We start from the raw sequence: 57204 nt of genomic DNA, 5'->3' as shown, positions 1-57204 counted from the left end.
ATGGCGCTGGCCTGCAAACCGCAACTGTTGATCGCCGACGAACCGACAACCGCGCTGGACGTCACGACGCAGGCCGAAATCCTCGACCTGATATCGCGGCTGCAAAAGGCTCATGGAATGGCGGTGCTCTTCATCACCCACGACATGGGCGTGGTGGCGCAGATTGCCGATGACGTGCTGGTCATGCATCACGGCGTCGCCAAGGAATATGGCACTGTCGATGAGATATTCCACAATCCACAAGACCCCTATACGCGCATGCTGATCGGCTCGGTTCTGAAGCTGGAGCAGAAGGCGGAAATCCGGCTTGCCCGCCCGCCGCTCGATCTTGCCGCGGCGCCTATCCTGGAAGTGAACGACCTCTCGATGCACTTCGGTGAGATGAAGGCGCTGGATGGCGTGTCGATCAAGCTGCTTCCGGGCGAAACGCTCGGCATCGTCGGCGAAAGCGGCTCCGGCAAGACCACCATGGGCCGCTCGATCATGCGCCTCTACGATCCGACCGGGGGCGAGATGCGCTATCGCCGGGCGGATGGTACGGTGGTCGATCTTGCCAAAATCGAAGGTGCGGAGCTGAAAGCGGCCCGGCGTGAGTTGCGCATGGTTTTTCAGGATCCGTTCGGTTCGCTCAATCCGCGCATGACGGTGGCACAGGTCATCGGCGAGCCGCTGCTGGTCAACGGCATTGCGAAAGGCAAGGAACTGGATGAGCGCGTCTGCGCCCTGATGGAGCAGGTGGGTCTGGACCCTGCCGGACGTGAGCGTTACCCACACGCCTTTTCCGGCGGCCAGCGCCAGCGCATCGGTATCGCCCGCGCCATCACGCTCCGGCCGCGCATCATCGTTGCGGATGAGGCGACGTCGGCGCTCGATGTTTCGGTGCGTTTCCAGGTGCTGGACCTGCTCATGCGGCTGCAGGACGAACTTGGCCTGGCTTACATCTTCATCAGCCATGACATCGGCGTCATCAGATACATGTGCGACCGCGTCGGAGTGATGTATCGCGGCAAGCTTGTTGAGGTGGGAGACGCCGAAAAAGTCTGCAACGCGCCGGATCACCCTTATACGCAGGCACTTCTGTCGGCCATTCCGCGCCCGGATCCGCGCGATCGCGACCGCACGAGAAGGTTCCGCTACGTCGAGCCGCCCGAGATCAAGAACGGAGCTGCTGCCAGATAACGGCGCGGCTGTTGCTTCTCGCAATTCAAGAGGAAGACCAAAGCATGAAAATCGATCGCATGCGGGTATTCGTTACCCGCGACAAGGACCGCCCCCGCGTTATCGTCGCTCTCGATACCGATGACGGTTTGACCGGCTGGGGCGAATGCTACAATCACGGCCCCGATCTCGCATTGCCCCCGGTTCTGGATTACCTCTACGGCTTCCTGGCCGGGCAGGATCCGACTCGGGTCGAGTATCTCTACAATCTCCTCCTCCAACAAAACCGCTTTCCGCCCGGAGCACTTGGTCTTTCGGCAATCTCAGCGCTTGACCATTGCCTCTGGGACCTTGCCGCCAAGGCGGCAGGCGTGCCTGTGTACAAGCTTTTGGGCGGCGAAGTGCGTGACCGTATCAAGGTTTACGCCGGCGTCTACACGGCACCGGATGCACCGGCGGCAAGGGAGGAATTCGATCGTCTCAACGAAGACTGGGGGTTCACAGCCTTCAAGCTAAGCCCATGGCGCGTCGATATTCACGCCCATCGCTGGGGTGAGGTGGTGCGCAGTTCGGCCGAATATTTCCGCTCGCTTCGCGAAACCGTGCGGCCCGACTACGATATTGCCTTCGACGCGCATGCCAAGATTTTCGAGCCTGCTGCCGCTCGTCAACTGGGCAATGCGCTTGCCCCTTACGATCCGCTATTTTTCGAAGAGCCGTTGCGTCCGGAAAATATCGAGATGTGGGGAGACCTGAAGCAGGGGCTGAACTGCACGCTGGCAACGGGTGAAAGTCTTTATAACCGCAATGACTTCCTGCGTCTTCTGCAAGTCCGGGGCGCCGATATCATTCAACCCGACATCTGCGTTGTCGGTGGTATTTCCGAAATGCGCCGCATCGCCACGCTGGCAGAGGCGCATTTCGTCAGCATCGCACCGCACAACCCGATGGGGCCGCTCGCCACCGCCGTCAACGTGCATTTCTCCGCCGCCCAGCAGAATTTCCGTATTCTTGAATACAGGCTGCCGAAAGGGCAATGCTATGTTTATGGCGGCACCGACCTCGAAAAACGCGAGGATGAAACGCGCTATGTTGTCGACCCTTATCTGCCAAAGGATGGCTACCTGGAACTGAGGCCGGACCGACCGGGTTGGGGAGTCGAGATGGATGAAAAGGCCATGCAGGAAGATGGCTACGTTCACTGGCAGCGACGCGTGCCGAAACGGCCTGATGGCTCATATGCTTTTGCCTGAAACGGTTACGATTGCCTTCAGGCAGCTTTCGGCCCGCCTCCGCCCTTCCTGGGGTGGAAGGATGACGCATCTGCACCACGAGGGTCACGGCGATATTCTGGTGCCGACAGCGGGGGAGTCTTTTGACCCGTTGAACTGGCCGAGGGCAGGTGCCTATCCGCTCATTCCTTACCACAACAGGTTATATGGCAGCTCATTCGTTCACGCGGATATCCGCCACGACCTTCTTCCACATCCCGCCCTTTCGCCTGATGCCATGCATGGACCCGCTCACCGACGATCGTGGGATATTTCCAGCCTGGCGGCCGATCAGTGCACGCTGGTGCTTGACTATAAGGCGGATGCTGAGTGGCCATTTTCCTTCCGCGCTGAACAATCTTTTATGCTTGAAAGCAACCGTTTGACGGTGGAATTGTCGATAACCAATCTGGAAAACCGGCCTGTGCCGGTTTCGCTTGGCTGGCATCCCTATTTTTCGGCAGAATTGGGCTGCGACGCCAGCACCGATGCCAAACTGCAATATCCCCTCGATGTGCAGAACGTGCCAACCGGCCAGCAAGCGGTGCCCCGCTCGAAACCTACCATTCCTGCTACGACGGGATACACCTTGCACTTCACCGACTGGTCATATGCGCGCATCGGTTTTGACAGTTTTTCACTGTTGCTCGAGGCGGATCCCGTTTTTAGCAATCTCGCTGCCCACCGTATGGACCGCTATCTTTGTCTTGAACCCGTTTCCATGGTCGCCGGAGCACTTGGCTTACCGGAACCAGAGCGAAATGGCCGCGGCGTCGAAACGATCTCTCCCGGCCAACGACTGTCTGGGTGTATCAGGCTTTCTATTGAAAGTTGACAGGGGCGTAGGTGCCTCACGCACATAACGGCTATTCCGGGCGCTCCGCCTGTCTTGAATCCTGCGCAATCAGTAAGGTTATGCGTTCCTATCACAAGGATATCCCCTGGCGATCAACGTCTTCCGAGCGGCGGCGTACGCCTCCTGCAGCGCCTAGTGGCCTTAGCCCGTCAAGAGGTGTTGTCACGCTAACCGGCTCGCCATTGCCCACGTTTTGGATTGGGCGCGCAGTCGATCAGGATGGCGTCGTTCTCGAAGAAATATTACAGAAGCGACGTGACAAAAGGGAGGCCAAGCGCCTAGTCGTGTCTTTGATGAAGCGCTGTGGTTTTGCTCCCTAGCGGATCATCACTGACAAGCCGCGCTCCTACGAGTGCGGCAAATGCGGACGTGGCTGCCGGCCTTAACAATTGGTCGCACAAGAGCTTCAACAATCGGGCCGAGAACAGCCATATGCCGTTTCGAAACGAGAACGAACCCTGCAGGGTCGCCGATCGCCCGGAGCATTGCAACGGTTCGTTTCTATGCACTGCGGCGCTACCCACATCGCTTTTCTGTTCCCGCCCGCCGCCGCGCCGCACAAACACTTCGCTACCGCCTCGAAGCGTTCGATGCATCGAAAATTGCTGCCTGCATCGCTTGAAAATTCGAGCCGCTGCCTTTCTCGGCCTAGGTAACTTAACGTGACAACATCCCATGAGGTTATGCTTCAAGCCGGCGTCTGTCGTGCGCTCGTCCGCAGGCGAATGTAACGACATTATCTTTACGCCGCTTGTAAAGATAATGTCGTTACGCTATATAAATGCGCTTGGATAGGAGTTTCCCATGCCGACCTCACACACGGGTAAGAGCCCGGACGCAAGTGTGCCGCTGAATATGCGCATCAAACCTGCTACTCGCAACTTGATCGATCGCGCCGCAGAGTTGCTCGGCAAAACGCGCACAGATTTCATGTTGGAAGCTTCCGAGCGCCGTGCGGAGGAGGTGCTGCTCGACCGTACAATCGTCACGGTAAGCCCCGAAATTTATGCCGAATATCTTGCCCGTCTCGATGCGCCTGCACAGCCCAATGAGCGTCTAAAGCGCACGATGTCGACCAAAGCGCCCTGGGATGAGGCGTGATTCTCAGCGCACCAGTTCCCCTGGCCGATCATCACGAACTGGCCGAATTCAATTCTGGAGTGCCTGAACTGGACGACTGGCTTCGGCGCCGTGCCCGGGCCAATCAAGCAGGCGGCGCGTCGCGGACCTTTGTCGTGTGCGACGGGAGCCGCGTCATCGCGTACTACGCCCTGGCCACTGGCTCCGTGAAACCGCCGGAAGTGCCTGGTCGCTTTCGGCGCAATATGCCTGATCCAATCCCAGTTGCAGTGCTTGGCCGCCTCGCCATTGATCAATCCTGTCAAGGGCGTGGTATCGGCAGGGCATTGGTGCGCGACGCGGGTTTGCGCCTGCTGAATGCCGCTGAAGTGCTCGGGATCCGCGGCGTGCTGGTCCATGCGATTTCTGATGACGCACGAGCCTTCTACGAAGCCGTCGGCTTCCAGTCTTCTCCGTCCGATCCCATGATGCTGATGGTCGGTTTGCACGACCTCAATAACGCGCTGAAAACCTAAACGAAATTCATCAATAATTTTCGTTTGAGTCCATTCCACTGTGTTTCTAAGCCAATGGAACTGCTCCAGAAAGTCTGACAACAAATGACGTGCGGTGGGTTCGTACCCCTTTCACAGCGTCGACCCGCGCTAGAGTTCGAGCCGCCTGGGGTATGCCATCGACGCCCTCTTGTTGAGGCCCAGAGTTATCTTGGATCTCGCATTTGGAAATCCGGCCCCGACGTACTTTTTACACAGGTCGCTGATCCCGGGCCAGTCGTTCATCAACAGGGTCATCGCCAAGCGGCCTAAAATTGCCCGATGCGGGGACCCAATCAAGTGACATCGCAGATTCAACTCGACATGGCTGAAGGTGAAGATTCCCCAGCAGGGCTGCCTCGAGTGCAATTAAAGCTACAGGCCTGGACACGGTGTTTCTTCACGGAATGCCACTGTATTTTTGCTCTCTTTGAACCTGCATACCCAGTTCTCGGTATGCCTGAAGAAGTTAACAGACGACAGCCCTTGAGCGAGAAGCCGCCATTGATATCTTGCCCGAACGATAGCGGCAGCATGTGTATTGAGGAGTACGCGGCCGCGTCCGGGGAGGATATCATGAAACTTCTACTGGCCGTTTCGCGCGCCATTGATGCTGCCAATTCAGCAATTGGCAAAGCAATTTCCTGGCTGCTTCTAGCGGCTATTTTCATTAGCGCCATCAACGCGATCATGCGCAAGGCGTTTTCTATGAGCTCAAACGCCTGGCTTGAATCACAGTGGTATTTGTTCTCTGCGGTGTTCCTCATTGCTGCCGCCTACACGCTTCTTAACAACGAGCATGTGAAGGTTGACCTAGTCTACGGAAATCTTCCGCGCAAAGGGCAACTGTGGGTCGACATTCTCGGGACGATCTTCTTCCTCCTGCCTTTCTGCCTCATCACGGTCTACCTCTCCTGGCCGGTCTTCCTGCAGAAGTTCGCCTCCGGTGAAGTATCAAATAATACGGGCGGCCTAATCCAATGGCCGGTCTGGGCACTGATACCGATCGGCTTCAGCCTGCTCTCCTTGCAGGGAGTGTCAGAACTCATCAAGCGCGTCGCTATCCTGCGCGGCGATATTCCTGATCCGGTTGCAGCGGCGGACGCCGAAGCGGCAATGCTCTGATCGAAGGAAAAATAACAATGGCATTCCTTGCGGAAAATCTCGCCCCGATCATGTTCGCGGCGCTCATCATCGTGCTCCTGCTGGGTTATCCGGTGGCCTTTGCTCTGGCTTTTGTCGGCTTTTTCTTCGGTTTCATCGGCATCGAACTCGGCCTGCTACCGGCAACCCTGTTTCAGGCCATTCCCGATCGCATATTCGGTCAGATGTCCAACGAGACGTTACTCGCCATCCCCTTCTTCACTTTCATGGGCCTGATCCTTGAAAAGAGCGGCATGGCGGAAGACCTTTTGGATACGATCGGCCAGCTGTTTGGACCAGTACGTGGCGGCATTGCCTTTGCGGTGATTTTCGTTGGCGCTATTCTGGCGGCCACCACCGGCGTTGTCGCCGCCTCGGTCATTTCGATGGGCCTCATCTCTCTTCCGATCATGTTGCGTTACGGTTACGACCGTAAAATCGCCGCCGGCACAATCGCAGCTTCCGGTACGCTGGCGCAGATCATACCGCCAAGCCTCGTCTTGATTGTGCTGGCGGACCAGCTCGGTCGCTCGGTAGGGGACATGTACAAAGGCGCCCTCGTTCCGGGTCTCTTGCTCGTTGGTGCCTACACGCTCTACATCATCGTGACCTCGATCATCAGTCCGGCAAAAGTGCCTGCACTGCCTTTGGAGGCACGGACCCTGCGGGGCAGCAAATTGCTTTTGAAGGTGATCACCTCGCTGGTTCCGCCGCTCGTCCTGATATTCCTCGTGCTTGGTACGATCTTCCTCGGCATCGCCACGCCCACGGAAGGTGGCGCCATGGGAGCGGTGGGCGCACTCGCCCTTGCGCTCGCCAATGGCAAGCTCAACTTGGGCCTCATTCAGCAGTCGCTATACGCGACGGCAAAACTGTCGTCCTTCGTCCTGCTCATCTTGCTCGGCGCGCGAGTCTTCTCCCTGACTTTCTATGGCGTGAACGGCCATGTCTGGGTCGAGCATCTGATGACATCGGTTCCGGGCGGAGAGATCGGATTCCTGATCGTCGCAAATCTGCTGGTTTTCTTTTTGGCCTTCTTTCTTGATTATTTCGAGCTGGCCTTCATTATCATCCCGCTTCTGGCTCCGGTCGCGGATGCGCTTGGCATAGATCTGATCTGGTTCGGCGTCATGCTAGCGGTCAATATGCAGACCTCATTCATGCACCCGCCCTTCGGCTTTTCGCTGTTCTTTTTGCGGTCCGTCGCGCCGACAAGGGCCTACAAGGATCGCATCACCGGGCAGACGATCCAGCCAATCACATCGAGCCAGATCTATCTCGGCGCCATTCCCTATCTTTTCATCCAGCTCGCCATGGTCATCATCATCATCGCGTTCCCCGGCATCGTGATGCACTACAAGTCGGGCGCCAAGGTGGCCGATCCTTCTGCCGTTCATATCAACGTACCCATGCCCGGCGCGGGAACGGACGCCGATCCTTTCGCCAACCCGTTCCTCGCGCCCGGCAACACTGCACCGAGCTTCGGCAAGCCAAGCACACCGTGACGATTGATCGGGCAGGCAAGCGCCCGACCACGCCACCCGTATTCAACAGGAGGAGGTAAAACTATGAAGGATAATCCAGGCCGCAGACAATTCTTGTCGGGCGGTGTGCTTGCGGGAGCGGCAGCGGCTGCTTCGACGCTAGCAACACCGGCAATAGCCCAATCGTCACCGACCGTTCGCTGGCGTTTGACGTCAGGTTTTCCGAACAATCTCGACACGATTTACGGCGGTGCCGTTGTCATGGCGAATGCCTTGAGGGCCATGACGGGTGGCAAGTTCGACATCCAGGTCTTTCAGGCCGGAGAGATTGTTCCCGGCGCACAGGCCATCGATGCCGTAAAGGCCAACACGGTGGAAATTTCCCATACCTGCGGATATTATTTCACAGGCAAGGATCCGACATTCGCCATCGGCTCGACCATCCCCTTCGGTCTGAATGCCCGTCAGCAGAACGCATGGCTTTACCATGGCGGCGGCAACGAGGCCTATAATGAATTTCTGTCCGACTACGGCGTCATCGGAATTCCTGGTGGTGCGACGGGCGCCCAGATGGGGGGCTGGTATCGCAAGGAGATAAAAAGCATTGAGGATATCAAGGGCCTCAAGATGCGAATTGCCGGGGTCGCCGGGCAGGTGCTTGCGAGGCTTGGCGCCGTTCCACAGCAGCTTCCGGGCGGCGACATTTATCCAGCACTGGAACGTGGTACCATCGATGCTGCGGAGTGGGTCGGCCCTTATGACGACGAAAAGCTCGGTTTTTACCAGATCGCGCCCTATTATTATTATCCAGCGTTCTGGGAGGGTGGTCTGACGATTCACTTCTTCGTCAACAAGGATCAATATGCGGCCCTGCCTGACGAATACAAGGCAGCGCTTGACACCGCCTGCAAGGCGGCCAACATCAACATGCAGGCTCTCTACGACGTCAAGAACAAGGATGCGATCCGCTCGCTCGTTTCGAAGGGCACGCAGCTTCGCCCGTTACCCCGGGACGTGCTCGACGCCGCCTATAAGGCAACCTTCGAACTCTATGACGAGTATACGCAGAAACATCCCGCATGGGCCAAAATATATCCCGAATGGAAGAAATTCCGCGACGAGAGCTATGAATGGTTCCGCGTCGCCGAATATACCTATGACAGCTATGGCTATGCGATGCAGACTGCCGGCAAATAAGCTGGCATAACTGATGTCGAGGCCCCCGGGTGACAACATTCGCGGGGCCTCGATCCCATCGCGCTATTCCTTGATGAGCCCGTGGTCTATCGCATAGCGAATAAGACCGGCGGTCGTCGCAATATCCAGTTTCCGCTTGATGTTCTTGCGATGGGTTTCCATCGTGCTCTCGGCGATATCCAGCGCCGCAGCGGCGTCGCGGTTGCTTTTTCCCCTTGCAATCAGTAGTAGAACGTCCTGCTCGCGGGTGGTGAGTTCCTTCAACCTGCCAGTGGCGCTCTCCATCAGCACGTCCCGGACTCCTGACGAGAAATAGGTGCCACCCGCCGCAACGGTGCCGATGGCTACCACTATTTCCTCGGTAGCCACATCTTTCAGGATATAGCCGGCGGCACCATACATCACCGAGGTCGAAATATATTCCCGGCTATCATGCATCGACAGCATCAGCACCCGCGCTGAAAGCTGTTTTTCCTTGAACAGTTCGAGTGCATCGATGCCATTGATCTGGGGCATGTTGATGTCCATCAGCACCACATGGGGTTGCGTGGCCACAGCCGCGTCAATACCCGCCACGGCAGACACTGCGGTTCCAACGACAGTGATGTGCTCGTACGTTTCGAGCACCGCCTTCAACCCGTCGAGGATGAGAGGATGGTTGTCGACAAGAAGAACCCGGATAGGATGAACGTTCATTCCGCAGCCTCCTGCACACGGTGGCCGCGGTCCTTCATAGCCGTCATGGGCAGGACCGCTCGCAGAACCGTTCCCTTGGCAGAGCTTTCCACATCAAGCCTGCCCCCGAAATGGGTCATGCGTTCCTGCATGTTTCGCAAGCCAAGCCCCTTGTCGGTCGCCATTTCGCTCTCTTCGCGGGTGGCCGGAAATCCGCGGCCATTGTCGCTGACGATCATCTGCACGCGTTCATCCCGGCTGGAGAACCTGATGGTGACCCGCGTCGCATTCGAATGACGCTCAATATTGGTCAGCGCCTCCTGCGCGACACGATAAAGGGCGACACGGGCTTCCGGAACTAGCATGTGCTTGAAGGCCACCGATTCCAGCGTTGCCGCGATACCGGTGCGTTCGGAAAAGCTTGAAATCAGTGCTTCTAAAGCTGCGGTCAATCCCAGGTCATCGAGAACACGTGGGCGCAGGTCGTGTGAAATACGACGGACCTCCTTGATCGCCTCGGTCAGTGCGGCCGCCCCTTTGCCGATAGCCTCTACAGCACCGACATTGTCCGGCGTCACCTTGCGCCGTGCAAGATCGATTGCGAAACGCACGCCGACAAGATTTTGAGAAATGCCGTCATGCAATTCCCGGGCAATGCGCAGGCGCTCCTCCTCCTGTGTATCAATCACCCGCTGCATCAATTCCTTGAGCCGACCATCCGCCATCCTCTGCTGGCGCAGATTGAGCAGCATGCAGGTGGCAAACACCAACAGCACGGCAGGAACCGCAAACAGCGCAACGATCAGAAAATTCCAGGTGATGGAATGGCGCAATTCTTCCTTGGCCGCCGCGGTCGCTGCAAAAACGTCATCCAGATAAACTCCTGTCCCGATCATCCAACGCCACTTGTCGAGACCGGCCGCAAAGGACAGCTTATCGGCCGTTTTCCGGGTCGACGGTTTCTCCCACTTGTACTGAACAAGCCCCCCGCCTTCTTTTGCCTTGAGGATCAGGTCGTAGATGACCCGATTGCCGTCAGGATCATAAAGATCCAGCCAATTATTACCCGGACGGAAATTTTGCCGCGGATGAACGACGTTCAACCCGTCATAATCATAGACGAAAAAATAGCCGTCCGTGCCGTAGTCAAGGTCCATCAGAATGCGCTTGACCTCTTCCTTTGCTGCGTCGTCACCAGGCCCGGCCTTGTCATAAACGGAGCGGATAGCAGATAGGGCAAGATTGGTGAGGTTGAGGAGTTCTGCCTCCTTAGCAGCAAGCATGTTTCGTTCAAACGCGTCGATACTCGTGCGCGCCAGCGTCATTGACTGCCATGTTATGAGTGCCGTGATGATGATGATCGCAAGCACTAGAGGCCCTATGGCCAGCGCAAGGATCTGGTTTCTGAGTCTCATGCGGCCCTCCGACACATTCGCTCTGACGCACCATCACCTAACAATAGTTCGCGCGGCAAGTCGAGCATGTCGGAGGTGATTGCAGGGATAGAGCATAGCACTGGGCACGTGAAGGACGTCGGCCTATTGTCAACTCTGATGTAAGGTCACAATCATCGAAATGAGCCGATATATTGACCTATCAGATATTTCAGGTGGTTCCGGGTCAACCGGCCACCGCCTGTGGCAGCTTTCGAGATGGCGTCACCGCCGCTGCGTGAAGGCAACAGGTTGCTCAAGACCTGCCTGCCAAACGGCCGGCAGCGACGATCTTGGCCGCGCTTGATCGGACTGTCCTTGCCCGACTGTTGCCGGTCCTGGACGCGTCATGATCGCCTTTCCGGGCGCGTGCCGCGACTGAATTTTTTCATTGTATTCGTGGGCTCCAACTCCGTTAGAAACACCTTAATTCCAGTGTCCACGAAACAGGCAGCACGCCAGACAAGCACTTGCGCCGTTGCGACCAAGTATAGCTTGTTAAGCCTGCTCAGACCTTATCGCTAATTCAGCCTGCAAAAATCGGCATTGTCCGGCGCCTCCTGCAAGCCTTTGCAGGAGGTACGCTTCAGTTTGTCGTAAGCAGTTGAGGCGCGAAATTCGATCTCGGCGCTCAATGCCGGCTTGACCCTTTTCGGGTCAGAGGCCCGAGACGCAGGTAATATTTCCGTTAAGCCGTCACTTGATTGTCTCGCAACTCAGCTTGTTTTCAGCCGGTTGACGCCTGCTCGATAGAGTGAGAATAATCGCCCCAGCGACACCTGAGACAAGTGATCCCATCAGGATGCCGATCTTCACGTGATCCTGAACAGAGGGATCGTTGAAGGCGAGCAAGCCAATAAACAAAGACATCGTGAAACCAATACCGCACAAAAGAGCAGTGCCCGTAACCTGACCCCAGCTCGCCTGCGCAGGAAGTTGTGCAAGCCCAAGCTTGACCAGTAATGTGACGACGCCGAGTACTCCGACCAGCTTGCCGAGCACGAGACCACCTGCAACTCCCATTGTCAGAGGCTCGCTGAATACCGACAAGCTAAGGCCGGAGAGCGAAACGCCAGCATTAGCGAAGCCGAAGATCGGCACGATGATGAACGCAACAGGCTTGTGCAGCGCATGCTCAAGGCGATGGAGTGGGGATTCTTCTGGCGTTGCTTCTGGCGTGCCAGGGGTAAGCTTCAAAGGGATCGTCAATGCCAGCATGACGCCAGCAAGCGTCGCATGAACGCCTGAGGCAAAGACGAGCACCCAAAGTACAGCTCCCACCACCAGATACGGCCACAGTACCTTCACCTTCATCTTGTTGAAAATGAAGAGATTACCCCAAACGAGAGCAGCGCCAATGAGAGCAGTAAGGTTCAGATCTGCCGTGTAGAACAGAGCAATAACGATGACCGCTCCGAGGTCGTCAATGATAGCAAGCGCCGCAAGGAAAATCTTCAGCGACGTCGGAACACGTGATCCGAACAGTGAGAGGACACCGAGAGCGAATGCAATGTCGGTCGCGGTTGGGATTGCCCATCCTTGAAGTCCTGCCGGGTTGTCGCGGTTTAAAAGAACATAGAAGAGCGCCGGAAACAGCATGCCGCCTGCAGCGGCAGCACTGGGCAGGACCCTGCGGCTCCAGGTGGAGAGTTGGCCGTCCAGCATTTCACGTTTGATCTCGAGTCCAACCATCAGGAAAAACACAGCCATCAGGGCGTCGTTGATCCAGTGCTGGAGGTTGAGAGGCCCGATGTAGACGTACAAGATATGGAAGTAATCCTCAGCCAAAGGTGAGTTGGCCGTGATGATCGCCAAAAGCGCGACGGCCATAAGAACAAGGCCACCTGAGGCCTCATTGTCGAGAAACTTGCGAAGTGTGGAATTAATGCGACCTGGATTTGATGTCGAAGACACAGGTTCACGCTCCCTTAGCTGGAAGTTGATCTTAGTCTCCGTGGATTTCGGGGGAACCCGCAGCGCACGCAGCACGCGCTGTAGGCCAGCTTTATACTAAACCTCTGAAAAGGTTTCCACAAGAACCGAGGCCGTAATCAAAAAACCGCATCGTTTGCGCGATCTTACGGCTCACTGATTGTCATTTGGGCTGTTCAACGGAATTGCCAAGTTGTGTGGCGTTGGGTGGCATCGACGCCGTGTCTCAAGCTGGACAACCGCTCAGGCGCGATCTGGCCGACCGCACGCCGAGCACCTTTGAATTCGTCAATTTCAGCGACTAGAGACAGGATTTCGGGCGTGATCCGGACAATCGCCGTTTTTAGAAATTCCATTTCCCCATCTATTCCCATCCAATTTTTCGGTAGAGCTTGTCAGATCTGACAGTTGATCGTGAGCCTTCCGATTGATGAGTCGTCCCCTGTATCCACTTATGCAGCGAGACGAGAGAAGATGTGCCAGAACGACAGCTCTCAAAAACTCGGAACCGACCTCCGGGGCGGTTCAGAGACCGCCATTTGCGCGGGCTCTTATACGAAGCGGCTTCGGTCGTTCTCACGCGCAGTTCCAAACAGAGTTCATTGCGAACACGGGGGCTTCAGCTGCGAGAGGGGATCAGCTTTTAAAAGAGCTGCCGTGGCTGTCGCGCGAAAGCTAGCTGTCACCATGCACACCATGCTGAAAACCGGAGAGTTCTTCAATCCGACTGCGGGCATGACCAAATAGTACCTGACAGCGCTCAATAACTGAGCGCTTGAAGCGGCCCTGCCGGGACGTGAGCCGTGCCATTCCGTTGATGGAGTTGCATCGCTTTCGCAGCTGAACGCGTCGTCCACATCGAAGGCTCGTGCTGCGTGGCTCCTTCATGCGGCGACTGATGTCGACCGCGAAGACTACCATGCACCCGGCAGCGATCTTCAGACAAATTCAATCTTTACGCCCCAGCTGCGATTAGACAGCCCCATCAGTTCAGTCCTCTAATTTTAATACACCGTTGATGCCAGAATGAGCGGCGTTCGTATTCTATCAACAGGCCGATTTTTGAATGGCGAGTTTGACGGCTCGAATCCCTTCAAGGCGAAAAGACACTTTGTCGCAAAACGGAGTGGACTTTAAAGGCCAGCTCGCCATGAAAATCATTTTTGGAATAGTTTTGGTTATCCTCGAGCTTCGACAAAAGAAAACAAAAGGCGCTACAGCTTGAAGAGCGACGTTAGAAATCGCGACGCGCTTTAAGTATTTCATTCAATCAGCCGCTTCGCCATCACGATCGATGGTGTCCGGTCAATTTCCACAAAGCCGAATTTGGCGTAAAATGCTACGACCTTTTCGTTATACTGATTAACGCCTAGATGGACGCCTCTTACGTCAGACCTCGTCAAAGAATCCAGTTGATGTCGCAGCAGCGACGACCCATGGCCGCCATTTTGGATCTCAGGCAGAAGATTGATATGCAGATGGGCGGGGTAGGGCCGCGTGACCTCAGCCGGGGTCTTTCTTGCGCTTCGAATATAGGAAAGAACGTTCTCATCCTCTACTGTCCGTGTTTCGAAATCGCGGAGCTCTTCCTGCAAGGACGGCCACCATGCGGCCTCGAGCCAATTTTCATAGGCAATCGTATCGGGTGCGGCGACACAGTAGCCCATGACGACGTCATCCTTCGTCAGCACGAATGCAGTTTCTGCGCAGAAGCGGACATAGGGCAGCGCCCATAAGAGTCCGGGAAGTCTCGGGTCAGAGTAGTATTGTGATCCGTCTTTGCCTCGATCCGAAGTGCGCACACATATGTCGAGGATCGCCGTCTCATCGGACGGTCGGGCGTTGCGGATGATAACGGATGATAAAGACGCTGGCATGGTCATAATCGCGGCCTCAGGCAGCCACATGAGGGGTGCGAAGCGCGTCATCGAAGCGCTGCCAGGTTTCAGCAAGCTCGATGGTGCGCCGGACACGGCGTGCCTCATCGATCTTGATCGCGACGAGCCCCGCTTCCAAGGCTGAGACGATATTGACGGGCAGGGGAGAGGCCTCGGTCAGATGCCTGTAGATATCCGAGGCCATCTGATCATCTGCGCCATAGTGATCGCTTTCGTGCCCCTCGTAACGCCGCTCGACTAGCTTTTCGCCTGTTATTGCAGAGTGCACCTCGAAGCGATTGCGGATGAAATCGCCTTCGGCCATTCCCTTGCTACCGATCACGCAGAAGCGGCGAAACTGATCTGGAACGTTGAGATTGGTATGGAACGTCATCGTCGCCCCGCCATTATATTCGATAATCGCGGTCTGATAGTCGATAATATCGCCGTCACTCTCAAACACCGCGCCACCCTCTAGCCAGCCGCTCGGCTTTTTATAGAATTCCCGCTGTTGAAACGCGGAGAACTGATCCGGTTTGTTTTCCGCGATAAACGACTTTCGGCCGCCGAAGCTGGCAACGGCCATCGCCCGCTGCCCAACAACGCTGCCATAGAGGTCGAGATCGTGGCAGCATTTCTCCAAGATAAACGGCCCGGCATAGCGCGTATGCCGTCGCCAGTCCCGCATGAAGAATGCTCCGTGGTAGGGTGCGATATGCTCGGATGCCTCAATCGACGTGATGGCGCCGATTTGACCTTGCGTCTGCGCTGCGCGCAGATCCCGATAAAGGTCAGAGTACCGCAGAACGAGCCCCACGATAACGCTTTCATCGCCATATTCGGCAAGCAGACGCGCCATCGTCATCGTCTGGTTTTCGTCGATCACCACCGGCTTCTCCGTGAAAACCCGCACGCCTGCGCGCAATCCCGCGGTGATATGTTCCAGATGGAAAAGATTGGGCGAGCCGACCATAAGAAGATCCGGCTTCGTCTGCGTCAGCATAGCCTCGATGGTTTCGAAACGTCGCGGCGCCGCCATGCCCGCGGAATGAATGGCTGGCAGCCCAGCAGGCTGCGGGTCCATCAAGCCGACAATTTCCAGTTCAGGGCAGGCCTTGCGGAAGGAGGCAATGACATTGGCAAGCCGAAAGCCGAGCCCGGCAATTGCGATTTTCATGTTTTGGTCCTGTCGGCAAGAGTTATGTAAATCAGGATGACGTGTCGTCATCCGTTGGCGCGCCTGCGACGCGATCGAAGCGTCTTTCGAAATCGATCGTCTGGCTGCGTCCGCGCATGGATGAGAGGCGCCTGAAGTCTGGGCTGCCATGAGCAATCACAGGTAGCATGGCAGCGCCGATCGCGGCGGCCTCCGGCCCTAGAGCGCCAGCACACAGCCGGGGAATTTCGCGGTGGCTTCGGGCGCTGACTGACGGCAAAAGGGGATAGGCCCGGTCGATCAGGGAATTGATGAGCGCTGGTGGAAAGTGCCCTCCAACCACGATGGTCTGCGGGTCCATGATGTTTTCAAGCAGCGACACCAGCAACCGCAGGCGCTTTGAATTGAGATCGAGCCATCGCATCAGAACACTGTCGCGTTGAGCGTAAAGTTTCTCCAATGCCCCAGGCCGCGCAATCTCCCTGCTTTCGCACGACAGCATCGCTGCAAGTTCGTCGATCGAAAACGGTGTCTGTTTCCCCGCATCTGGATTGGCAAGTTCCGCCGGCCATGTCAGGAGACCGATTTCTCCGGCATTGTTCCAAAATCCCTGAAGCGGCATGCTGTCATTGATAATGCCTGCCCCAAGTCCGTGCCCGACGAAAATATGGACGTAGTGGCTCAGTCCTCCCGCACTTCCCACCCTCAGTTCGGCAACTGCTGCGGCTGTGGCGTCATTCTCGACGATGGTGGGGAGGCCACATGCATCTTCGATGGCTTCCGCCACCGGCATACGGCTCCACGCATCCCAACCTGGCGGGCCGACGGGATGTTCGAATTCCGCCTCCTGCAATGTGGGCATCGCGATGCCAATGCCCCAGGCGGGACGATCCACGGTAACCGACCGCAGACGCTGCGTCATATCGGCGATGGCACGGATGGTGTCGGATGGATCTTCGAGCGATGCGGATGCGGTTTCGCGACCCAACTCCCGCCCCCCCAGATCGCAGACGATGCCCAGAAGCCCGTCGCGATCCACGTGAATACCCAGGCAGCAACCGGCATCGGCCCGGACCCACATCTTCTTTTGCGGCGCACCGCGCGCGCCCTCTTGTTGGATGGTTTCCACAACCACTGAACGGTCTATCAGGTCCTTGCAGATATTGGACATGGTTTGCGGCTTCAAGCCTGTCACATCAACAAGGTCACGCCGGCTTATGCCATTGCCAGATCGGATAAGATCGAAAACGAGGCGACGGTTGTAGCGGCCGGAATATGTGTGATTGCTGCCCATCAAGCTCATCGGGGCCAATTCCTATTTAATAAATTAAATGGAATTTATCAGCCCAGCCTATGGGCGTCAAGCAGTTCGCAATGCAGATGATCTTAGCCTTCAGTCATAATACTGTAACGCAAGGACCGTAATTCCGCAGAAAAGGCGGCTTGATTTTTAATCTGGTAAATGGATTAATAGGGTCGCCTTCTTCTCAGTGACTTTAAAAAGGGAACATAGTCATGCTGAAATGGACCTTGCGGCGTATCATAGCGGGCGCGTTGGCGTCGGCGTCGATCATCAGTGTTGCGAATGCCGGAGAACTGGTGGTCTACACCGCTCATGGGGAGGCGACATCTGCTCCCATCCTCGACGCTTTTGCCAAGGAAAATCCGGATGTGAAGGTGACCGTCGTGCGCGGCGGTACTGGCGAGCTGATCGAGCGTCTGCGTGCAGAAGGTGGCAATTCCTCGGCAGACGTCATGTGGGGCGGACCGACGCAGACCTTCGAAGAAAATGCAGCGCTCTTCCAATCGTTCGAAAGCAAGTCCGACGCCGACATGGTGACGACCGATCCCAATCACATCTGGCATCCGTTCACGGTGCTGCTGCAGCCGCTGGTCGTCAGCACCAAACGCGTCGAGGCCGGCTCCATACCCAGGACGCAGAAAGATCTCGTCTCACAGGACTTCGCAAAGAACGGTGGCCTGATTATTCCAGACCCTGCAAAATCCGGCACCGGATATGTCATTCTTTCCGCTCTTGCTGGCAATTTCGGTTGGGATTTCGTCGGTCAAATGGCCAAGGGTGCGCGCATTGCTCCCGGTTCCGATGACGCCTTCAACGCCGTACGCGACGGTGAAGCAGCAGTTGGCTGGATTAACGAGGATCTGGGTGCCAAGTGGAAGGCTCAAGGTCTGCCGATCGAAATCGTCTATCCGACCGATGCGGTTACCGGCCAGATCGATGCGCAAGCCATCGTCAAGGGCGCACAGCACATCGAAGACGCCAAGAGCTTCATCGATTTCCTCGGCAGCAAGACGGCGCATGAAATCGTTCGCGACGCCACCGTTCGACGCTCGGCACGCAAGGATGTAACGCCTCCCGCCGCTCTGCCTGACATGGCTACGCTCACAATCGTATCCGCTGTCGATCCGCGCCCTGTGGTCGTGGCTCGCTTTCAGGAGCTTCGCGGAAAATGAAGGTGCTGCGCGACAATTGGCTGATATTTTCAATCGTCGCGCTCGTGCTCTGCGGCCTGACGATTGTTGTCCCGCAGGTTCGCCTCATGGCCGCCTCCCTCTTGGAGGAGGGCGGCCGTTTTACTCTTCTGCATAATAAAGACGGCTTGCAATTCGTCCCGGAAATGACCGCCCGATACAGCGTTGCTAAACTTTCTGACGGCGTTGCGATAACGCTGAGTTCGACTGACAGTCTGACTGTAGACGTCCAGGATGACCGAACGCTGCGCCTATCTTCGCAAGAGCCGATTTCGATTGGTAAGGACGAGGCAGGTTTACTTGAACTCGATCTGGGCTCGGCTCGGTTCACGCTTTCGCAGCAGGCGCCCCGGGGGCTATTCGCGACAACTGCACCAGCGCCTTTAGACATCAACGCGCAGTCGCTCAACGCCGTCCTGCTCTCACATGCCGCGAACGCCTACATCACCTTCGAAAACAAATCGCTGTCGCTCTCTGCTGTCCACTATACCGATTTCTTTACACGCTCGGAAACCCTTTCCGCCACGGTAAACAGCCTGCTGATCGCGTTGACGTCCACCGGACTTGCCGCTTTGATCGGCGTATCGCTGGCTTATCTTATCGCACGTTACCGGGTCGCGGGCAGCACTGCTATCGTCTTTCTTGTCACTATGGCGTCCGTGTCTCCACCATTTCTGGGGGCATACGCCTGGCGCTTGCTTCTGGGACGAAACGGCGTTCTGACCAACTATCTCGGCCTCGATGTCTCGATTGTCGGCTTGCATGGCGTCATTTGGGTCATCACCTGGCTGGTCTTTCCAATCATCTTTCTGCTCAGTCACAGCTCGTTTCAGAGTTTGGACGCTGGCCATATCGAGGCAGCGGAAAGCCTTGGTGCCAAGCCGCCTCGTGTGCGCATGACGGTCGAAATTCCGCTGGCACTCCCCGGCATCATCACCGGTCTCTATCTGGCAACGATGGCAGCCCTGTCTGACTTCGGAACGCCGCGCATCATTGGCCTCGATGTCAACGCACTGCCGGTTCTGATCTATACGTCCTTCCTGAGTGAGGCAGGACGCAATCCGGCGCTTGCGGCCACAGGATCGATTGTGCTCATCACCATCTCGAGCCTGTTCCTCATGGCGCAGCAAATCTATTTGGCGCGACGCGGTTTTGCCGTGGTGTCGTCGCGGGCGCTGGAACGCAAGCCGCTATCGCCTCTTGCTCATGTCACAGTGCTTGGCGCGGTCATCATTGCCCTTCTCATGGCATTCACGCCCCACCTGACGGTGCTGGTTTCCAGCTTCATGGAATGGCGGGTCGGCCTACCCAGGGCGAACTTTACGCTGGAAAACTACGCCACTATGTGGCGCACCGGCATGGGGCCGGCTTGGGTGACCTTGTCGCTTGGTATTGCCGGAACGCTGGCGGCAACAGCAATCGGGTTGGGGATTGCATATGTGATTATACGCAAGCGCTACCGGATCATCGCCCCCGTTCTCAGCCTCACCGTCATGATGCCCTACGTCATTCCCGGCACGGTGCTCGGTATCGGTCTCATCATGATGTTCAACAAGGCGCCGCTGCAACTGACCGGCACCTGGTTCATCCTTCTCCTTGCCTATCTCATTCGAAACCTGCCTTTTACGGTGAAGGCGTCGGAGGCGGCCCTGAGGCGCGTTCACCCGGCTCTCGAAGAGGCCGCAATCAGTCTTGGAGCGCGTCCATTCAGGGTGTTCTTCACCATAACGGCACCTCTGGTTCTGGCGGGGGCGGTAACCGGTGCAACGCTCACCTTCCTTCACATCGTCACGGAGCTGTCGTCTACCATCGTTCTCTATCGTCCGCCGTGGAAGCCGATGACAGCCGTGATCTTCGAGAACACGCTGGTCGATGCCGATTTCGGTGTCTCCGCAGCACAGACCATCTTGCTGATGCTGATCATTTACATCCCTCTCTATTTCATTGTCCGCTACGGCCAAATTCGAGGAAATTCCGGTGGTTGAAACCTCATCTTCCAAAACTCCAACCCAAGGCTGCGAGGTCGTCATCGACGCCGTCTCCAAGACCTTTGGCAATCATGCAGTTCTGAAAGACATCAGCCTCACGATCAGGCCCGGCGAATTCTTCACGCTGCTAGGGCCGTCCGGTTGCGGCAAGACGACACTTTTGCGCGCCATTGCAGGATTCCACCCAATCGATGGCGGAAAAATCCTGTTCAACGGGCAGAACGTGACCTCGCTCGCCGCCTGGGACAGAAATATCGGCTTCGTCTTCCAGAACTATGCGCTGTGGCCAAACCAGACCGTGTTCGACAATGTCGCTTACGGGCTCAAACTGCGTAAGGTTCCGAAGAGCGAAGTTGCTGAAAGGGTTCGGGCCGCACTGGCCCAGGTCGAGCTTCACGGCGTCGAGAAGCGCTATCCCGCAGAAATGAGTGGGGGTATGCAGCAGCGCATCGCGCTGGCGCGTGCACTCGTCATCAACCCGCCGCTGCTTCTCATGGACGAGCCCATGTCCAACCTTGATGCGCGTCTTCGCGTCGCTCTCCGCCATGAACTGCGCAGTCTGCAGAAAAGGCTCGGTCTCACAGCAATCTATGTGACGCATGATCAGGAAGAAGCCCTCGAAATGTCGGACCGGATCGCCGTGATGCAGAATGGAATCGTGCAGCAGCTTGCAGATCCCGAAACAATTTATTCGCGACCGGCGAACCGCTTCGTTGCCGAGTTCGTCGGCAGCGCAAACTTTCTGGAGGGAGAATTTGATGAGGCCGGCTTCCATATGGCTGACGGATCGAGACTTCCTATCACAGGAAGCGGCCACCGCGGTAAAGGGACACTTGTCGTACGTCCCGAACAGGTAATGACCCGCGAAAACGGCAGCGCACTCGTCAGTGCAACGGTGAAAGATCGCCGCTTCATGGGCAAGGCCTGGACGCAAAGCCTTCGACTGGAGAACGGTGCGACCATCTCGGTGGAAACACGACACGCACTCGATCTCGACTCGCGCGTCGGTGTGGATTTCGAGACGATAACTTTTCTACCCTCGGGAGTATGAGATGGCGGACTTGTCGCTTGACGAACTGATGCAGCTTGCATTGTCCGCCGCACTTGCCGGAGGCGCTGAACTGAAGACGCATTTCGGCGCCATGTCCCGCGATAGTGTTCAACGAAAAGCTTTGGGTGATTATGCGTCCAAGGCCGATCTTGCTGCCGAGGAGGCTATTGCCGCAGTTCTGGCAAGAGCAGGTGATCGCTACGGTTTCGTGGGTGAAGAAACCGGTACGCGCATGCCAGACGCACGACGCCGCTGGGTGGTAGACCCGCTCGACGGAACCAGCAACTTCATCTGGGGCATTCCCTATTTTGCTGTCAGCATCGCTCTTTGCGACGACGAGGGCGAAATACTGGGCGTCGTCCTTGACCCATTGCGGGATGAGATGTTCACGGCAGTTCGAGGGCAGGGTGCCCGGATGAACGGTAAGGAACTGACACGGTTGGAAGAGAAAAAGCCCGAAGAATCCATCATATCTCTATCTATGCCGATCCACGGACAGTTGAAGTCGATGGACCGCAGTAGTTTCTTCCGGGCCCTGGATACCATCACCAACGAGACGGCAGGCATCCGCAGACTCGGCTCGGCCGCACTTGATCTCGCATATGTTGGCGCGGGCAGGTTAAATGGCTATTTCGAAGACGGCCTTAGCCATTACGACTACGCGGCTGGAAAGATCATTGCCCAGGAAGCCGGAGCGCTTGTTACCTCCCTCAATGGCGGTGTTGTAGAAGACGGCGGTTCACTGTTGGCGGGAACGTCATCCATACATCAGTGGCTCAAATCCAAGTTTCAGCAAGCGGAGACTCCAAGCTGAAAGGTCTCACAACCGCAAGCCGCTTTTGATGTCGCAACTGTCAAGCTTTAGACCTGACTGCTCTTAGTTCGCCTTAGACACCTAGAGACGCGTAACGTTTTCAATCTTTGTATCGATGCATCGTGCTTTTTCCAGAATGCAGGTTTGTGCGGTGATGAGCGTGTGCAAGTCCAGGGGCTGAAGCTTTCGGGTGGTCTATTCGTTATGATCCAGGAGACGAGATGCGTGCCCCTTGGTAACATCGACAGACTTCTCGTGGCTGCGTTCAGGCAGCCACCGGCGGCACTCGGCGCTGGCGCGCCACTTTTCTCACGGGGCTTTTCAAGGCCACAGGGCCTGTGTCGCTCAGGGCCGACACGACGGCCTGCGTCAGCGAAGCGGCAACGAAGTCGGCGCTTATGTCTTGAGGGTCGATTGGCGCTTCGCGCCCGCCCTCTCCCATCGGCAACAATATGCCGACACGAAGAGAAGGTCTTACACGCTTCAAACGACGGACGATCTGTCGTGCGTGCGATTTCGAGTTCTCATTGAGAAACGTAACGACAACGGTGTCGATATCGTCAGCCACCAGAGCCTTCAAATCTCGCCCTTCAATCCTTGTATAGTCTGCTTGTCTGATCTGCGCACCCTGAACCAAGAGAACTTGCGATAACATCGCAGACGCTGCGTCGTCCATGGCCCCTCTGCCTCCCAGGGATAGAATGGATCTGCCTTTACCGTCCGGTAGCGCGATTGTCTCTTTGGTCTCTGGCGCGGAAGTCTGTTCGTCTTCCGACATTCCCTCGTTTTCCTCTTCGCTCGCAATCTCTGCAAGATTTTCAATGAGGGCATGGGCGCTGGAGGCAAGAAGCGCGATCTGAGCCTCTGTCATCACGCCGCGCTGGCGGTCCGCTTCGCCCAGGATCAAGGCAGGAAGACCAACTTTTTCGTAGTAGTCGATGAGATATTCCTCTTCGAGAAACTCTTCGGCGTTGTCAGTCGCTTCGTTGGGGTCGCCGGAGAGCAGCCGCTGGTAAAGCTTTTCCTGCGGTTGGAGGACTGGTTCATTTCCGAGCAGAACATCCAGAAAACTAAACTCGGGGACATATCTGCCAAGAACGACCAGACACACCGTAAGAGGTGTCGACAGCATTAACCCCAGCGGTCCCCAAAGCCAGGACCAGAAGATTGCGGAGATAATGATCGCCATCGGAGACAAGCCGGTGTGGCTACCATAGAGCCAAGGCTCAACGACGTTATTGCTGATCAGTTCGGTGATGATGAAAAGTGCCGCGACCCACGCGACCAACGACCAGCCGGGAGATATTGCAAGGGCGAGGAACAGCGGCAATACCATTCCGATAACGGGACCAATATAGGGCACGAAACGCAGAACCAGCGTCAGCAGACCCCACAGGATCGCGTTCGGAATGCCAAGCACCCAAAGCCCAATGGTGATGGGAAAGGCGTAAAGGGCATTTACCACCAATTGCATCAGAAGGTATTTCCCAACCCGTTTTCCAGCGTCCTGCAGCGCTGCCGTCGTGCGATGGAGGTCACCAAGTCCAACCAGCCTGATGAACCTGTCGCGAAGGTCCTCGCGCTCGATCAACATGAAAATCACAAGAACGATGACCAAACCTGCCGTTGCAAACGGGCTGATAAGCGGAAGAATGAAATTGCCAAGTGTCTCGACCGGATGGGATCGCGTGACGATTTCAACGGGCATCGGCTCTCGCATGGTTGGTGCGGTCGACTGCTCGTCCTGACTTTCGACGGCGCGTGTCTGCAACTCGGCGCCGACACGCTCGACAACCTTGCTCAGATGTTCGAGCACACCATTGCCTGATCCTGCCTGGCTGAGCGCCTGAACCTTGGTGACGATATTGCGCTGATATGTCGGGATGTTTTCGGCAAGATTTGTCACCTGCGTGGCGACGACGAAACTGAACAGCGCAATTGCCATGAAGGCTGAGGCGACCGCCAAAATAACGGCGGCAATCTTGGGCACAGAGTGTTTTCGGAGAAAGGAGACAATAGGTGCCAGAGTGAATGTCAGGAGGAGAGCCAAGGCTAATGGCACGAAGATTTCCTGACCCACGTGCAGGATGACCGCGACGCCAATCAGAATGAGAATCGTTCGTCCAGAAAGCCTGGTGTTAGCCAGCGGACCTTGATGAGAAACGGCCATAAGTTTTCCGATGTCGTTTGTTGTTAAAGCGCCAGTGTCCATCAGCAGTCCGCCTTTAGATGCACCGATGAACTAAAAAAATGTGCCATGTCCACATCTGCTTTATGAAGATCAGCTTTAACTCGCGAAAGACGTTAAAGATGCAAGGGCGTGCCTTACATCTTTCTCTCGACCTAGCAGTCCTGTAGTAGCGCCAATGTAAGGGAGAATATTGCTTAAAAATTACTGTGGCCTATCGAAATCGAAAAAGGGGTGTAGGGCCTGAGCGATGCCGGGCGATTGGTGCTGTCACATAGGCAGGATCGAGGCGATTGAGCGCAACTGGTTCGGTTTCAATGGATGCAGATAGCTTGCGCAACGCTCTTGAACGCAACTCTCCACATCCCCATTCATATTAGGCTGAGGCATATCTCTTTTATGGAGCACGATTGTATGACAGCGAGAACGTGGAACGCCCACGGCACATCGGACGACTTCGTGGATAGTGCTGAGCGGCTCCGCCGCCTGCGGCGGCTGTCGGGCATCGCTCGTATGATGGACACAGCGATCCGCATTCCTGGCACGGGAATCCGTTTTGGTGCAGATTCCATCATGGGTTTGCTGCCACTGATTGGTGATGGTGCGGGCGCGATTGTCGGCCTCTATATCGTCAATGAAGCGCGCCGCCTTGGTGTGCCGCAGGAAAAGCTTGCGCGAATGGTTGGCAACATCGCCATGGATGCTCTTGTGGGCAGTGTTCCTGTCTTCGGTGATCTGTTTGATATTTATTTCAAATCGCACCGCCGTAATGTCGATATGATCATCCAGCACTTTGGCATCCCTGGCGACGAGTTGCGGCGGAAGCGCAAATAAGCCTCGACGATGGCCCGAAAAATCCTGGCGGCGGTTCTGGAATCGCAGTCGAGGTGTACCGTTTCCTCGTCGGTGGTCGAGACTGCGTCCTTCAGCCTGTGCACAAATTGTTGGCTGTCGCCTAGGGCGGGTAGGCTCAACTAAGATCCTTCAGTGCCGGATAGAGGCCGCCCCGGCGGACGGAGTCGTCCCTGTTTCGCCGGGGTCAGCCGGCTTTCCTGCGCGCTCGCAATCCACGCGATGGCTGTCAAAACACCAATCCCAAATCTGGACGCTGCTGAGCGCGCCGATATGCCATCCCGTGACGCAGCTAGAACGCGGCTACGCAGATCATTGCTGAAAGCTCGGGCCATGTTGCTTGCGACCAAATCACCAATCGGAGCGCTGGAATCAGAATTCCGCCAGTAAGGGGGGCCTAAACGCGATTCCGCGTTCAACGGACGTGCCCTATAAATCCAATGGAAATAAGCCTGTGAACACTGCTGGGGACAGTTCGGCCCCTTTCAAGAGCCAAAGATAAAGATACCCCTTGTCTCAGTTCAACAGACCCAACTTTTTTCTAAGCGCTTCCGACCAGACCGCGTAGCCTGCCGCATTCAGGTGAACCAGATCGGGTAAATAATAACGGAACATCGGCAGGCCATTTTCACCAATGAGACCGGCGTTCGGATCAAGCCATGTCGTGTGTTCGCGGCCGTTGCACCAGTCGCGCGCCGTCTGGTTGAAGAGATCGAATTCGTGGCGGTATATCCAGCGCGCCGGACTGTGCTTGATCGCCAGAACAAAGACGTCCGCCTGCGGTAGCGCTCGAGAGATGCGATCGCGCAAATCCTGCAGGTGCGCAAGCGTCGTCTGCGCCTTGAGGCCGTCGCTGGCAATATCGTTTTCGCCGAAATAAAGCGCCACTCTACCTGGCTTCAAGGGAACCAGGAGCCGGTCGAGGTAGTGGCTGGCAGAGAGGTAAGTGCCACCGCCAAATCCCAGATTGACGATATCCAGCGAGCCGAGATCCTCGGTGATGGAGCTCCAGATTCGAAACGAGGATGAGCCATAAAAGGCGATCGGATTGTCTGGAAGGCCGATGCGCTGAATGCGGGCCAGAACGGCAATGATATCGTTTTCGTGACGGCTGGTGCCGATATTGGCTGGGAAGTCGTACATGATTGGTCCTAAAGATTGTCTTGAAAGCCGGATGCCGCCATTTCGGCAACCGGCGATCGGCAAGGGTTATAAAAGCGCTTGCCGCAGGACAGTCAGAGCGCCTTTTGTGAGGGCGTCATCCGCACCCATGGATGTCTTGAGCCCGAACACATCGGCGGCAACCAGATAGAGATCGTTCAGCCCGTCATTGCCGACGATAGCTGCCTCGTCTCCTTCCGCATACCATCCGGCCTCGCGGGCTTGCCGAAACTCCTGCCCGATGACCAGTCCTCGCACATAGGATCGCAACTGATCCGGCGAAAGCCGGCCCGCAAGCCCGCCGGTTCGCGCCGAAAACAGCAGCGACAGCATGGCGGCGGATCGTTTTGCCTCTGTCAGACCCCAGCGATAGGCCTCCTGATCATCGACCGGCGGCTGCGTGGAACCGCGCGCGATGAAGGAGTGATTGATAAGCAGGTTGAAGATTTCACCGGTGACGAATGTCTGGAAGCCATCGATCCTTCCCGCCGTCACCCGCGCCCATTTGCTGTGTGTTCCAGGGATGATGAGGGTGGCATCGTCGCCAAGGCCGTGGCCGACGATCTGGGTTTCTTCACCACGCATCACGTCCGGGAAGGGCTGGCGGGCGGGATCGGTCAGACCGGGCAGGAACACGAGATCGGACCCGTTCGGCAGCGACCTGCGCACCGTGCTGGCGGCAAGTTCCGCCGGGCCGGCCGGGCACGGCACGTAAGCGACCTCGACCCAGCCATTTCGGCTGGTGATCATGCCGAGTGCGGCCACGGGCAAGGCCCCATGGCTTGAGAACCAGGGTGCGAGTGCATCCATCAGCGCCGCCTCGTGCTCACCCTTGCCAAGGCTCGAAATACCGTCGGCGGTTTCAAGATGATCGAGTTCTTCGCCGCCTTCATCAACGAGCGCCGCCCTCAATGATGTCGTTCCCCAATCAACGATGATCGATGTCGCCGGTGCTGCCATGTCTTGAACCTCCTCGTTCATTTCATCTTGGGGCTTGTCATAGGTCGCAAGTCTATATAGTGTCAATTAGTGAATTCAAGGTATCAAAATATGATACTTAATCGGGAGGAGAAAGATGGTGGCTGGCCTTAAGGGGATTTTGCCTGTTCTGCCTACGCCGTTTCTGGCTGATGGTGGCATTGACGAAGCGGGTATGAAGCGACTGGTGGTCTTTGCACTCGACAAGGGCGTGGATGGTGTCGTGTTTCCCGGTTTCGCCAGCGAGGTGGAGACTTTGAACGCCGGCGAGCGTGCGGCGTTGCTGAAAATTGTCGTCGATGTGGTGGCCGGGCGGGTGCCGGTCGTGGCCGGGGCAAGTGCGGCCGACTGGCGTGATGTGGTTGAGCACGGGCGGGCGGCATCGGCGCTTGGCATCCGCCACCTGATGGTGCAGGTGCCCAAGTCGGTCGGCACGGATGCGCCGGCGCTGATCGAATTCCTCGGCAGGATCGTCGAGGCGCTGCCCGAAGTTGAAATCATCCTGCAGAACGCGCCCGCGCCGCGCGGCTCCGACCTTTCGCCGCAGGCGATCGTGGAGATCGTGCGGGCGTTGCCGCAGGTGACCTATGTCAAGGAAGAGACGCTTCCTGCCGGCCCAGCCATCAGCCACATCGTCGCCCATGCGCCTTCGACACTGAAGGGCGTCATCGGCGGGGGCGGCGCGCGTTACATTCTCGACGAATATGCCCGAGGTGCTACGGCGGCAATGCCGGCGCTGGAGATCGCCGAGGAACATGTTGCCATCGATCGGGCGCTTGTTGCCGGGCGGCAGGAGGAGGCTCGTCGGATTTATGTCCGCACCCTGCCTCTTCTGGTGCTGCAGGCGGTCTATCGCATGCGGCTGACCAAATATGTGCTGGCCCGCCGCGGCGTGATCGAAGGCGTCGGTGTGCGTGCGCCGACACCCGAGCTTGATGCGGCGGCCATTGCCGATATCGACGCCAATCTGGTCGAACTAGGCCTCGTTGCCGTGGAGGCCGCATGAACAGCCCCATCGCAAGCGTCGAAGTCTTCACGCTGACCCAGCCGCGCAAGGTGCCATATCTCGGCGCCTTGCGTGAAGGTGAGGTGGTCAATCCCAACGGCTATATCGTGCGCAAGGGAAATCGCACGGTCTACCCGACCTTCGACCGCAGCGTCCTGGTGCGCATGACGACCGAGGCCGGCGTCGTGGGTTGGGGTGAGACCTATGGTATCGTTGCCCCCGGCGCGGTCGCCGCTCTCATCAACGATCTTCTCGCCGGTTTCGTGATCGGCCGCGATGCTTCGGACCCTTCGGCGATCTATGACGACCTTTACGACATGATGCGGGTGCGCGGTTATACCGGCGGCTTCTACGTGGATGCGCTCGCCGCGCTCGATATTGCGCTATGGGATATTGCCGGACAGGAAGCCGGCAAGTCCGTTCGCGACCTGCTCGGCGGCGGCGTGGATACGTTTCCGGCCTATGTTTCAGGCCTGCCTGAAAAGACGCTCAAGGCCCGCGGGGAATTGGCGAAATACTGGCAGGACCGCGGTTTCAACGCCTTCAAGTTCGCAACGCCGGTGGCAGACGATGGCCCGGCGGCCGAAATGGCGAATCTCCGGAAGGTACTTGGACCCGATGCAAAGATTGCCGCCGACATGCACTGGAACCAGACGCCGGAACGGGCGCTGGAACTGATTGCCGAAATGCAGCCCTTCGACCCTTGGTTCGCAGAGGCTCCGGTCTGGACGGAGGACATTGCCGGTCTGGAGAAGGTTTCGAAGAATACCGAAGTGCCGATTGCAGTTGGTGAGGAATGGCGCACCCATTGGGATATGCGCGCCCGCGTCGAGCGCTGCCGCATTGCGATCGTGCAGCCTGAAATGGGCCATAAGGGTATCACCAATTTCATCCGTATCGGTGCTCTTGCTTCCGAGCACGGCATCGATGTCATCCCGCACGCCACCGTTGGCGCCGGCATATTTCTTGCCGCCAGCCTGCAGGCGTCGTCGACATTGCCAACGCTCAGAGGTCACGAATTCCAGCATTCGATCTTCGAGCCGAACCGTCACCTGCTGGAAGGCGACATGGATTGCCGGGAGGGCAGGTATCACCTGCCGTCCGGACCCGGACTTGGGGTAAGGCCGTCGGAGGCGGCACTCGGTCTGATTGAACGTATCTGAACTGGTTTTTTGGAGGAGGAAGCCATGAACAAGACAATAAGCCGATTGGCGCTCGGCACCGCGACCGCCGTTTTGATGACAATGGGCAGCCTTGCCCCGGCCAGGGCCGATACCGTTCTGAAATTCATTTCCTGGCAGACGGACGATGCCGGCACAGGCGAATGGTGGCATTCGGCCATTGCCGCCTTCGAAAAACAGCATCCGGGCGTGAAGATCGAATTCACCAAGGCCGAGCGCAGCTCCTATGCCGACACGATGACGACGCTTTTTGCGGCCAACCAGCCGCCGCAGATCGTGCATCTCGCTTCCTTCGAGTTCCAGATGTTTGCCGATAGCGGCTGGCTCGAGGCGCTCGACCCGTGGCTGAAGAAGGACGGCATTGACATGACCGGCTGGGCCGGCCAGCAGAAATGCGAATGGAATGGCGAAACCGTCTGCATCATGACCAACTATTTCGGTTTCGTCATGGCCTACAACAAGAAGCTTCTCGAAGAAGCGGGCGTCGCGGTTCCGAAGACCTATGACGAGTTTCTGGCCGCGGCAAAAGCGACGACCAAGGATTTGAACGGCGACGGCATTATCGACCAGTTCGGCACAGGCCATGAAACGAAAGGCGGTCCGGGTCAATATCTGACGGAGATGCTGAACTACATCCTCGACGCTGGCGCCTACTGGACCGACAAGGACGGCAATATCACCATCGATACGCCGCAGATGGTGGAGGGTCTTTCACGCTGGAAAACCGTGATGAAGAGCGGGATCAGCCCGGTCGACATGAGCGCCAGCGACGTGCGCAAGCTGTTTGCCGATGGCAAGATGGCCATGCGGCTGGACGGCCCCTGGCTTTACGGCACCACCGAAAAAGGTTCGGCCAAGGCTGATATCGTTTACGCCGCACCGCCGCTTCATCCGCCGCTTGGCGGCTCGTCCAATGTACTCGCCATGCCGGCCGATATTCCTGACGACCAGAAGGCATTGGTCTGGGATTTCATCAAGCTGACGATGTCACCGGAATTCCAGCGCAGCTATGCCACCCTTGGCGGCAACACCCCGCCAAGCCCGACCGCCGACGTCTCGGGTGTCGAAAAGACCATCCCGCATTTTCCGGTGCTGATCGAGACGATGAAGGCCGCGTCCGAGGCGGGGATCGACCGCATTCCGACCGGACTTGAGCTCTTCTACAACGAGTTCAGCAAGATGGTGATGGAAGAAAGCCAGCGGATGATCATTCAGGATCTCGATCCGGCGGCGGTGGCGAAAACCATGCAGGCAAAGGCCGAAGCCATCAAGGGTTGATCCCGTTGTCTTGCCATGGCCCGGAAAGGGCCATGGCCATCATCCGCATCCGGCAGGAGGACCATCCATGACCGAACCCGTTCGGGCTGGGCGTCGCAAGTTCTTCGATCTTGCGCGCCCCAGCCGGCAACATCTCCTCGGCTATATTCTGATCGCGCCCGCAGTCCTGATGGTTGCCGCCATCATCGTCTGGCCGCTCGTTTTGGCCATCGACCTGTCGTTCCAGCAGGTCAAAATACCTCGGCTTGGCGGTGCCAGCCGGCCGTTTTCGCTAAGCAATTACACATGGTTGTTCTCCTCGCCAGAATTCTGGCTGGCCTGCTGGGTGACGCTAAAGCTGGTTATCGTCGTAACCGCCGGCAGCGTCGCCGTCGGCCTCAGCACGGCGCTTCTGGCCAATAATCGCTTCAAGGGCCGCACCGTCGCGCGGCTGGGAATGGCGCTGCCCTGGGCGGTGCCGGAAATCATCGCGGTCGTCATCTTTGCATGGATGTTCGACACCTCCTTCGGCCTGTTCGGTTGGCTGGCGATAAAGCTTGGTTTCACCGACCAGATGATCCCCTGGGTCAGCAGTTCCACGGCCGCCTTCTGGGCCGTTGCCATCACCATGGTGTGGAAGGGCTTTCCTTTCGTGTCGATCATGTGTCTGGCGGGTCTGCAGTCCATTCCCACCGATTATTACGCCGCTGCCAAGGTGGATGGCGCCAGTGTCTGGCAGCGTTTCCGCTGGATCACCATGCCGTTGCTGATGCCGGTTCTCGGGGTCACGCTGGTGCTGACCCTGCTTTGGGTGTTCCGCGACTTTTCCATCATCAAGGTTCTGACCGGCGGCGGCCCGCTGCGTTCAACCCAGACGCTGTCGATCATGACCTACGACCAGGCCTTCCAGTATCACAACTTCGGTCGCGCCGCCGCCGTCGGCGTGCTGACGCTGGTGATCTGCATCATTGCCAGCCTGCTGATGCTCGGCCGGCGCTCGAAATCAATCTACTGAGGAGGCTTTGATGAAACGTAGCTTTGCACAGAGCCTTGCCCTCTACGCGACGGTGATCTTTACGCTGGTGATGATCCTGTTCCCGGTCTACTGGCTGCTGGTTACCGCCCTTTCCACCACCGACGAACTCTACCGCCTGCCACCGACTTTCTGGCCGGACGATCCGCAATGGGACATTTTTGCCCGTGTCTGGGCGGCAAAGCCGATCCTTCTGTGGCTGTGGAATTCGATGCTTGCCGCTGTCGGCTCGGTTGCGCTGTCGATGCTGGTTTCGGTCAGCGCCGGTTATGCCCTGTCCCGCTATTCGATGCGGGGCGGCGCTACCATGGGAATGTTCGTTCTCACAGCCAAGATGTTGCCCGCCACGCTACTCGTTATCCCGCTGTTTTCGATCTTTTCGAGCTTCGGTCTGATCGGCAGCCTATGGACGCTTGTGCTTGCACATTCGACCATGATCATTCCCTTCGCAACCTGGATGCTGAAGGGTTATTTCGACACGATCCCGAAGGAACTGGAACAGGCTGCCATGGTCGACGGCTGCTCGCCGATCGGCGCCATGGTGCGTGTCGTGCTTCCCATCGCCACACCGGGGCTTGCCGCCACCGCGCTTTACGCATTTGTGCTCAGCTGGGCCGATTACGCCTATGCGCGTACCTTTCTGGTCAACTCGCCGGACAACTGGACCGCCAATCTCGGCATCACCACGATGCAGGGCGAATATGTCACCTATTGGAACGACATCTCCGCCGCATCGGTGTTCATCGCGCTGCCGATCATCGCAATCTATCTGTTCCTTGAACGTTATTTGGTCGGCGGTTTGACCGCTGGCGCGGAGAAATAAGCATGGCCAATATTTCCATTCGCAACGTCAGCAAGTCCTATGGCGCGCTCAACGTGCTCAGGCCCTTTTCGCTTGAGATCGAGAACGGCGAGTTCGTGGTGCTGGTTGGACCTTCCGGTTGCGGCAAGTCGACGATGTTGAAAATCCTTGCGGGTCTCGAACCGGCAAGCGAAGGGCAGATCTTCATCGGCGACAATGAAGTCACGGATCTGGCGCCCGGGGACCGCGATATAGCCATGGTGTTTCAGAATTATGCGCTCTATCCGCATCTGACGGTTCGCCAGAACATCGGCTTCGGGCTGAAGATGCGCGGCACGGACAGGCATGAGATTGACCGCCGGGTCGACGATGCGGCGCGCATTCTGGAAGTGACGCCCTATCTGGATCGTAAGCCCAAGGATCTGTCAGGCGGTCAGCGGCAGCGCGTCGCGCTTGGTCGCGCCATCGTGCGCCAGCCGCAAGCCTTCCTCATGGACGAGCCGCTGTCCAACCTCGATGCCAAGCTGCGTGTCCATATGCGTGCCGAAATCGGCGCTTTGCACAAACGCATCGGGGTCACTACCGTTTACGTGACGCATGACCAGGTGGAAGCCATGACCATGGCGGACCGGGTCGTGATCATGCAGGGCGGCATCATCCAGCAGATTGCCGCACCAGACGAACTGTTCAACAACCCGGCCAATCTTTTCGTTGCCGGTTTCATCGGCTCGCCGGGCATGAACTTCCTCAATGCGCAACTGCGTGACGGCACTGTTACCCTGTTTGGGCAACATGTTTCCGTGCCGGGCGCGGCTGATCGCCAAGGCAGCGTGATCGTCGGTCTGCGGCCGGAACATCTGGTTCTCGGCGATGCGCCGGTCACCTTCGATGTTCGCCCGACGCTGGTGGAAAGCCTCGGATCGGAAAAATACGTCTATTTCGACGCGGAAGGCGCAAGGGTGGCCGATGGCGAGGAGGGCAAGTCCAAGGGTCTGATCGCGCGCGTCTCGCATACCGGCAATCTTCCTGGCAACGAGGCACTCCGGCTCGGTTTCGATCCGGCCAAGCTTTATCTCTTCGATGCAAAGACCGGAGAACGGCTATGATCCTCGTCACCGGATCGGCGGGCCGTGTCGGTCGTGCCGCTGTCGCCGCCTTGCGTGCACAGGGCCGCACCGTTCGCGGTTTTGATCTCAGGCCATCGGGAACCGGCGGCGAGGAAGTCGTCGGGTCGCTGGAGGATGCGCAGGCACTGTCCGAAGCGATGAAGGGCGTGAGCGCCGTCCTGCATCTGGGAGCCTTCATGTCCTGGGCTCCGGCGGATCGCGATCGTATGTTCGCTGTCAATGTCGAGGGTACGCGCCGGCTTCTGGATGCCGCTTCAGCATCTGGCGTGCGGCGTTTCGTGTTCGCTTCCTCAGGCGAGGTCTATCCGGAAAACCGACCGGAATTCCTGCCGGTCACCGAGGATCATCCGCTTTGCCCCAATTCGCCCTATGGCCTGACCAAGCTTTTGGGCGAAGAGCTGGTGCGCTTTCACCAGCGAAGCGGCACCATGGAAACGGTGATCCTGCGGTTTTCGCATACGCAGGATGCGGCGGAACTGCTGGACGAAGAGAGTTTCTTTTCCGGTCCCCGGTTTTTCCTGCGGCCGCGCATCCGCCAGCAGCAGAATTTCGGAAACGTTGCTATCGCCGAATTGCTCCAGTCCCGAGATATCGGTGAGCCGTCGCACATTCTGTCGCGCAACAAAAACGGCCGTCCATTCCGTATGCACATTACCGATACGCGAGACATGGTGGCAGGAATTCTGCTCGCTCTCGATCACCCCGAGGCGGCGGGCGGCATCTTCAATCTCGGCGCGGATGAACCCGCCGACTTCGCCGTGCTTCTGCCGAAGATTGCGGCGCTGACCGGCCTTCCCATCGTGACAGTCGATTTTCCCGGCGACGGCGTTTATTACCATACGTCCAACGAGCGGATCAGAAACACTTTGGGGTTTGAAGCAGAATGGACGATGGACCGGATGCTGGACGAAGCGGCGGCCGCAAGGCTGGGGCGACTCGCGAAGGAGCAGAGGCGATGAAGCCCGAGACGCCGGGCGGCACGGCGGCGCTGGCCAAGGGGCTAACCCTGCTCGATATGGTTGCCGACGCGCAGGAACCGCTACGTTTTGCCGAGTTGTTGCGCGCCTCCGGCCTGCCGAAGCCGACCTTTGCACGCATCCTGCGCACCCTTATCGCCTATGGTCTCGTCCGTCAGGATGCGGCCCGGGGCACTTATGTTCTGGGCCAGCGTTTTCTGGAAATGTCCCATAGGGTCTGGGAGAGTTTCGATCTCGTCTCGGCGGCAACCCCGGAACTCGAGCGGCTGGCGGCCGAACTGGGGGAAACGGTTGCGCTGTGCCGGCTTGACGGCACGATGACGCAATATCTGGCCGAACGTTCGCCGAATGGCCTTTCTGTGCGCGTCGAGGTGGGGCGCCGCGTCCCCCTGCATTGCACAGCACCCGGCAAGGCACTGCTCGCCTTTCAGGACCCCGCCGTCGGCCGCGCCCTCTTGGACCGTCTGACGCTGGATGTGCAGACCCCGAAAACCATCACCACGCTCGATGCGCTCCAGGCCGACCTGACGTTGACCCGGGCACGTGGTTATTCGATTTCTTATGAGGAGCACTTGCCAGGTGTAAATTCGGCAGCCGCGCCTGTCATGGGTCGCGACAATACGCCGATCGGGGTGCTTGTTGCGCTTGGCCCTTCATCGCGGCTCAGTTCCTCCAATATCCATCCAGCCGGGCGCGAATTGATTGCTGCCGCCCGCCGTATCACGGGTGCGGCTGGGGCTGTCGCCATTAGTTCCAGGCCCAGGCCCCGGTCTGTCACCGGCCGTCCGAGTGCCGAGCTGAGTTGCGTCTTGCCATGGGGCGCACAGCTTGGCGAGAGTCCAGTGTGGCACGATGGCGAAAATACGCTCTACTGGGTCGATATTCTTCATCCCGCTGTCCACCGGTTTGATCCAGCGAGTGGCCGGAACGAAACCTGCGAGACCGGGAAGTTGGTCAGCGCGGTCATTCCGGTTCGCGGTGAGCGTCTGCTGGTGGCGTCTCAGGATGGGATCGAATGGCTGGATTTTGCATCAGGTCGCCTCACACCCTTCGTCAGCCCGGAGGCAGGCATCGTCGACAACCGCTTGAATGATGCCAAATGCGGGCCTGACGGTGCGATATGGGTGGGATCGATGAGGATTGACGCCTCCAAGCCCACGGGTGCGCTTTATCGTATCAGCACCGATGGCGCATTCGAACGCAAGGAAGGCGGCATCATTGTCTCCAACGGCCTCGGCTGGAGCGCGGATGGGAAAACCTTCTACTTTGTTGACACGGTACCTGGCCTCATCCACGCCTATGATTGCGATCCCGCGACCGGAACGCTGTCGGGATGCCGCGAATTCGCACGCATTCCCGTCGCTGACGGCCGGCCGGACGGTCTTGCGGTGGACGCGGAAGGAGGGGTCTGGTGTGCGATCTGGGATGGCTGGTCCGTGCGCCGTTATCTTCCAAACGGGAAGCTCGACCAGGTAATTGAGATGCCGGTGCCCCGTCCCACCAGCATCGCCTTTGGTGGCCCGGATCTGTCGACGCTGTTCATCACCAGCGCCCGCACCCGCCTGCCGGCCTCGACACTCGCCGACGCGCCTCTGTCAGGTGGACTGTTTTCCTGCCGCCCGGGAGTTTCCGGTGCGCATGTCTCATTGTTCGAAGGATAAAGGATGAACCTTCAAAACATCTTTGGCCTGAAGGGCCGCGTGGCGCTCGTTACCGGTTCAAGCCGTGGGATAGGAGCGGCGATTGCCGAAGGGCTGGCCGGGGCAGGTGCCCATGTCATCCTGCATGGCGTCAAGCCGGGCGCCACAGCGGCTGTACATGAGCGGATTGTTACGCACGGGGGAACGGCGGATCATCTGGCAGGCGATCTCTCCGAAGTCGGGGCTGGTCGGGATCTTATCGAGCGAGCAGAGGCGATCGCACCACTCGATATCCTTGTTATCAACGCCAGTGCCCAGATCAATGCCCCTCTATCGGCGCTGACGCCAGGTGATCTGGCGTTTCAACTGGCGGTCAATCTGGGCTCGACGGTCGACATGCTGCAGACGGCACTGCCGCGAATGTCGGCTCGGAAATGGGGCAGGATCGTCTCCATAGGATCAGTCAATCAGCTAAGGCCCAAAAGCGTCGTTACCGCCTATGCGGCGACGAAGGCCGCACAGCACAATTTAATTCAAAGTCAGGCTAGAGATTATGCCCGCGACAACGTGTTGCTCAATACTCTCGCTCCTGGCCTCATCGATACGGACCGCAACGCTCACCGCCGCATCGAGGACCCGGAGGGCTGGAATGAATATGTAAGCGCACTGAACTGGATGGGGCGGGCCGGACGACCGGAAGAGATGGTGGGGGCAGCTGTCTTTCTGGCGTCGGAGGCATGTAGTTTCATGACGGGCGAAACGATTTTTCTCACCGGAGGTTATTGAGCGGGCGGATATTGAAAAAATGCAAAATGTCCCGAACGCAGGTGTTGGCCCAGCAACTTTTGCGGTGATCGTCTGGAGAGGTCGTCATTCTAAAAACCAGCGCCGATAATGTGGCGATTGTGCGGGCCCGGCTTCGACGTTGTCATCACCGAACTGCCGCATACTATCGTCCACTCATGCGTCTGCTTGATTTGCCGAACATCATCCTGACGCCGCATGTGGCGTGGGTAAGAAGCGCAGCGGTCCAGTCGCTGGTCGATCAGCTGATCGACAATGTCGCGGCGTTCTAGCGCGCCCTTCGTTTGACCGTTATAGCTTCTCATGTAATCGAGAAATGCGCGCATGGCGGCACGTGGGAGGCGGGTCGTAAAAACCATTGCGGTAGGAGAGTGTCCATTGGGAGGAAGCTTCGCCAGCCGGCCGATTTCCTTTCAGGTGTCGCTGTACCTTCTAACGTTCAGCGGTCGAAGTTTCCCAGATATCGGGCAGGCGATGTGCCAAGCGCTTTCTTGAACATGGTTATGAATGCAGAGACGGATTGATATCCAAGATCCCCCGAAACCTGCTGCACCGTTGCCCCCGCTGCAAGGCTTCGGATTGCGACAATCACCTGCAATTGTTGTCGCCAGCGGCCGAAGGTAAGGCCCGTTTCGCTTTGAACGAGACGGGCGAGCGAATTCTCACTCATCGCCACTCGTTTTGCCCATTGCGCCATCGTACTGCGATTGGATGGATCGTCTGCCAGCTCGGATGCGATGCGTGCAAGCCGGGGCTCGTCCGTCAGCGGGAGGTGAAGATGCTCGACCGGCATCCGCGACAATGCCGACAGAAGCAGCGTTTCCATGAGCTCTAAGTCAGCAGTCGCGGCAGCCGATTGGTCGGCCATCTCGATGATCAGTTCCCTGACGAGCGGAGACAGGGAAAGCGTGCAGCACCGGTTCGGCAGATCGGCAGCCCCCGGCTCGATGAACAGGAAGAACAAACGTGCGTTGGCGGTGGCCACATTGCTGTGAAGCATGCCCCCTGGAACCCAGACGCCACAATGAGGCGGAACCATCCACATGCCGCTTGGGACGCGACAAGTCACGCCTCCCAGCAGCGGCATGACAAGCTGGCCCTTACGGTGCTGGTGTTCGGGAGCCTCGCGTTCATTCTGAGACACGTCGATCCTCACAGCGCGAACGCGCGATGAAGAGCTTTCGACATCATGGTCGGCGAGGGCACCGGACAGGGATAGTGGTGGCTGGGGGTATTTAGTGATCATTAGAGGGAATATCTAAATTCGTCCGATCGGTTTGTCGATAGGGTCATCTCGCAAGAAGCTGGAGGGTGATCATGGCACTTCAAAAACACAACGACCGCTGGTGGTCGGATATCGTCCGGACCGAAATTCGTCTGACCTCGAAAGGACCTCGCAGGCTCTGCATCCTGCCCCCATCCCTGATGGGGACAAGGCCGGATCGTGCCGCTGTTCTGAAAAGGATTACAGGCATTCTTTTTTCGAAAGCCCGAGCATTACTTGCCCGCCAGCCTCCGGCCATGTCGACTGTTGTGCGCGCTGACCCTGTCGAAGCCTATCTGCAAGCCTGCCTCGCTGCACCATTCTTTTTCTATGTGTCGCCAGCGACCTACGGCCTCGCAGACAATGTTACCACTGATGAAAAAGGCATCGAGCGCAAGGCCACACTGCCGGGGGATGAGGTGTGAGTTCCCGGCCAGTTGTCACCAGCGGGAACGTCATCTTTTCGCTGAAAACATTTCTTGCGGCCATGGCGGCATATCTTGCAGCCATCTGCTTCGATCTCAACCGGCCGTCCTGGGCGGTTGCAACCGTCTACATCGTCGCTCATCCCCTGTCCGGCGCGATCTCGTCAAAATCGGCATATCGGCTGCTGGGCACAATCATCGGCGGTGGTGCAACGATCCTCATGGTCCCGAATCTTGTGAACGAACCTATACTTCTTTCCGGCGCGATCATCCTGTGGGTCTCCGGGTGTACCTTCGTCAGTCTCCTTGATCGCACACCGCGTAGTTATATTTGCCTGTTGGCGGGCTATACCGTGCTTCTTGCAGGACTGCCGCTCGTCAACGCTCCGGTAAACACCTTCGATATTGTCGTTTCCCGCACCGAGGAGGTCGGCCTCGCAATCATCTGCGCGTCGATTGTCAGTCACGTTGTTTTTCCGGTTCACGTGGGGACGACCCTTCTCAACCGGATTGATGGATGGATGGCCAGGGCGCAGGAGCTTTTCGAAGCCACAGCAACCGGAAAAAAGGACGGAAACCAAAGCCGGATGGAACGCCACGCCCTGGCGGCAGAGGCTGCCGATCTGCGGTCGTTCGCGGTTCATCTTCAATATGACGGATCCAGATACCAAAGCAGAGTGGCACTGGTATGGTCGCTGCAGCACCGGATGCTTTCCTTTCTGCCGCTACTGAGCGAACTGGAGGATTTGCGACGATCACTGGGCAGGTTTGACCCGGCTGGCCGGGAAAAGGCATTGACGATAATTGCCGAGATGGATTCGAGACCGGGAGGCTCCTCCTCCACGATCGATGCGCTCGCCTTCTCCACCTCGCCTCCGACATGGGAAAAACTTCTTCTCGTCAAATTTGCCCGAGATCTGCGGGCTGTTGTTCGGCTCTCTGACGAGTGCCTCACTCTTCGAAAATCCATTGAAGATGAGGGCGGACGTAGAGCGGCTGGCGCGTCTGACAGAATGCCTGCACCGCATCGGGATATCGGAATGGCTTTGCTGTCATCGCTGACGGTTGCAGCATGCCTTGTCACCTCTCTCCTCTTCTGGATCGCAACGGGCTGGTCCGACGGGGTTACCTTCGCCCAGATATCGGGCGTCCTTTGTTGCCTCCTCGCCACCATGGATGATCCGGTCCCTGCCATGCGCAAGTTTGTCAATGTGACGATCGGTGCGGCGATTGCGGCATTCATCTACGGCTTTGCGATCCTTCCGGCAGTCGACGGTTTTGCGTCGCTCGCCGCTGTTTTGGGACTATTTCTGATACCGGCGGGCCTATGTCTCGCAGTGCCTTCGCTTGCCCTCGTCGGCATGGGTCTTTGCATAAATTTTCCGCTGCTTCTTACCCTTCAGGCCTATCCAGCGACAGACTTCATCAGCTTCGTCAATGCCGCAGCGGCGACCATACTCGCAATGGTCTGGACGATCACGGTTTGCAGCCTCCTTCGATCTGTGCGAAGCGAGACAAATGACAGAAGGCTTTTTTCTGTTATCCGGAAACATGTCGTAAGCATCGCGGTTGGCAAGCAATCCGACGTCCTGGTCACCCACCATCGCATGATCGACGTTGCCGGCCTGTTAGCCTTACGAATGGCAAAACGACCAGCGGTCTTGGAAATTGGCGACTGCGACCTCTTGAGGGAGGTCCGGGCAGGGCTGCATCTGCTTGCAATGCAGGAGCTTGTGCCCAAGGCTTCGAACGGTATCCGGCTCGCCGCCAAACCGGCCTTTCAGGCGGTCGCAGCCCTGTACGGTGCCCGTGCCGCTAAAGGTGAGGGCTCCGTGGAAAAGGCGGTGCAGGCGCTGGATGGTATGATCCTTTCCCCCGCGGCCGCCACCGCGATGGATACCGAGCTTCTGATGCGCGCCGTTGCACTTCGCCTCTGCATTGCTCCGGACGCTTACGCTCCCGTTTACCCAACAGCCGGGGCGGGGAGGAAGCCCGCGTGACGGAGCAGGTCGAACTCTATGGCGTCTTTCTGCCCTCGCTCGCGGCTCACGCATTGTTTGCGTATGCAGCCCTGCGCCTTCTCACATCGCTTCTCGGCAAGATCGCATTCTACCGTATGGTTTGGCACCGCTCACTGTTTAACCTTGCGCTGTACATTACCCTTGTCGGCGGATTTTCTGCCGCTATCAACTGGTTTCAATGACATGAAAAATCTGACGCTCACCACGGGTCAAGTGCTTCTAACCCTGTCGATGACGGCATGTGCTGCGATTCTGGGCTGGCACTTGTGGTCTTTCTACATGGAGGCGCCATGGACCCGTGACGCCCATGTCCGCGCTGATATCATCCGATTGGCACCAGATGTTTCCGGGCCTGTCGCCGAGGTTCTGATATCAGACAATGCGCACGTGGAAAAAGGAACGCCGCTGTTTCGCATTGAAACGGATCGCTTCTGCCTCGCGCTGCGCGAGGCAGAAGCGAAGGTAACGGGTAGCAGGGCGGCTGCGGAGATGGCAAAAACCGATTTCGAGCGGTATCAATTGCTTGCCTCAAAGGAAGCAGCCAGCCTGAAGGAGCGACAGCAAGCGGAAAGCCGGATGTATCAGGCAGAGGCCGCCTATCGATCTGCACTGGTCGCGCGGGATCTGGCAAAGCTGAACCTTGAGCGGACAATCGTGAGAGCGCCGGCGTCCGGGGCAATTACGAACTTTTCCCTGCGCCGAGGTAACTATGTCCTGGCTGGAACTGCGGTGGGCGTCCTCGTGGAAAAAGAATCCATCTATCTTGCAGGGTATTTTGAAGAGACAAAGCTACCGAGAATCCATATCGGTGATCCAGTTACGATCAATATCATGGGTGAAGCCCAATCGGTCACTGGGCATGTCGCGGGAATTGCTGCGGGGATCGAGGATCGGGAACGAAGCGATAGTGCGGGTTCGCTGGCAAGCGTGACGCCGACATTCTCATGGGTTCGACTTGCCCAGCGAATCCCGGTGCGGATCGAGATCGATGAGGCTCCGGCGACGGTTCGGCTGGTCGCGGGAAGGACGGCGACCGTTTCGATTGAGCAAAAGCGGGACCAGGCGGCACCTCCTCTCCCATTGCCCTCCGCCATCACACCCTGATCGCTACCAAAGCCGAGTTCTAAGGCAATGCCGAAGCGCAGGGTCTAACGGCAGGCTGAGGCGGAACCGGTCGTCGCAGAGACCGTTCACTCAACGATTTCAGGGGAAGCGCGATGTTTGAAAATTTCAAGCTGGAAATGATCACGGTTCCGGAAACAACGCTCCGGGTTCGCCATGGCGGAAGTGGTCCACCGCTTCTTCTGCTGCACGGACATCCGAGAACACACACAACCTGGTACAAGGTGGCCCCCATCCTGGCCGAGAAGTTCACGGTTGTTTGCCCCGATCTGCGAGGTTTCGGGAAGTCTGGCAAGCCGGCTAACCCGTATGATCATGAAGCATCGTCAAAGCGGGCCAAAGCTCGTGACTGTGTCGCTCTCATGGAACATCTCGGCTTCAACCGGTTCTTTCTGTCGGGCCACGACCGCGGCAGTTACACCGCATTTCGTACTGCGATGGACCACCCTGAAAGGGTTGAGAAGCTCGCAATCCTTGATGGGGTTCCGATCCTGGAAGCGCTGGAGCGATGCAATGTTAGCTTTGCCACGCATTGGTGGCATTGGTTCTTCTTTGCTCAACACGACAAACCCGAGCGGGCCATTCTTTCTGATCCCTTGGCCTGGTATGGCGGCAGCGAGGCTTCCATGGGAAAGGGAAACTTCGCGGACTTCCGCTCGGCTGTTGAAGACCCCGCGACTGTCCGGGGAATGCTGGGTGACTATCGCGCGGGTGTTCACATAGACCATCTCCACGATCTTGATGATCGAAATTCCGGAAAAAGACTGACATGCCCGCTTCATGTCCTGTGGTCACTGCAGGACGATCTGGAAATGTTGTATGGAGATGTGCCGGCGGTATGGCAGCCCTGGTCGAGCCTTCCTGTTTCGGGCCGGGGAATAGAGAGCGGACATCACATGGCAGAAGAGGCCCCTGTTGAACTGGCTCGTGAGCTCATCTCATTTTTCAAAGCGTGAACACATCGATCGCGCCCATCCCTTGCCGAAGAAATGATCAGCATTGTCGCTGGGCCGGTTGGCACGACGCTACGTGATCCGTTGGTCTCATAAGAGCGAACACCTGCAAACAATCGTATCGGAGTTCTGCGCTACTTCGGTGCGATCAAGACAACCGTGACCTCAATCCGGAACGCAGCAGGATCATGAAGGCGGGTGCGCCGATAATAGCGGTGATGATGCCTGCCGGAAGGTCGAGCGGCGCGATAATGCTGCGACCGACGGTGTCGGCAAAAGCCAGCATCACTGCGCCCAGCATCATTGCGATAGGGAGATTTTTTGCGTGGCGTGCTCCGGTAATAAGTCGAGCCGCGTGCGGTGCGAGCAAGGCAACGAAACTGACGGCCCCGATGGAAGAAACGGCGATCGCCACCGCACAGGCGGCATAGACCATCGCGTATTTGCTCGCGGTTCCCGTCGCCAGGCCCAGTGAGCGGGCCTTTTCATCCCCAAGCAAAAAGGCGTCGAGATGGCGACTGAACAACAGGCCTATAGCCGACAATGCAAAAACCCACGGCATCAGCATGGAGGCGTCGGCGTAGCCGCGGGCGTGCGTCGAGCCGACGAGCCAAGAAAGTGCCTGAGCCGTTTGCAAGCGCGCCTCCACGACAATGATTGTTGCGGTCGCGCCCAGGCTTGCGGCGATTGCGACACCAGCCAGAACCAATTTTTCCGGAGAATTCTTCGGCGCCAGCAACCGGAGCAGCAAAAGCACGGTGATGGCCCCCAACAGAGCGACGGCCTGGAAAGTTGGCGTTGCTGGTGAAAGTCCCAGCAGGAGTGCGACGAGGCTAAACAACGCTGCTCCCTGTGTAAGGCCCAGCGTCTCTGGCCCGCAGAGCGGGTTGCGCGTCACCGCCTGAAGGACCGTGCCAGCAGCAGCGAGCAACGCGCCACAGCCGAGTGCGACAAGAAGGCGAGGCGCGCGCAGGTCGAGGTTTCCTGTCACCTCGGCAAGTGTCAATGATATTCCGTCGCCTGTCGCGAGACTTGCCGCCATCGTCAACAGGCCCAAAGCGACAAGGGCTCCAACGGCGAGGAGGAAAGGTGGGGGCGCGATGCCTATGGGCAAACCTATGCGGCGCTCCCCCCCGATCTTTGCCCTGCGCAGCAGGAATAGCATGACCGGTGCACCGAGGCACGCAATCGCAACGCCTGTAGGTATGGTCGTGCCATTGCGCGCCAAAGATTGCGTGGCGACATCTGCAAGGAGGAGGCTGTTTGCTCCCCAAACCGCTGAAAGCGGCAGGTGGCGGTGATGCCGGCTTATACCCAATGCGCGCAATACGTTCGGGACTGCAAGGCCGACGAAGCCGATGGGCCCTGCAAGGGTTACGGCGCAGCCGCAAAGAAGAACGCCGATGAGCAGACCGAAAAGCGTGACGGCCCGTGTTACCCCCAGACTAGCCGAAGCCTTGTCGCCCAGTCCCAGCAAGTCGAGGGCGCGCGCCATCACGATGAGCGCCACGAAGGACAGGAGCACCAACGGGGTTGCTGTTGCGGTTCTGGACCATCCGGTCTGGTCCAGAATGCCGGACGACCAGAGTAACAGACCGGACGCCCGTTCGTCAGCAATAAGCACGATTGCCGATGACACCGCGGAAAAACAAAGCGACACGGCGACACCGGAAAGAGCCAGCCGGCCCGGCGGGGCTTGAAAGCCGCCGGCCAGTGCAAGGCACGCGGCCGCGCCAGCAAGGCCGCCCGCGCTCGTCACTACGATGGGCGGCAGAGACAAGGGAAGCAGCAAGGTCGATACGACGAGGAACAGCTGCGCGCCACTGGTTACGGACAGTATATCCGGAGCCGCCAAAGGGTTCCTCAAGACGGTCTGAAGAACCGAACCTGCTAGTGCAAGCGCGGCGCCAGTTGATATCGCTGCGACCAGACGGGGCGCCCGAGTTGTTTCCAAAATTGCCTGCGCTATCGTCTCAGGGCCTGTCGGAAAAAGAAACACATCCCTCCAGCCGACCAGCCTGCTTCCCACTCTCAATTCCAGCGCTGCCAGGACCAGCAGAAGGACCACGCCGACGGACCAGACAAGGGCTGGAGCAAATCGACGAAGGGGGAGGCAAGACAAATTCATATTTGAGCCAAGGCCTGACGGCTTTGCCGGTTGCCGGCGCCGATCCAGTCGACCATGCAGTAGGTTCGCCCGCTTCCATCTGGATGTGGCACGAGATCGACGTGGCACTCAAAGGCTTGCCGCAACAGGTCAGTCCGCAGCACCTGATGCGTCGGCCCAGCCGCAAGAACCTGACCCTTTTGCATCAGGACGACGTCATTGGAGATATCCATGACTTGATTGAGGTCATGAAGCACCGCGATGATCGTAAGACCTTCCTCTGTGTTGAGTTTGCGCAGGAGGGTCAGCAATTCGGCCTGGTGTCTGATGTCGAGAAAGCTCGTGGGCTCATCAAGAAAAAGGATGCGCGGCTCCTGCGCCAAAGCCATCGCCAACCAAGCTCGCTGCCTTTCACCGCCGGACAGGGTCGTGAGTTGCCTCGCACGCAAATTTTGAAGGCCGACGCGAAAAATGGCGCTTTCGATAATCCTGCGGTCCCGTGTCGACAGTCGACCAAGCCAGGGACGGTGAGGATAACGGCCTTGTTCAACGAGTTCTTCGACGCTCAGGCCGGTGGGAACCTCTGGTGTCTGGCTCAGGACGGCAACCTGGCGGGCGACGGTGCGTCGTGACAACGCGTTGAGCGGCTGCCCGGACAAGCGGATTTCGCCTTCCGTCGGGTATTCGAGTCCGGCGAGGCATTTGAGAAGCGTGCTTTTACCGGAGCCGTTCGCGCCGCATATGACGGTAATCCGGCCTTCAAGCGCAACGGCATCGACCTTTCGGAGCGCTTGAGCCTGATCATAGACGACGCTGAGACCAAACGCCTGAGCCGCGATGGCCTGCGTCCTCTGTTTGCTCGGCGGCCTGTTCATCCTGCCACCTCACGCATGGCCTTGCGAAGAGAGGACAAGCTGCGATAACCGACGTCCGCCGCTGCCTCCTCCAGGCGCGCTCCCTCGGCCTGGCGGCGCATGACATGCGCCATGCGCAAGCGACGCCGCCATTCGGCGAAACTCATGCCGGTCTGAATTCGGAATTTCCGGGTCATGGTGCGCCTGCTCATGCCGAGATTGTCTGCCCAGCGATCTATATCGAGATCGAGCGACGGTGTTTCAGAAAGATCCCGACACAGCCGTTGCAATCGCTTGTCACTTGGCATTGGAAGCGCAAACGGGCCTTCCTGCGCATTTGCGATCTCCTCGAGCATCAGTGCCGCGAGATGTCCGCCGCGGCCATTTTCGTCATAAAGGGTCGGTTCGTTCAAAAACGCCCCAACCGTTGCCGAAAGGAGTGTGGAGGTTGAGATGACACGCGTCGGCTCCCATGGCATGGCGACGCCTGGATCCGGTTCGATGTAGACCGACTGCATGGAGACCCGCCCGTGTGAATGAACGGCGTGCGGTATCTCCGGGGTAATCAGCAAACCGTAACCACAGGGGATGATAAATGAGGTGTCGGGGGTACGGGCGGTCATGAATCCGTCGATGATCTGTAACAATTGGCCTCGGCGATGGCTGTGCCAGCCAAAATCGACGCTTTGCTCGTAGGTCCGTGCCATGGCAGCGACGGGCCGCGGCACATTTTGAAGGTCGGCTGCCCTTTGCGGCTGTTTCATCATGGTTCCAGGCGATGGGATTTCTCATAGCAGTCTCACGACCGCATCCAACGCAGAGAGCCATAATCGCGCAGCGTCTATATTTCAAAAGGAAAGATTGGCCCGACAAAACAGAAAACTACGATTTGGCCAGATAAGGCCACTAAATGGCCCGGAAAAGCTCGATTTTGACCTGACAATGCTGATAAAAAAAGTCTAGTTAAGCGGCCAAGCGTGCGGGATTTGGCAAACACTGCGGACAGTCCGGGGTACCCTTCGCGCAGTATTCCTATCACAGGTCCTCGAATGCAGAACACCGTCCTTCGCCTTCGCACATCAACCTGCCACGTCACCAGACAGCGGCTCCTGTTTTTCGTGTCGGGCGTTGCGTTGAGCGCGCTCGTCCTCCAGAAGGATACGGCTGAGGCACAAGAGACAAATGCTTCCACCGTGCTTCAGCCGATCGTTGTCCAGGGGACAGCGGCGACAAAAGGGGCCCGTGTCGAACAACGTGGCTACGTAGCAACGCAGTCGGCTTCAGCCACCAAGATCACGACGGCGATAGCCGAGACACCGCAATCTGTCTCCGTCGTGACCCGCGGCGCCATGACCGATCGAGCCGTACAGACGGTGGCGGACAGCTTGCTCTATAGCGCGAATGTCAACGGCCAACGCTACGGAAACGATCCCCGTTCCGATTACTTCAGCATTCGCGGCTTTGGCGCCGATCTTTATCTCGACGGCTTGCGCGTGCCACAGATTGCAAACCAGACAGGCGGCTATGCTGGCTTTCGCGTGGAGCCTTACTTCCTTAATCGGGTGGAAGTGCTGCGCGGACCAAGTTCCGCGCTTTTCGGCCAAACGAATGTCGGCGGCGTTGTCAACATGATCAGCAAGGATCCATCAGAGACAGCTGGCGGAGAAGTCTACACCCGTTTCGGAAGTTACAAACAGAAGGAAGCGGGGTTTGACGTAACCGGCCCTCTCGGTGCGGATTCCGATCTCACCTATCGCTTGGAAGGCATTATCCGCGACAGCGAAACAATGAACGATTTCGGAAAAAACGACCGTTTCGCCATAAGCCCGACGGTCAGGTGGTCGCCGGATGAAGATACCAGTCTCACGGTATATGGCGCTTACATGAAGGATGACGCTGGCCAGGTGCCCTCGCTTATTCCTGCCGTCGGGAGCATCTATCCCAATCGTCTCGGTTTAACGATACCGCGCAGCTTTTCGGACGGAGATCCCTCGCTGGCGATCTACGACAAGGAAACGGCCTATATCGGATATCGGCTGGAACACGCATTTAACGACGATCTCGTTCTGCGCCAGAATTTCCGGTACTCGTACCTGGACGTCAATTATCAAAACCTTTTCGGCAATGGTCTTTCCGCTAACCAGCGCACGCTTTCACGCCTCGTCTACAATGCGCAGCCAACGCTCAACGCCGTGGCGTTGGACACCAATCTTGAGTACAGGTTCGACAGTGGGCCAATCAGCCATACGCTTCTCGGCGGTATCGATGTGCAGTGGCAAAACCTCGTCAACAGGACAGGATCACGCAGTGGCCCCACTCTCGACCTGTTCAACCCGGGTTACGGCATTGGCGTACAGCCGGCAGCACTGACGACACACCTTGATCAGACACAGCGTCAGGTTGGTTTTTATCTGCAGGATCAAATGGAACTCGGCGGCCTTCGTCTGACCGTTGGCGGTCGCCAAGACTATGTCAGTAACGACTCCGACAGCACCGCTCTTGCCAGCGGTCTTACCACCCGATACCGGCAGGACGATTCAGCTTTCACGGGCAGGGTTGGTGCCGCTTATGTCTTCGATAACGGCCTTGTACCCTACGCGCTATATTCAACGTCCTTCTCCCCGGTGCTGACATTGACGCCAACGCCGCTGAAGCCAACCAAAGGCGAGTTGAAGGAAGTCGGTGTGAAATTCGCGCCACAGGGGGACGATTTCAGCCTGACCCTGTCCGGGTTCGAGGCAACGCAACAGAATGTCGTCAATCGTGTTGCAAGCGTTTATTACCAGACTGACGAAGTGCGCGTTCGTGGGATCGAACTGGAGGCCAACGCCACGCTTTGGGACAGCCTCAACCTTACTGCGGCGGCGAGTTGGCAGGATCCTGTGGTAACCGAGAGCCAGACGCCAGCCCAGATCGGGAAGATGCCGTATACCGTTCCAAAGCAGCAGCAATCGCTGTTCGTGAGCTATGATCTGCCGATGCCAGATAGCTGGAACGGCAAATTGACGCTTGGTGCAGGTGTCCGTCGCATCGGCAAGACTGCCGGGGATACGGCGAACTCATTCTTCGTTCCTGGTTATACGCTGGTGGATGCATTTGCCCGTTACGAACATGATCGCTACTCGTTCCAGCTTAACGGGTACAATCTCGGCGACAAGACCTACGTCGCCGGTTGCAACACCCCCACGCAGTGCTATTACGGGCAGGGTTTGACCGTTGTCGGAACAGTGAGCGTGAAGTGGTAGCTGGTATTCGCAGACGATCGTTCTTGAGCGGCGCGGTGGCTTTAATGGCTGCGCCAGTGGCACTCGCCGCCTCAGGATCTTCACGCCTGGTCACGCTCGATTGGACTGCCACCGAGATTGCCCTTTGCCTTGGAATATCGCCCGTTGGGTGCACGGAAATCTCCGGCTACAGAACATGGGTCAATGTCGCAAATGAAGGCCTTTCGGACGCCGTTGACGTTGGACGACGACAGCAGCCAAGCCTGGAAGCGATCCGCAAATTGCAACCTGACCTCATCTTGACGTCTCGCTACCGGCACGCGTCCATCGCCCGTGCGCTCGGTAAGATCGCTCCGGTTCACCTGATCGACGATCAGGAAAACGACGGTGACATGTTGGTAAGCGTCTATCAGAGCGCCCGTCAGGCGGGCGCAGCACTTTCCCGATCGGATGATGTCGAAAGGCTCCTCGCACGTTTCGATGATGATATCGAAAACCTGAAATTGCGCGATGCCTGGCAGGCAGGCCGCAAGCTGGTTGTCGCGCAACCATTACCTGGCGTTCCGCGGTTACGGGTCTTTGCACCCAACGCCGCAATTTCGAGCCTTCTCAGGAAAATCGGTTTTGCCGATGGCATTGAAATGCCGGCGCAATCCTTCGGCTTTACGACAATCGATCTGGAAGGACTTGCGTCTCTCGATAGCGACAGCACCTTGTTCATCCTTGGCGAGTCCGTTCCGGCTGATCTTCTCCACGCTTCGCTCTGGCCTATGCTGCCTGTCGTTGCGCAAGGAAATGTCCGTTTGACTGGCACACCCTCCTGGCCGTTCGGTTCCACGGCCTCGTTGCAGCATCTGGCTCGCCAGATTGTCTCCCGGTTCGTTTAGGCGGGCGGGAGCGTATGCGAAGGTCAGAGGTTCTTGGCGAATTGCTGCGGCAACCGGCACACTCGCAGTGGAGAGATTTCTTCCGGCGCAGGCGGCGTACCGACCTGACCTTCATTGAATTGCTGGAGCACGATAATCTCTTAGTGATACTCGGCAATTACGGTCGCCGACATGGGCCGAGCGCGCCCCTGGCCGCCGTTGCTGGCGAGTGGTCGAAGCGGTACTTCGCCAAGGTAATGAGACCGATTGCTACAGCTGCGATGCTGCTGGATTGGCGCATGCCTCTTACACCGGCAGACTTGAGCATTGACATCAGCGAAGAAGGGGAGATCGTCTCGCTTGGCCTGTCTGGTTTTGGTCGCCCGGTTCAAGCGAAATCAGCACAAGACCGTTTCGACTTTTTGTTCAGTGGCAATATCGAGGGAGTTATCCGAACTGTTTCGGATGTGAGCGGACTGTCTCGCAATGTCCTTTGGTCAAACGCGGGCAACATGTTCGAAGCCATCGCGCGCAGTTACGCCATGGAAAATCATTGCCCCGATGCGGGCGTGGCCGATGCGCTGGAACTGCTTGAATCGCCTCACATGGCAGATGGCTCACGTAATCCGCTTTTCAGACCCATCCTCTACCGTCAATACGAGGGCAAGCCAAAGCGTCTCCGCCGCATCTGTTGCATCCGATATCTGATTAACGGACTGGATTACTGCAAGACGTGCCCATGTCTGAATAGTCGCTCTAGTCCGATGCATGATGCGTGTTATCGCGATATGCACGATGGATCGACCAATGCCGGCGGCAAGAAACAGAGCTAATGACTTTGAATTCACGGGCCGGGCTGCAAGGATTTCGCTGCATCTTTATGCGATTGTCTCACGAAATCGATAAATGCGCGCAAAGGCGCGGGCACAAGCCGCCGTCCGGAATAATAGAGGAACGGGCCGGAAAACCACAGCCACCACTCTTCCATCACCGGTACCAGATCTCCTCTATCGAAGTGTGGCCTTAGCCAGTCTTCAAAAATATAAATGATGCCAGAACCGGCAATGGCTGCGTCGATACCAAGATCGGTGCCGCCGCCGAACTGAACAACGAGGCTACCTTTAGGATTTATGGCGATTTCTTCCCCATCGCGTTCGAATTCCCAGGAGGGAAGCGCGCGCCCCGAAAACCGGCCTAAAATACAATCATGCGAAAGCAGGTCTTGTGGATGTTGCGGTTTGCATCTTCTTGCAAGGTAACCCGGCGATGCGGCAAGGGCGTAGCGCTGCTGGCGCGGTCCGATCGGCAAAGCCACCATATCCTGCTCGAGCCGTTCGTCATAACGGATGCCTGCGTCGCAGCCGCTCTTTATGATGTCGACGAAATTCTCATCGGTCACGATTTCCAGCCTTATTTCCGGGTAGGCCTTTAGGAACGGCGGCACGATCGGAGGCAGAACCAGCCTCGCAGCACTCATCGGAACATTGAGTCTGAGATCCCCCGAGGTGCGGCCGCGGCTGCTTTTCACCTCGTCGAGTGCCGATGCCACCTCTGCGAATGCGGGTCCGGTGCGCTCTAGCAAGAGACGTCCTGCATCCGTCAGGAGCACGCTGCGGGTTGTGCGATTGAATAGTCGTACCCCAAGGTCTTCTTCGAGACGCTTCACCGCATCGCTCAACGCCGAGGAGCTGACGCCACTTTCGCGCGCGGCCTGCCGAAAACCTTTGGATTTGGCCACCAGTAAAAACGCATTCAGATCCGTTAAATCCGCCACCCTGCTCTCCAAACGTAAAAGCAATTGTCCGCCTTCACGGACAACCTGTCCGGATTATAGCTTCTTGTAGCGTATATGCTACCTGTCTATTTTGGAGGAACACAAGGAGATGGACCATGAGCACTATTGCAACTTCAGGAACCTTCACGCTTGGCGATCATACGGTGCGCCGGCTGGGCTATGGCGCGATGCAGCTTGCAGGCAAGGGCGTTTTCGGGCCTCCGAGCGATCGTCCGGAGGCCATAGCAGTCCTGCGCGAGGCGGTGGAAAGCGGCGTCAACCACATCGACACCAGCGATTTCTATGGCCCGCATGTTACAAACGAGATAATCCGCGAAGCTTTGCATCCCTATGACAACGACCTTGTGATCGTCACCAAGGTCGGCGCAGGCAGGGGCGCGGACGCTTCTTGGTATCCTGCGTTCGCGCGCGCGGAGCTGACACAGGCCGTTCATGACAACCTCCGCAATCTCGGAGTGGATGTGCTCGATGTGGTCAATCTGCGCGCTATGTTCGACGTGCACGGCCCCGCGGAAGGCTCATTGGACGAGCCTCTTGAAGTTCTGGCGGGTTTAAAGCAACAAGGACTGATCCGGCATATCGGACTGTCTAACGTCACGGCGAAGCAAATCGAGGACGCCGGAAAGATCACCGACATCGCTTGCGTGCAGAACCAGTACAATCTTGCGCATCGGCAGGACGAAACCTTAATCGACACACTCGCCTCCCGAGGGGTTGCCTATGTGCCGTTCTTTCCTCTTGGCGGCTTCTCGCCGCTGCAATCCTCTACCCTGTCTGACGTGGCCGCCCGGCTCAACGCCACGCCGATTCAGGTTGCGCTTGCCTGGCTTCTCCAGCGATCGCCGAACATTCTCCTGATCCCTGGCACATCGTCACGGGGACATCTGCGAGAAAACCTCGCCGCGGCCAGGATAGAGCTCCCCACGGAGGCACTGTTGGAGCTAGATAACATGGCTGCTTAATGCCGCTTGCAGAAATCTGGGGAATTTGTCGACGGGTTGTTATCTGTCCTCACGGCCGCTTTTGGCAAATGCTGCCTAGTCAGCGTCGCCCCAGAAGCAGACATTCGCTGCCATTGTCAGGACAGCTTCACTAAGGTGTCGAGGAAAGCGCGGACGGCCGGGTTTGACCGCCGGCTCTCGGGCCACAGCGCCGTGATGTTGTGCCTTTCCACCGCATAATCGGCCAGAACCGGAATAAGCGCTCCACGCCTCACCCAAGTGCTGGCCATGAAATTGGTTGCCATTCCGATTCCGGCACCTGCTGCGATCGTTGCCAGCACGGCTTCGCTCGCGTCAACGATAATGCTAGAGGTGGGCACAATCTCCACCTCCCTGTCCCCTACGTGGAAAGGCCAGCGGAACAGCTGGCCGCTACTCTGGTAGCGCAGGCTGACAGTCTCGTGCTCTTCCAATTGGTCTGGACTGGTCGGCGGGCTGCGCCCGGCCAGATATTCGGGCGAGGCATAACAGCATAGCCGATGTGGCAGAAGGCGGCGCGAAAGCAGGCGCGAATCTGCCACATCACCAATGCGGACCGCTACATCGTAGCCGCCTTCGATAAGATCAACCATGTGATCGCTCAAACGTAGATCTATATTGACCCTCGAGTGGAGACTGCGAAACTGCGGAAGCATCGGCGCTATTACGTGCAGGCCGATAGGCAACGATGCTGCAATCCGTAAAGTGCCAGCGGGCTCGGTGCGCGCTGCTTTTGCCGCCTGCTCTATATCTTCGGCGTCGTGCAGCAGCCTGAGCGCACGCTCATGAAGATCGCGCCCCTCGGTCGTCAGGGCCAGGGAACGTGTCGTACGCGCAAAGAGCGAAACGCCGAGCTGCTTTTCCAGCCGCTGAATGCTTTTGCTGACCGCCGAGGGTGAGATGGACAAGGAGCGGGCGGCGGCGGTGTAGCTTCCGAGCGAGCCGGCCCGAGCGAATGCGATCAACCCAGTCAGTCTATCAATTCCGATTTGTTCCTTCATGGCACTACTAAAGCGAATTATCTGATGATTATCAAGCGAAGGAGATGATCGTATCTTCAGTCATCAAAACGAATATTCAAGCGAGGCCGTGATGACTGATATGATGAAAGCTGTGCGATTGCACGAATTCGGTGGGCCAGATGTTCTTCGTTATGAAGAAGCGCCCCGGCCGGAAATCTCGGCGGACGACGTGCTTGTTCGCGTCCATGCCGCCAGCCTCAACCCGCCGGATCTCTATCTGCGCGATGGTTATCGGGCTCTCCCGCCGCAATGGCAGCCCAGCCCAAGTTTTCCGCTGATCCTTGGCACGGACGTTTCCGGCACGGTTGCGGCCGTTGGTGAAAACGTGTCGCAGTTCAAGGTCAACGACGAGGTCTATGCGATGGTCCGCTTCCCGCATGACCTCATGACGGGAAGCAGCGCCTATGCCGAATATGTTCGCGTTCCGGTATCGGAGTTGGCGTTGAAGCCCGCCGGGATCGACCACATCCAGGCTGCCGGTGCGCCCATGTCGCTTTTGACCGCTTGGCAATTTCTGGTCGATTTGGGACATGATTTGCCGAACCCATTCCAGACCTTCCAGCATGCCCCGGTTCCGCTCGACGGCAAGCTCGTGCTGGTGAACGGCGCCGGCGGCGGCGTTGGCCATCTTGCAGTCCAGATCGCGAAGTGGCAAGGCGCGAGGGTGATTGCCGTTGCTTCCGGCAAAAACGAGGCGCTTCTCTATGATCTCGGTGCCGATATTTTCATCGACTATACGAAGGCGGCTGCCGAAGCAGTGGTGAAGGATGCTGATCTGGTGCTTGACGCCGTCGGCGGCGCGAATATGGAACGCTTTCTCCCCAGCATTAAGCCGGACGGCGCCCTGTTTCTCGTCAACCCGCTGGGTTTTCAAGGCCATGACGAAGCCGCCCGGCGAAAGATCACCGTCTCAACGACACAGGTGCGTTCGAACGGTGCGCAATTGGCAGAGGCCGGTCGTCTGCTCGATGATCGCTCCATACGGGTGGTGATCGACAGCACCTATCCGCTGGCCGAGGCATCGACAGCGCATCGTCGTGCTTCAGAAAGTAGCATCCAGGGCAAGATCGTGCTGGTTGCCGCCTGATCACCACTTGACCAGTCAAGGCCCCGGTCGCCGAAGCTCGCAAACTCGCTGCCCAAGGGTTTTGCGGTCGAATCGACCGGCCAATCGCTGCAAGAACGCCAGTCTGGCGACCAGGCGTCTTTGTTGTTGGCGTTTTCGTATCTGGTCGTTGTCCTTGTGCTTACAGCACTTTATGGAAGTCGCTACGTTGATTTCAAATGGTCACGTCTTCACTTTCAATTAGTCATCAACATAGTTTCAAACGGTCATCGGCGAACGGTTTGATGGCTCAAGCTCAATCAAATCCTGAATTGCAACAACGGATCGCCTCTTCTGATCCCATCAAGAGGTCGTCGGCAAAGGCGGTGCGGCTCAGCTTATACCCAGCTTTATCAAGGAAAATCTGATACACCACACTAGGCATTCTCCGCGAGAAAGATCTGGATGTCCGTTGAGATAGAGACCGCTTCTCCAGGCATTCTACCGAGGAGCTTTGCGATGGTCTCAACTGCCAGGCGTGCTTCCAAAAGGGGTCTCTGGTCGATAACCGCGTTGATCTTTCTGGATTTTAGCAGCATCCGTCGATTGGGCGTGAGTTCGTGGGTGATGACCACCGTATTGTCGATTCGGCCAAGGCGTTGCAGAGCACTGACAATCGGCAAAGCACCCGCGGACAGATGATATATGCCTCGTAATCCCGGGTCATCCCGAAATGCAATCTCTACGACACGGCCTGCTTCCTCCTGATTTTCTCCGGTCTCCAGAACCACGGCCAGACTGCATTCAGGATAACGCTCGGTCATGATATCGCGAAATCCGGCTTCCCGTTCGCGATGGCCAGTGATATCGCGTGAGCCGGCAACCACGACGACGCGGCCGCCTTGCCGTCCGAGGAAAAGGCCCATCAGGTCGCCAGCCACCCGACCGGCCTGCCTGTCGTTTGGCCCCACATAGGCGGCACGCCCGCAATCTGTGAGGTCGGTCGCCAGAGTTACCACCGGGACATTGCGCGACAGGAATGCTACGGCTTCTCGAACCCTGATATCGTCAGGGCTGGTGATGACGAGGCCATCATAGGAGCGACAATCGCGGACGGCTGCGGCGATCGCCGCCGGCTTTCGTGGATCGATGTGATGGACGAAGAATTGCACGTTCAGTGTTGCGTACATTCGCGATGCAAGATCGATACCCTCGCGCAAAGACGCGTGAAACGGGTTGACTGGCGGTTGGATAAGGACCGCGACACGTAGCGCGCGTGAAGGGGTACGATCTAGGGCCCGGTCAATACCGAGCGCCCGTGCAGTGGCCAAAACGCGGTCTTCTTTGTCGGTACGCACGCCGCCACGGTTGTTGAGAACCCGATCCACCGTCGCGGTCGAGACCCCGGCTGCCTTTGCAACATCCGAAATGCTTATCTTGCGTGCAGTCATTTACCTCTCCGCCCGGTTTTCTGATTGAATCCCATCAAATTCCAACTTTGTAAATCGGAGATCTCCAGCTAAATCTCTGCGTCAGGGAGGGTCGCCCACCAAGTGAGCGACACCAGGGAAGGACCAGAATATTATGGGTATAACAGTCACCACAGCACCGTGCTGCTGGGGCGTCGATGACGTGCGCAATCCAAACCTACCGCCGTGGGAAATGGTATTCGATGAAGTCAAGGCGGCCGGATATGGGGGGGTGGAGCTTGGCCCCTATGGTTATGTTCCGCTGAACATCGACATGGTCTCTCAGGCTCTGACAAGTCGAGGGCTCTATATCGTCGCCGGAACGATCTTCAATGATCTTGTCGCTGAGGAAAACCGCGATAGCCTGCTGCACCAGACGGACGAGATTTGCGCTCTGATCACCCGTCTGCCGACGCCGCCGAAGACGCCGGGCCAGCGATTTCCTGCACCTTATCTGACGGTGATGGATTGGGGACACGACGAACGCGATTATGCGGCGGGTCATTCCGACAGGGCACCCCGGCTCGATGACGCGGCATGGAACGGCATGATGGATAATATCAGGGCGATATCCGCTCTTGCCCGCGAGAAATATGGCGTTCGCGCCACCATTCATCCGCATGCCGGCGGTTACATCGAATTCGAGGACGAGATTGCCCGTCTCGCCATTGACATACCCCAGGAGGTTGCCGGTTTCTGCCTCGACACTGGCCATACCTGGTACGCCGGCATGGACCCTGTCCAAACCCTGCGCAAATACGCCGACCGTCTCGACTACATCCACTTCAAGGATATCGACAGGGCCGTCTTCGGACGCGTGATGGGTGAGCACATTCGCTTCTTTGAAGCCTGCGCGCAGGGGGTCATGTGTCCCATTGGCAAGGGTTGTATCGATTATCCCGCCATTCGC

General features: G+C 57.7%; 50 protein-coding genes and 3 pseudogenes (2 of these 53 only partly in view). 35 read left to right on the top strand and 18 right to left on the bottom strand.

Translation table 11 applies throughout. The features are described from left to right. The 9 genes and pseudogenes from ACQZ5Y_RS17040 to ACQZ5Y_RS17000 all read left to right on the top strand — a co-directional run. Window positions 1-1179: the 3' portion of an ABC transporter ATP-binding protein gene (locus ACQZ5Y_RS17040; protein WP_003517188.1), read on the top strand. The gene continues 546 nt to the left of window position 1, outside the view; 1179 of the gene's 1725 nt are visible here — the last part of the coding sequence; its start codon lies beyond the left edge, outside the window; its stop codon occupies window positions 1177-1179. A gap of 44 nt (window positions 1180-1223) precedes the next feature. After that, window positions 1224-2411: a galactarate dehydratase gene (locus ACQZ5Y_RS17035; protein ID WP_013637437.1), complete on the top strand. Its 1188-nt coding sequence runs from the start codon at window positions 1224-1226 to the stop codon at window positions 2409-2411. Further along, a complete protein-coding gene (locus tag ACQZ5Y_RS17030; protein WP_080802825.1) occupies window positions 2398-3264 on the top strand; it encodes an aldose 1-epimerase in 867 nt (288 codons plus the stop codon). Before ACQZ5Y_RS17035 ends, ACQZ5Y_RS17030 begins: the two co-directional genes overlap by 14 nt. A gap of 212 nt (window positions 3265-3476) precedes the next feature. Then, window positions 3477-3907 (top strand): annotated as a pseudogene (locus tag ACQZ5Y_RS17025) (DDE-type integrase/transposase/recombinase); the annotation flags it as partial. Window positions 3908-4089: 182 nt separating this feature from the next. Then, on the top strand, window positions 4090-4386 hold the full coding sequence (locus tag ACQZ5Y_RS17020) for a type II toxin-antitoxin system TacA family antitoxin (protein WP_019565754.1): 297 nt from the start codon (window positions 4090-4092) through the stop codon (window positions 4384-4386). After that, complete coding sequence (locus ACQZ5Y_RS17015; protein WP_211380955.1) at window positions 4386-4880, top strand: GNAT family N-acetyltransferase; 495 nt, start codon at window positions 4386-4388, stop codon at window positions 4878-4880. The genes ACQZ5Y_RS17020 and ACQZ5Y_RS17015 overlap by 1 nt, the downstream gene beginning before the upstream one ends. A 594-nt stretch (window positions 4881-5474) precedes the next feature. After that, window positions 5475-6023 carry a TRAP transporter small permease subunit gene (locus ACQZ5Y_RS17010; RefSeq protein WP_019565757.1) on the top strand — a complete coding sequence of 183 codons (549 nt, stop codon included), beginning with the start codon at window positions 5475-5477 and terminating at the stop codon, window positions 6021-6023. A 17-nt stretch (window positions 6024-6040) separates the two neighbouring features. Beyond that, entirely contained in the window at window positions 6041-7546 is a 1506-nt protein-coding gene (locus tag ACQZ5Y_RS17005) for a TRAP transporter large permease (protein ID WP_019565758.1), read from the top strand. 63 nt (window positions 7547-7609) lie between these two features. After that, the gene (locus ACQZ5Y_RS17000) at window positions 7610-8722 is read left to right on the top strand and encodes a TRAP transporter substrate-binding protein (RefSeq protein WP_112402656.1); all 1113 of its coding nucleotides are present in this window, start codon (window positions 7610-7612) and stop codon (window positions 8720-8722) included. Between the two features lie 63 nt (window positions 8723-8785). Here ACQZ5Y_RS17000 and mctR read toward each other — a convergent pair whose 3' ends face one another. From mctR to ACQZ5Y_RS16980, 4 genes are all read right to left on the bottom strand, one after another. Beyond that, on the bottom strand, window positions 8786-9418 hold the full coding sequence (gene mctR, locus ACQZ5Y_RS16995) for a two-component system response regulator MctR (RefSeq protein ID WP_112402655.1): 633 nt from the start codon (window positions 9416-9418) through the stop codon (window positions 8786-8788). Continuing rightward, on the bottom strand, window positions 9415-10812 hold the full coding sequence (gene mctS / locus ACQZ5Y_RS16990) for a two-component system sensor histidine kinase MctS (RefSeq protein ID WP_019565761.1): 1398 nt from the start codon (window positions 10810-10812) through the stop codon (window positions 9415-9417). The genes mctR and mctS overlap by 4 nt, the downstream gene beginning before the upstream one ends. Window positions 10813-11526: 714 nt before the next feature. Beyond that, window positions 11527-12744, bottom strand: a complete 1218-nt coding sequence (gene nhaA / locus ACQZ5Y_RS16985) for a Na+/H+ antiporter NhaA (protein WP_174028005.1) — start codon at window positions 12742-12744, stop codon at window positions 11527-11529. A gap of 194 nt (window positions 12745-12938) precedes the next feature. Continuing rightward, window positions 12939-13118 (bottom strand): hypothetical protein, encoded by a 180-nt coding sequence (locus tag ACQZ5Y_RS16980; protein ID WP_236762713.1) that lies wholly within the window; start codon window positions 13116-13118, stop codon window positions 12939-12941. 174 nt (window positions 13119-13292) lie between these two features. Here ACQZ5Y_RS16980 and ACQZ5Y_RS16975 point away from each other — a divergent pair. Further along, a pseudogene (locus ACQZ5Y_RS16975) lies at window positions 13293-13509 on the top strand (IS110 family transposase); the annotation flags it as partial. 515 nt (window positions 13510-14024) lie between these two features. On the opposite strand, the gene ACQZ5Y_RS16970 reads toward ACQZ5Y_RS16975, so the two are convergent. From ACQZ5Y_RS16970 to ACQZ5Y_RS16960, 3 genes are read right to left on the bottom strand one after another with little or no spacing between them, the layout of a single operon-like run. Next, a complete protein-coding gene (locus tag ACQZ5Y_RS16970; RefSeq protein WP_081308998.1) occupies window positions 14025-14690 on the bottom strand; it encodes a GNAT family N-acetyltransferase in 666 nt (221 codons plus the stop codon). After that, the gene (locus ACQZ5Y_RS16965) at window positions 14656-15816 is read right to left on the bottom strand and encodes a Gfo/Idh/MocA family protein (RefSeq protein ID WP_112402654.1); all 1161 of its coding nucleotides are present in this window, start codon (window positions 15814-15816) and stop codon (window positions 14656-14658) included. The genes ACQZ5Y_RS16970 and ACQZ5Y_RS16965 overlap by 35 nt, the downstream gene beginning before the upstream one ends. Window positions 15817-15847: 31 nt before the next feature. Continuing rightward, complete coding sequence (locus ACQZ5Y_RS16960) at window positions 15848-17098, bottom strand: ROK family protein (protein ID WP_112402653.1); 1251 nt, start codon at window positions 17096-17098, stop codon at window positions 15848-15850. 212 nt (window positions 17099-17310) lie between these two features. On the opposite strand from ACQZ5Y_RS16960, the gene ACQZ5Y_RS16955 reads away from it, so the two are divergent. Genes ACQZ5Y_RS16955 through ACQZ5Y_RS16940 form a run of 4 tightly spaced genes read left to right on the top strand, consistent with a single transcriptional unit; the run spans window position 17311 to window position 22141 of the window. Continuing rightward, window positions 17311-18270, top strand: coding sequence for an extracellular solute-binding protein (locus ACQZ5Y_RS16955; protein WP_111801318.1), 960 nt, complete (start codon window positions 17311-17313; stop codon window positions 18268-18270). Beyond that, the gene (locus ACQZ5Y_RS16950) at window positions 18267-20273 is read left to right on the top strand and encodes an ABC transporter permease (RefSeq protein ID WP_112402652.1); all 2007 of its coding nucleotides are present in this window, start codon (window positions 18267-18269) and stop codon (window positions 20271-20273) included. Before ACQZ5Y_RS16955 ends, ACQZ5Y_RS16950 begins: the two co-directional genes overlap by 4 nt. Then, window positions 20266-21327 (top strand): ATP-binding cassette domain-containing protein, encoded by a 1062-nt coding sequence (locus tag ACQZ5Y_RS16945; protein WP_112402651.1) that lies wholly within the window; start codon window positions 20266-20268, stop codon window positions 21325-21327. Before ACQZ5Y_RS16950 ends, ACQZ5Y_RS16945 begins: the two co-directional genes overlap by 8 nt. Before the next feature lies 1 nt (window position 21328). Further along, window positions 21329-22141 (top strand): inositol monophosphatase family protein, encoded by an 813-nt coding sequence (locus tag ACQZ5Y_RS16940; RefSeq protein WP_112402650.1) that lies wholly within the window; start codon window positions 21329-21331, stop codon window positions 22139-22141. 265 nt (window positions 22142-22406) lie between these two features. On the opposite strand, the gene ACQZ5Y_RS16935 is transcribed toward ACQZ5Y_RS16940, so the two are convergent. Further along, window positions 22407-24311 carry an AI-2E family transporter gene (locus tag ACQZ5Y_RS16935; RefSeq protein WP_112402649.1) on the bottom strand — a complete coding sequence of 635 codons (1905 nt, stop codon included), beginning with the start codon at window positions 24309-24311 and terminating at the stop codon, window positions 22407-22409. A gap of 432 nt (window positions 24312-24743) precedes the next feature. Here ACQZ5Y_RS16935 and ACQZ5Y_RS16930 point away from each other — a divergent pair, with 432 nt between their 5' ends. Then, window positions 24744-25163: a DUF4112 domain-containing protein gene (locus ACQZ5Y_RS16930; protein ID WP_065703203.1), complete on the top strand. Its 420-nt coding sequence runs from the start codon at window positions 24744-24746 to the stop codon at window positions 25161-25163. Between the two features lie 149 nt (window positions 25164-25312). On the opposite strand, the pseudogene ACQZ5Y_RS16925 reads toward ACQZ5Y_RS16930, so the two are convergent. The 3 genes and pseudogenes from ACQZ5Y_RS16925 to ACQZ5Y_RS16915 form a co-directional block, all read right to left on the bottom strand. Beyond that, window positions 25313-25516, bottom strand: a pseudogene (locus ACQZ5Y_RS16925) (IS630 family transposase); the annotation flags it as partial. A gap of 181 nt (window positions 25517-25697) precedes the next feature. After that, window positions 25698-26324, bottom strand: coding sequence for a GDSL-type esterase/lipase family protein (locus tag ACQZ5Y_RS16920; RefSeq protein WP_112402647.1), 627 nt, complete (start codon window positions 26322-26324; stop codon window positions 25698-25700). Window positions 26325-26390: 66 nt separating this feature from the next. After that, a complete protein-coding gene (locus ACQZ5Y_RS16915) occupies window positions 26391-27302 on the bottom strand; it encodes a 2-dehydro-3-deoxygalactonokinase (RefSeq protein ID WP_112402707.1) in 912 nt (303 codons plus the stop codon). Window positions 27303-27417: 115 nt separating this feature from the next. On the opposite strand from ACQZ5Y_RS16915, the gene ACQZ5Y_RS16910 reads away from it, so the two are divergent. From ACQZ5Y_RS16910 to ACQZ5Y_RS16870, 9 genes are all read left to right on the top strand, one after another. Next, window positions 27418-28326 (top strand): dihydrodipicolinate synthase family protein, encoded by a 909-nt coding sequence (locus ACQZ5Y_RS16910; protein ID WP_112402646.1) that lies wholly within the window; start codon window positions 27418-27420, stop codon window positions 28324-28326. Then, window positions 28323-29489: a mandelate racemase/muconate lactonizing enzyme family protein gene (locus tag ACQZ5Y_RS16905; RefSeq protein WP_112402645.1), complete on the top strand. Its 1167-nt coding sequence runs from the start codon at window positions 28323-28325 to the stop codon at window positions 29487-29489. The genes ACQZ5Y_RS16910 and ACQZ5Y_RS16905 overlap by 4 nt, the downstream gene beginning before the upstream one ends. Window positions 29490-29513: 24 nt before the next feature. After that, window positions 29514-30785, top strand: a complete 1272-nt coding sequence (locus ACQZ5Y_RS16900; protein WP_112402644.1) for an ABC transporter substrate-binding protein — start codon at window positions 29514-29516, stop codon at window positions 30783-30785. Between the two features lie 67 nt (window positions 30786-30852). Beyond that, entirely contained in the window at window positions 30853-31779 is a 927-nt protein-coding gene (locus tag ACQZ5Y_RS16895; protein WP_013637453.1) for a carbohydrate ABC transporter permease, read from the top strand. Between the two features lie 10 nt (window positions 31780-31789). Further along, window positions 31790-32620, top strand: a complete 831-nt coding sequence (locus ACQZ5Y_RS16890) for a carbohydrate ABC transporter permease (protein ID WP_003492168.1) — start codon at window positions 31790-31792, stop codon at window positions 32618-32620. A 2-nt stretch (window positions 32621-32622) separates the two neighbouring features. After that, a complete protein-coding gene (locus tag ACQZ5Y_RS16885) occupies window positions 32623-33705 on the top strand; it encodes an ABC transporter ATP-binding protein (protein ID WP_065662753.1) in 1083 nt (360 codons plus the stop codon). Then, window positions 33702-34685: an NAD-dependent epimerase/dehydratase family protein gene (locus tag ACQZ5Y_RS16880; RefSeq protein ID WP_174051432.1), complete on the top strand. Its 984-nt coding sequence runs from the start codon at window positions 33702-33704 to the stop codon at window positions 34683-34685. The genes ACQZ5Y_RS16885 and ACQZ5Y_RS16880 overlap by 4 nt, the downstream gene beginning before the upstream one ends. Continuing rightward, window positions 34682-36364 (top strand): SMP-30/gluconolactonase/LRE family protein, encoded by a 1683-nt coding sequence (locus ACQZ5Y_RS16875; RefSeq protein ID WP_112361169.1) that lies wholly within the window; start codon window positions 34682-34684, stop codon window positions 36362-36364. The genes ACQZ5Y_RS16880 and ACQZ5Y_RS16875 overlap by 4 nt, the downstream gene beginning before the upstream one ends. A 3-nt stretch (window positions 36365-36367) precedes the next feature. Beyond that, window positions 36368-37129, top strand: a complete 762-nt coding sequence (locus tag ACQZ5Y_RS16870; RefSeq protein ID WP_112523854.1) for an SDR family NAD(P)-dependent oxidoreductase — start codon at window positions 36368-36370, stop codon at window positions 37127-37129. Between the two features lie 457 nt (window positions 37130-37586). Here ACQZ5Y_RS16870 and ACQZ5Y_RS16865 read toward each other — a convergent pair whose 3' ends face one another. Then, window positions 37587-38393: an AraC family transcriptional regulator gene (locus tag ACQZ5Y_RS16865; protein WP_051093860.1), complete on the bottom strand. Its 807-nt coding sequence runs from the start codon at window positions 38391-38393 to the stop codon at window positions 37587-37589. A 71-nt stretch (window positions 38394-38464) separates the two neighbouring features. Between ACQZ5Y_RS16865 and ACQZ5Y_RS16860 the strand changes: the two genes are divergently transcribed. The 5 genes from ACQZ5Y_RS16860 to ACQZ5Y_RS16840 all read left to right on the top strand — a co-directional run bounded on the left by ACQZ5Y_RS16860 (window position 38465) and on the right by ACQZ5Y_RS16840 (window position 42935). Next, window positions 38465-38836, top strand: a complete 372-nt coding sequence (locus ACQZ5Y_RS16860) for a hypothetical protein (protein ID WP_112523849.1) — start codon at window positions 38465-38467, stop codon at window positions 38834-38836. Continuing rightward, entirely contained in the window at window positions 38833-40836 is a 2004-nt protein-coding gene (locus ACQZ5Y_RS16855; protein WP_174051434.1) for an FUSC family protein, read from the top strand. Before ACQZ5Y_RS16860 ends, ACQZ5Y_RS16855 begins: the two co-directional genes overlap by 4 nt. After that, window positions 40833-41039 (top strand): DUF1656 domain-containing protein, encoded by a 207-nt coding sequence (locus ACQZ5Y_RS16850; RefSeq protein WP_019565787.1) that lies wholly within the window; start codon window positions 40833-40835, stop codon window positions 41037-41039. Before ACQZ5Y_RS16855 ends, ACQZ5Y_RS16850 begins: the two co-directional genes overlap by 4 nt. Window position 41040: 1 nt before the next feature. Beyond that, window positions 41041-41961 (top strand): efflux RND transporter periplasmic adaptor subunit, encoded by a 921-nt coding sequence (locus tag ACQZ5Y_RS16845; RefSeq protein ID WP_112523842.1) that lies wholly within the window; start codon window positions 41041-41043, stop codon window positions 41959-41961. Between the two features lie 113 nt (window positions 41962-42074). Further along, the gene (locus ACQZ5Y_RS16840) at window positions 42075-42935 is read left to right on the top strand and encodes an alpha/beta fold hydrolase (protein ID WP_112523839.1); all 861 of its coding nucleotides are present in this window, start codon (window positions 42075-42077) and stop codon (window positions 42933-42935) included. 145 nt (window positions 42936-43080) lie between these two features. Here ACQZ5Y_RS16840 and ACQZ5Y_RS16835 read toward each other — a convergent pair whose 3' ends face one another. The 3 genes from ACQZ5Y_RS16835 to ACQZ5Y_RS16825 are packed head-to-tail and all read right to left on the bottom strand — an operon-like array spanning window position 43081 to window position 46657. Continuing rightward, window positions 43081-45060 carry an iron ABC transporter permease gene (locus tag ACQZ5Y_RS16835; RefSeq protein WP_112523836.1) on the bottom strand — a complete coding sequence of 660 codons (1980 nt, stop codon included), beginning with the start codon at window positions 45058-45060 and terminating at the stop codon, window positions 43081-43083. Beyond that, a complete protein-coding gene (locus ACQZ5Y_RS16830; RefSeq protein ID WP_112497349.1) occupies window positions 45057-45914 on the bottom strand; it encodes an ABC transporter ATP-binding protein in 858 nt (285 codons plus the stop codon). Before ACQZ5Y_RS16830 ends, ACQZ5Y_RS16835 begins: the two co-directional genes overlap by 4 nt. Beyond that, a complete protein-coding gene (locus tag ACQZ5Y_RS16825; protein WP_034502199.1) occupies window positions 45911-46657 on the bottom strand; it encodes an AraC family transcriptional regulator in 747 nt (248 codons plus the stop codon). Before ACQZ5Y_RS16825 ends, ACQZ5Y_RS16830 begins: the two co-directional genes overlap by 4 nt. Window positions 46658-46942: 285 nt before the next feature. Here ACQZ5Y_RS16825 and ACQZ5Y_RS16820 point away from each other — a divergent pair, with 285 nt between their 5' ends. From ACQZ5Y_RS16820 to fhuF, 3 genes are read left to right on the top strand one after another with little or no spacing between them, the layout of a single operon-like run. Then, window positions 46943-49138: a TonB-dependent siderophore receptor gene (locus ACQZ5Y_RS16820; RefSeq protein ID WP_112523833.1), complete on the top strand. Its 2196-nt coding sequence runs from the start codon at window positions 46943-46945 to the stop codon at window positions 49136-49138. A gap of 44 nt (window positions 49139-49182) precedes the next feature. Continuing rightward, window positions 49183-50004 carry an iron-siderophore ABC transporter substrate-binding protein gene (locus ACQZ5Y_RS16815; protein ID WP_111790876.1) on the top strand — a complete coding sequence of 274 codons (822 nt, stop codon included), beginning with the start codon at window positions 49183-49185 and terminating at the stop codon, window positions 50002-50004. A gap of 14 nt (window positions 50005-50018) precedes the next feature. Then, the gene (gene fhuF / locus ACQZ5Y_RS16810; RefSeq protein ID WP_112523827.1) at window positions 50019-50816 is read left to right on the top strand and encodes a siderophore-iron reductase FhuF; all 798 of its coding nucleotides are present in this window, start codon (window positions 50019-50021) and stop codon (window positions 50814-50816) included. A gap of 11 nt (window positions 50817-50827) precedes the next feature. Here the strand turns inward: fhuF and ACQZ5Y_RS16805 are convergent, their stop codons facing one another. Continuing rightward, window positions 50828-51757, bottom strand: a complete 930-nt coding sequence (locus tag ACQZ5Y_RS16805) for a LysR substrate-binding domain-containing protein (RefSeq protein ID WP_112523825.1) — start codon at window positions 51755-51757, stop codon at window positions 50828-50830. A 116-nt stretch (window positions 51758-51873) separates the two neighbouring features. Here ACQZ5Y_RS16805 and ACQZ5Y_RS16800 point away from each other — a divergent pair, with 116 nt between their 5' ends. Continuing rightward, complete coding sequence (locus ACQZ5Y_RS16800) at window positions 51874-52740, top strand: aldo/keto reductase family oxidoreductase (RefSeq protein ID WP_112523821.1); 867 nt, start codon at window positions 51874-51876, stop codon at window positions 52738-52740. Between the two features lie 116 nt (window positions 52741-52856). Here the strand turns inward: ACQZ5Y_RS16800 and ACQZ5Y_RS16795 are convergent, their stop codons facing one another. Further along, window positions 52857-53759 carry a LysR family transcriptional regulator gene (locus ACQZ5Y_RS16795; protein ID WP_082546276.1) on the bottom strand — a complete coding sequence of 301 codons (903 nt, stop codon included), beginning with the start codon at window positions 53757-53759 and terminating at the stop codon, window positions 52857-52859. 91 nt (window positions 53760-53850) lie between these two features. Here ACQZ5Y_RS16795 and ACQZ5Y_RS16790 point away from each other — a divergent pair, with 91 nt between their 5' ends. After that, window positions 53851-54867, top strand: coding sequence for an NADP-dependent oxidoreductase (locus tag ACQZ5Y_RS16790; RefSeq protein WP_112523818.1), 1017 nt, complete (start codon window positions 53851-53853; stop codon window positions 54865-54867). Between the two features lie 395 nt (window positions 54868-55262). Here the strand turns inward: ACQZ5Y_RS16790 and ACQZ5Y_RS16785 are convergent, their stop codons facing one another. Continuing rightward, window positions 55263-56276, bottom strand: a complete 1014-nt coding sequence (locus ACQZ5Y_RS16785) for a LacI family DNA-binding transcriptional regulator (RefSeq protein WP_111790768.1) — start codon at window positions 56274-56276, stop codon at window positions 55263-55265. 133 nt (window positions 56277-56409) lie between these two features. Between ACQZ5Y_RS16785 and ACQZ5Y_RS16780 the strand changes: the two genes are divergently transcribed. Next, window positions 56410-57204, top strand: partial view of a sugar phosphate isomerase/epimerase family protein gene (locus tag ACQZ5Y_RS16780; protein WP_111795197.1) — the 5' portion only. 129 nt of this gene lie beyond the right edge of the window; only the first 795 of its 924 coding nucleotides appear in the window; its start codon is at window positions 56410-56412; the stop codon falls past the right edge of the window.

The sequence above is a fragment of the Agrobacterium sp. A3-95 genome (genome assembly GCF_053521785.1).
This window is presented reverse-complemented; position numbering and strand designations above follow the sequence as displayed.

What these genes read in the sequence shown, in the direction of transcription:
- ACQZ5Y_RS17035 (WP_013637437.1), top strand. Translation starts at nt 1,224, where the DNA reads ATGAAAATCGATCGCATGCGGGTATTCGTTACCCGCGACAAGGACCGC.
- ACQZ5Y_RS17030 (WP_080802825.1), top strand. Translation starts at nt 2,398, where the DNA reads ATGCTTTTGCCTGAAACGGTTACGATTGCCTTCAGGCAGCTTTCGGCC.
- ACQZ5Y_RS17020 (WP_019565754.1), top strand. Translation starts at nt 4,090, where the DNA reads ATGCCGACCTCACACACGGGTAAGAGCCCGGACGCAAGTGTGCCGCTG.
- ACQZ5Y_RS17010 (WP_019565757.1), top strand. Translation starts at nt 5,475, where the DNA reads ATGAAACTTCTACTGGCCGTTTCGCGCGCCATTGATGCTGCCAATTCA.
- ACQZ5Y_RS17005 (WP_019565758.1), top strand. Translation starts at nt 6,041, where the DNA reads ATGGCATTCCTTGCGGAAAATCTCGCCCCGATCATGTTCGCGGCGCTC.
- ACQZ5Y_RS17000 (WP_112402656.1), top strand. Translation starts at nt 7,610, where the DNA reads ATGAAGGATAATCCAGGCCGCAGACAATTCTTGTCGGGCGGTGTGCTT.
- mctR (WP_112402655.1), bottom strand. Translation starts at nt 9,418, where the DNA reads ATGAACGTTCATCCTATCCGGGTTCTTCTTGTCGACAACCATCCTCTC.
- mctS (WP_019565761.1), bottom strand. Translation starts at nt 10,812, where the DNA reads ATGAGACTCAGAAACCAGATCCTTGCGCTGGCCATAGGGCCTCTAGTG.
- ACQZ5Y_RS16980 (WP_236762713.1), bottom strand. Translation starts at nt 13,118, where the DNA reads ATGGAATTTCTAAAAACGGCGATTGTCCGGATCACGCCCGAAATCCTG.
- ACQZ5Y_RS16970 (WP_081308998.1), bottom strand. Translation starts at nt 14,690, where the DNA reads ATGACGCGCTTCGCACCCCTCATGTGGCTGCCTGAGGCCGCGATTATG.
- ACQZ5Y_RS16965 (WP_112402654.1), bottom strand. Translation starts at nt 15,816, where the DNA reads ATGAAAATCGCAATTGCCGGGCTCGGCTTTCGGCTTGCCAATGTCATT.
- ACQZ5Y_RS16960 (WP_112402653.1), bottom strand. Translation starts at nt 17,098, where the DNA reads ATGAGCTTGATGGGCAGCAATCACACATATTCCGGCCGCTACAACCGT.
- ACQZ5Y_RS16955 (WP_111801318.1), top strand. Translation starts at nt 17,311, where the DNA reads ATGCTGAAATGGACCTTGCGGCGTATCATAGCGGGCGCGTTGGCGTCG.
- ACQZ5Y_RS16950 (WP_112402652.1), top strand. Translation starts at nt 18,267, where the DNA reads ATGAAGGTGCTGCGCGACAATTGGCTGATATTTTCAATCGTCGCGCTC.
- ACQZ5Y_RS16940 (WP_112402650.1), top strand. Translation starts at nt 21,329, where the DNA reads ATGGCGGACTTGTCGCTTGACGAACTGATGCAGCTTGCATTGTCCGCC.
- ACQZ5Y_RS16935 (WP_112402649.1), bottom strand. Translation starts at nt 24,311, where the DNA reads ATGGCCGTTTCTCATCAAGGTCCGCTGGCTAACACCAGGCTTTCTGGA.
- ACQZ5Y_RS16930 (WP_065703203.1), top strand. Translation starts at nt 24,744, where the DNA reads ATGACAGCGAGAACGTGGAACGCCCACGGCACATCGGACGACTTCGTG.
- ACQZ5Y_RS16920 (WP_112402647.1), bottom strand. Translation starts at nt 26,324, where the DNA reads ATGTACGACTTCCCAGCCAATATCGGCACCAGCCGTCACGAAAACGAT.
- ACQZ5Y_RS16915 (WP_112402707.1), bottom strand. Translation starts at nt 27,302, where the DNA reads ATGGCAGCACCGGCGACATCGATCATCGTTGATTGGGGAACGACATCA.
- ACQZ5Y_RS16910 (WP_112402646.1), top strand. Translation starts at nt 27,418, where the DNA reads ATGGTGGCTGGCCTTAAGGGGATTTTGCCTGTTCTGCCTACGCCGTTT.
- ACQZ5Y_RS16905 (WP_112402645.1), top strand. Translation starts at nt 28,323, where the DNA reads ATGAACAGCCCCATCGCAAGCGTCGAAGTCTTCACGCTGACCCAGCCG.
- ACQZ5Y_RS16900 (WP_112402644.1), top strand. Translation starts at nt 29,514, where the DNA reads ATGAACAAGACAATAAGCCGATTGGCGCTCGGCACCGCGACCGCCGTT.
- ACQZ5Y_RS16895 (WP_013637453.1), top strand. Translation starts at nt 30,853, where the DNA reads ATGACCGAACCCGTTCGGGCTGGGCGTCGCAAGTTCTTCGATCTTGCG.
- ACQZ5Y_RS16890 (WP_003492168.1), top strand. Translation starts at nt 31,790, where the DNA reads ATGAAACGTAGCTTTGCACAGAGCCTTGCCCTCTACGCGACGGTGATC.
- ACQZ5Y_RS16885 (WP_065662753.1), top strand. Translation starts at nt 32,623, where the DNA reads ATGGCCAATATTTCCATTCGCAACGTCAGCAAGTCCTATGGCGCGCTC.
- ACQZ5Y_RS16880 (WP_174051432.1), top strand. Translation starts at nt 33,702, where the DNA reads ATGATCCTCGTCACCGGATCGGCGGGCCGTGTCGGTCGTGCCGCTGTC.
- ACQZ5Y_RS16875 (WP_112361169.1), top strand. Translation starts at nt 34,682, where the DNA reads ATGAAGCCCGAGACGCCGGGCGGCACGGCGGCGCTGGCCAAGGGGCTA.
- ACQZ5Y_RS16870 (WP_112523854.1), top strand. Translation starts at nt 36,368, where the DNA reads ATGAACCTTCAAAACATCTTTGGCCTGAAGGGCCGCGTGGCGCTCGTT.
- ACQZ5Y_RS16865 (WP_051093860.1), bottom strand. Translation starts at nt 38,393, where the DNA reads ATGATCACTAAATACCCCCAGCCACCACTATCCCTGTCCGGTGCCCTC.
- ACQZ5Y_RS16860 (WP_112523849.1), top strand. Translation starts at nt 38,465, where the DNA reads ATGGCACTTCAAAAACACAACGACCGCTGGTGGTCGGATATCGTCCGG.
- ACQZ5Y_RS16845 (WP_112523842.1), top strand. Translation starts at nt 41,041, where the DNA reads ATGAAAAATCTGACGCTCACCACGGGTCAAGTGCTTCTAACCCTGTCG.
- ACQZ5Y_RS16840 (WP_112523839.1), top strand. Translation starts at nt 42,075, where the DNA reads ATGTTTGAAAATTTCAAGCTGGAAATGATCACGGTTCCGGAAACAACG.
- ACQZ5Y_RS16835 (WP_112523836.1), bottom strand. Translation starts at nt 45,060, where the DNA reads ATGAATTTGTCTTGCCTCCCCCTTCGTCGATTTGCTCCAGCCCTTGTC.
- ACQZ5Y_RS16830 (WP_112497349.1), bottom strand. Translation starts at nt 45,914, where the DNA reads ATGAACAGGCCGCCGAGCAAACAGAGGACGCAGGCCATCGCGGCTCAG.
- ACQZ5Y_RS16825 (WP_034502199.1), bottom strand. Translation starts at nt 46,657, where the DNA reads ATGAAACAGCCGCAAAGGGCAGCCGACCTTCAAAATGTGCCGCGGCCC.
- ACQZ5Y_RS16820 (WP_112523833.1), top strand. Translation starts at nt 46,943, where the DNA reads ATGCAGAACACCGTCCTTCGCCTTCGCACATCAACCTGCCACGTCACC.
- ACQZ5Y_RS16815 (WP_111790876.1), top strand. Translation starts at nt 49,183, where the DNA reads ATGGCTGCGCCAGTGGCACTCGCCGCCTCAGGATCTTCACGCCTGGTC.
- fhuF (WP_112523827.1), top strand. Translation starts at nt 50,019, where the DNA reads ATGCGAAGGTCAGAGGTTCTTGGCGAATTGCTGCGGCAACCGGCACAC.
- ACQZ5Y_RS16800 (WP_112523821.1), top strand. Translation starts at nt 51,874, where the DNA reads ATGAGCACTATTGCAACTTCAGGAACCTTCACGCTTGGCGATCATACG.
- ACQZ5Y_RS16795 (WP_082546276.1), bottom strand. Translation starts at nt 53,759, where the DNA reads ATGAAGGAACAAATCGGAATTGATAGACTGACTGGGTTGATCGCATTC.
- ACQZ5Y_RS16790 (WP_112523818.1), top strand. Translation starts at nt 53,851, where the DNA reads ATGACTGATATGATGAAAGCTGTGCGATTGCACGAATTCGGTGGGCCA.
- ACQZ5Y_RS16785 (WP_111790768.1), bottom strand. Translation starts at nt 56,276, where the DNA reads ATGACTGCACGCAAGATAAGCATTTCGGATGTTGCAAAGGCAGCCGGG.